The organism is Leifsonia sp. 71-9 (assembly GCF_001898805.1).
Classification (GTDB): domain Bacteria; phylum Actinomycetota; class Actinomycetes; order Actinomycetales; family Microbacteriaceae; genus Leifsonia.
The window spans coordinates 142,206-199,876 of sequence record NZ_MKVJ01000018.1; the positions used below are offsets into that span (position 1 = coordinate 142,206).

Genomic DNA, 57,671 nt, shown 5'->3' on the forward strand with positions numbered 1-57,671 from the left:
GCGGGCGCGCGGTCCTCCGGCGACGCTGTGCGCGAGCGGGCGCGCTTGTCGCGCTGCTCCGCCCAGGTCTGGGCGAACTCGGCCGTGCCTCCGGCTTCTCCGACGCCTCCCGCCGACCACAGCAGGAGCAGCGCGATCGCGTGCTTGCACGGGAACTTGCGGCTCGGGCAGCTGCAGCGGTACGCGGGGGCGAGCAGATCGACGCTCACCTGGTACGGCGTGCTCCCGCTGCCCTGGCAGCGGCCCCAGAGCAGCGAGTCGTTGACCCCGGTCTCCGACCACGGCCCGGGGGCTGCGAGCTTGCGGCCCGCGGCGACGGAGGAGGCGTCAGGAGCGGCGTCGACGATCCGCTGATCGCTCCACGGCGTCACCGCCACGGTTCCCACCGCCGTCTGCGCACGTTCCACCCCATCCCTCGATCCTTGCACGGGACCGATCGTGGCGGGGACGGATGACCGGGAGGTGAATCGCGCGACCGTCGCCGGCGGTCGTGAGGCCGCGCATCCAATACGATGCGGACATGATCGCAACGGAGCAGACGCTCACCCGGCCGACGGTCGCGCGCTACGCCATCGGTTCGCTCGGCACCGGCGGCTTCTCCACGCTCCCGGGTCTCGTCCTCGTCTACTACCTGACGGACAGTCTCGGTGTGGCCGCGCTCGTGGCGGGCGTCGTCGTGACGGTGGCCAAGGTGTGGGACGTCGTCATCGACCCCGTGATCGGCGCCCGCAGCGACCGGATGCTCGCCGTGCGCGGATCCCGCCGGCCGATGATGGTGCTCGGAGCGGCCACGCTGCCCGTCTTCTTCCTGCTGACCTTCGCCGTGCCGGCCGGCATGCCCGCGGCGGTCTCGGCGACGTGGGTGCTGATCGCCTTCGTGCTGACGGCCACGTCGTTCAGTCTCTTCCAGGTGCCCTACATCGCGCTGCCCGCCGAGCTCGCCGGGGGGTACGACGAGCGGACACGGCTGCTGACCTGGCGCGTGGTGGTGCTGACGTTCGCGATCCTGCTCTTCGGCGCGGGCGGCCCGGCGCTGCGCTCCCTCGGCGGCTACCCGGTCATGGCGCTGATCGCGGGCGTCGCCATCGGCGGCGGGATGCTGATCTCGGCCTTCGTGGCGCCACGGCACGCTCCCGCCCCGATCGCCCCGCCGCGCGAGTCCGTGCTCGTGACGCTGCGCACGAACTACGCGGCCGGGGTGCGCGTCCTGCGGGACAGCCAGCCGTTCCGCGCGCTGCTGCTCACCTTCCTGCTGCAGGGGCTCGCCACCGGCCTCATGCTCGCTGGGGCGAACTACGTCGCGACCTGGGTGCTGCACTCCGAGGACGCGGTCACCTTCCTCTTCCTGGCCCTCATCGGTCCGGCCCTCGTCGTCACGCCGCTGTGGGGCATCGTCGCCCGGCGGGTCGGCAAGGAGCGCGGCTTCGTCGCGGCGAGCGTGCTCTTCGGGCTCGCGGCCCTGTCGATGGTCGTGCTGCTCTGGGCTCCGGGAGCCTGGGTCTACGTGCCCGTGGCGGTGGCCGGCGCGGCCTACGCCGGCATGCAGTCCCTGCCCATGGCGATGCTGCCCGACGTGATCTCGCACGACGCGCGCCGCAACGGGCCGGGCCGCGCGGGGACCTTCGGCGGGATGTGGACCGCCGGCGAGACGACGGGGATGGCGCTGGGCGCGACCGTGCTCACCGTCGTGCTCGCGATCACGGGCTACGTGGTGCGCTCGGCGGACCCGACCGTCGTCGTGGCCGGGGCGACGCAGCCCGCCGCGGCCGTCGCGGGCATCGTGCTCGCCTTCAGCGCGGTGCCCGCCGTGCTGCTCGCCCTCAGCCTCATCCCCCTCGGCCGCTACCGCCTCCGGAAGGACGACATCGATGGTCTCGTTTGACGCCAGGGCGGTCCTCGCCCGACTCGCCGCTCTGCGCTCGGCCGACGCGCCGACCCACGGCGGGCAGGTGCTCAGCTACGTGTACGACTCGGGTGTCGCCGAGATCGACGAGCTGGCCGCCGAGGCCATGCGGCTCGTGCAGCCGGTGAACGGCCTCGACCCGACGACCTTCACCTCCGTCGCCGTGATGGAGCGGGAGGTGATCGGCTTCGCCCGGGAGCTGCTCCACGGCGGCGACGATGTCGTCGGCTCCGTCACCTCCGGCGGCACCGAGTCGTGCCTCCTCGCGGTCAAGACGGCGCGCGAGGCCTGGCGTGCCGCCGGCGGGGAGGGCCGTGCGCGCCTCCTCGCTCCGGTGACCGTGCACGCGGCGTTCCAGAAGGCCGCCGGGTACTTCGACCTCGCGCTCGACCTCGTGCCCGTCGACCACGAGACGGGACGGATCGATCCCGACCGCCTCCTCGACCGGCTGGGGCCGGACGTCGCGCTCGTGGTCGTCTCCGCCCCCTCCTACCCGTTCGGCACGCTCGATCCGGTCGGGACGGTCGCGGCCGCCTGTGAGGACGCCGGGGTGGCCCTCCACGTCGACGGCTGCATCGGCGGCTGGATCCTCCCGTTCTGGCGCGACGCCGACGGGACCGCGCTGCCGCCGTGGGACTTCCGCGTGCCGGGCGTCACCAGCATCTCCGCCGACCTCCACAAGTTCGGCTACGCCCCCAAGGGGGCGAGCGTGCTCCTGCAGCGCGGCCGCGACCGCCAGCGCCTCCAGTACTTCGCCACCACCGGCTGGCCCGGCTACCCGGTGGTCAACCCGACGCTCCTCGGCTCCAAGTCGGCGGCCGCCCTCGCGGCGTCGTGGGCGATCATCCAGGCGCTCGGAGCGCGCGGACTGGCCGAGCTGGGCGAGTCCTGCCTCCGTTCGACCGCCGCGCTCGCGGACCTGATCGCAGACATCGAGGGGCTGCGGGTGTTCGGCTCGCCGACCGGTCCGCTGCTGGCCGTGACCAGCGACGACTCCCTGCCGGCCGCCCGCCGCGTCGACCCGCACCACTGGGCCGACCGGGCGCGCCTGCGCGGCTGGCACCTCCAGCTGCAGCCCGGCCTCACCCAGGAGGACGGCACCCGCCTCCCGCACACGACGCACCTCACGATCACGCCGGTCACCGGCAGCCGCCTCGACGAGCTGGAGGCGGCCCTGCGCGCCGCCGCGGACGAGGTGCGAGGGGTTCCGCCCGTCGACCCGGGTCCGCTGCTCGGCGCGCTCCCGCCGGGGCTCGCGGAGGGGCCGCTCGACTCGGAGACCGCCGCGGCCGTGCTGCAGGCCGTCGGCATCGGCGGGGGAGGCGACGGCCGGCTCCCCGACGAGCAGGCCCCGTTGCTCGCCCTCATCGAGGCGCTGCCGCGCCCGCTGACGGAACGCCTGCTGGTCGAGCTGATCGCCCGCATCGTCGAGCCGGTCTAGCGGCCGGACGGGTCAGGGGAGCGCGACGCCGACGGCGATCGCGAACAGCACGAAGGCGAGCACGGCCGCGGTCGAGCGCAGCACGTCGATCCGCTCCCAGCGCACGACGACCGCGCGCCAGTCCGCGGGCGGCCTTACGGGATCCCAGTCGTTCACGCCGATGTTGATCGGCACGGTGCCGAGGAACGACGCGAGCACGAAGACCAGGAGGGCCGCGGCTCCCGCGATCCGCCAGGCCAGGCCCGCGGAGCCTCCCGCGACGACGAGGAGCGCGATCGACGCGAGCACCGTCGGCACCATCAGGATCGGGACCACGACCTTCAGCCGCTTCACCAGGGCGATCCGCGTCCGCACGTGGGCGTCGTCCGGCAGGGAGCGCAGCGCCGGCTGCACGCCCCAGCGCACGATCGTCTCCTCACCGGCGAGCAGCCCGGCGAGGACGAGCTGCACGACGATCAGCACCGTCACGGTCAGCTCCGCGGGGAGAGGCCGAGTTTGCGGCCGGCGAGACCGCGGGCACGGGTGGCGAGACGCTCGGCGACGGCGCGGATCGCGGCCGCGGCGGGATCGGCCGGGTCGGTCACGACGATCGGCGCGCCCGCGTCGCCACCGGCCCGCAGCGGGATGCTGAGCGGCACGGAGGCCAGCAGCGGCACCTCCTCGTCCTGGCCGGCGGACAGGCGGCGGGCGACCTCGGCCCCACCGCCGCTGCCGAAGAGGTCGAGGATGCTGCCGTCCGGCTGCACGAGGCCCGCCATGTTCTCGATCACGCCGACGACCTTCTGACCGGTCTGCCGGGCGACGACGCCGCTGCGCTCCGCGACGTCGGCGGCGGCGGGCTGCGGCGTCGTGACGACCAGCACCTCCGCCTGGGGGAGCAGCTGCCCGACCGAGATGGCCACGTCGCCGGTGCCGGGCGGCAGGTCGAGGAGCAGGATGTCGAGATCGCCGAAGAACACGTCGCCGAGGAACTGCTGGATGGTCCGGTGGAGCATCGGGCCGCGCCAGGCGACCGCCGCGGACGCGGAGTCGACGAACATCCCGATCGACACGACCTTCACGCCGTAGGCGACCGGCGGGAGGATCATGTCGTCCACCCGGGTCGGCCGCGGCGCGACGCCGTTCTCGTCGGTCATCCCGAGCACGCCGGGGATCGAGAAGCCGTGCACGTCGGCGTCGACGATGCCGACGCGCAGCCCGCGCTCGGCGAGAGCCACCGCCAGGTTAGCCGTGACCGTCGACTTGCCGACGCCGCCCTTGCCGCTCGTGACGGCGTAGACGCGGGTGAGGGAGTCCGGGCCGAACTGGGCGGTCCGCTCCGCCTTGCCGCCCCGCAGGCGCTCGGTGAGCGCGCGGCGCTCGGCCGGTGTCATCACCGAGACGTCGACGGTCACGTCGGTCACCCCGGGGACGCTCGCCGTGGCGGCGCGCACGTCCCGTTCGATCGCGTCGGCGGCCGGGCAGCCGACGATCGTCAGCTTGATGCCGACCGTCGCGTGCCCGTCGGGGGCCACCTCCACGCCGCCGACCATGTCGAGCTCGGTGATCGGCTTGCGGATCTCGGGGTCGAGCACGGCGGCCAGCGCACGCCCGACGGCGTCCGCCAGCTCAGGCACGGGAGTTCTCGCCTTCTTCCGCGTCCCGCTCCTCGAGGTCCTCGAGCAGGGCGCGCAGCTCGGCACGGATGAAGTCCTTCGTCGCCATGTCCTTCACCGCGAGCCGCAGTGCGACGACCTCGCGGGCGAGGTACTCGGTGTCGGCCAGGTTGCGCTCGGCGCGCTGGCGGTCCTGCTCGATCTGCACGCGGTCGCGGTCGTCCTGCCGGTTCTGGGCGAGCAGGATGAGCGGGGCGGCGTACGACGCCTGCAGCGACAGCACCAGCGTCAGCGCGATGAAGCCGAGGGCCGCGGAGTCGAACCGCCACGAGGTCGGGAGAAGGGTGTTCCACGCCATCCAGGCGACCACGAAGACGGTGAGCCCGAGGATGAACCACGGGGTCCCCATGGCGCGCGCGATCCACTCGGTGAACCGGCCGAAGCGGTCGCTCTGCTCGGCCTGACCGCGCCGCGACGACGACCCCAGGACGGGCGTGCGCAGACCTTTCGGCGCATCGAGACGGGTGTCCTGCTTACCTCGTGCCACTCGAACCCCTCCTTCCGTTCACGATCGGGATGCTGCCGGTCTCGTCGGACGGGGCCGTGCGTTTCACGGGCTCGTCCTCGTCTTGGCTCCGCCAGTCGTCGGGGAGCAGATAGTCGAGGATGTCGTCGATGGTCACCACCCCGACGAGTCGGTGCTTGTCGTCGACCACGGGGACCGAGACGAGGTTGTAGCTGGCCAGGATGCGGGACACCTCGGCCGCGGAGGTGTCGCCCGTGACGGGCTCCAGGCTGGGGTCGAGCAGCGTGCCGAGGCGCACGTGCGGCGGGTAGCGCAGCATCCGCTGGAAGTGCACGATGCCGAGGAACCGCCCGGTCGGCGGCTCGTAGGGCGGGAGGGTCACGCAGACGGCCGCTCCCAGCGCGGGGGCGAGCTCGTGCCGGCGGATCAGCGCGAGGCCCTCGGCGACGGTGGCGTCGGCCGACACGATGATCGGCTCGGTGGTCATCAGACCGCCCGCGGTGTCGGGCGCGTAGCTGAGGAGCATGCGGACGTCCTCCGCCTCCTCCGGCTCCATCAGCTCCAGGAGGTGCTCGCCGCGCTCGTCGGAGAGCTGCGCGATGAGGTCGGCGGCGTCGTCCGGCTCCATCTGGTCGAGCACGTCGGCGGCGCGGTCGTCGTCGAGCTTGGCGAGGATCTGCACCTGCTCGCTCTCCGGCATCTCCTCGAGCACGTCGGCGAGGCGGTCGTCCGGCAGCTCCTCCGCCACCTCGAGCATGCGCTGGGGCGGGAGGTCGAGCAGCGTGTTCGCGAGGTCGGCCGGCTTCAGCTCGGAGTACGTCGCGATCAGCTGCTCCGCCGACTGCGCCTCCCCGCCGCGAAGACGCTCGCGCACCTCGTTCCACGACACGAACGTCGTCGGTCCCTTGCCGAACGGCGAGGAGCCGGTCTTGGGCCGGCGCACGAAGAGCTGGCCGACCGCCCACTCGCCGGTGGGGGACTCCTCGATGGCGACGTCCTCGATGGTGGCCTCTCCGGTGCCGTCGGCGAAGTCCACCTTGCGGCCGAGCAGCTCCGCGATGACGCGCACCTCGCCGCCGCGCTGCTCGAAGCGCCGCACGTTGATGAGCCCGGTGGTGATGATCTGGCCGGGGGAGATGCTCGTCACGCGCCCGATCGACACGAACACGCGGCGCTTGCCGGGGATCTCCACGATCAGGCCGACGACGGTCGGCGGGTCCGATTTGCGGTAGACCACCAGCACGTCGCGCACGCGGCCGACCCGGTCGCCGACCGGGTCGAAGACGCTGGTCCCGGCCAGGCGGGCGACGAAGATTCTGGTGGCACTCACGTGTATAAACCTATGCCCTTCCCACCGCGGGGACCGTGAGAATGGGACAATGGGGCGATGAGCTCCCCAAGCCCTCTCGGCGGCCGCAACCGGATCCTGTTCCCGACCCTCCCGCGCGGCGAGGTCGTCGCAACGTTCGACAGCTACCCCGCGGCCCAGGAGGCGGTGGACGTGCTCGCCCGCGCCGACTTCCCGGTCGACAAGGTCTCCATCATCGGCAGCGACCTCAAGAGCGTCGAGCGCGTGACCGGCAAGCTCACCTGGGGGCGCGTCGCTCTCGCCGGCGCGGCCTCCGGCGCCTGGCTCGGCATCTTCTTCGGGCTGCTCCTCGTGATCTTCTCCCCGACGGTGAGCTTCGCCTTCGTGATCGCCGCCGTGCTCATCGGCGCCGGCTTCGGGATGCTGTTCGGCATCGTCTCCTACGCCATCAACCGGCGCCGCAAGGACTACACCTCGGTCATGCAGGTCATCGCGACCAGCTACTCCGTCCTGGTGGACGGCGACCTCGGCAACCGGGCGCGCAACCTGCTCGACGGCCGGCCGTCGGAGCAGCCCCAGGCCGCGGCCGCGCACCCGAGCGACCCGCCCGCTGCGCCGCACCCCAGCGACCCGCCGAGCGCGTGGCAGCCTCCCGCGCCGCAGCCTCCCGTGCCCCCGGCGGACGGCCCGGAGGACCCGGCGGCACCCCCGGCGCCGCGCGCCTGACCGGCGGGCGGTGGGCCGCTCGGCTCAGCGTGCGCCGAGCCGGCCCATCCACTCCTCGACGTCGTCCGCGGTGCGCGGGATGGCGAGCGACAGGTTCTCGGCGCCGTCGGCGGTGACGAGGATGTTGTCCTCGATCCGCACGCCGATGCCGCGGAACCGCTCGGGCACCGTCAGGTCGTCCGGCTGGAAGTACAGGCCGGGCTCGATCGTGAAGGTCATGCCGGGCTCCAGCACGCCGTCCAGGTAGAGCTCGCGCCGCGCCTGCGCGCAGTCGTGCACGTCGAGCCCCAGGTGGTGGCTCGTCCCGTGCACCATGTAGCGGCGGTGCTGCTGGTTCTCCGGCTCCAGGGCCTCCTCCGCGCTGACGGGCAGCAGGCCCCACTCGGCGGTGCGGCGGGCGATGACCGCCATCGCGGTCGCGTGGATCTGGCGGAAGCGGATGCCGGGGCGGACGATCGCGAACGCGGCGTCCGCGGCCTCCCGCACCGTCTCGTAGACCAGGCGCTGCGTCTCGGTGAACGTGCCGCTGACCGGCAGGGTGCGCGTGATGTCCGCCGTGTAGTAGCTGTCCATCTCCACGCCCGCGTCGAGCAGGATGAGGTCGCCGGGGACCACCGGTCCGTCGTTGCGCGTCCAGTGCAGGATGCAGGCGTGCGGGCCGCTCGCGGCGATGGTGTCGTAGCCGACGGCGTTGCCGTCCGCCCGCGCGCGCCCGTTGAAGACGCCCTCGACGAGGCGCTCGCCGCGGGGGTGCGCCACGATGCGCGGGAGGTCGGCGATCACGTCGTCGAAGCCGCGCGCGGTGGCGGCGACGGCGGCGCGCAGCTCGCCGAGCTCGTACTCGTCCTTGACCAGGCGGAGCTCGGAGAGCTCGCGGGCCAGGCGGTCGTCCTCGGCGTGGTCCTCCGGGTCGGCGTCCTCGGTGAGCACCAGGCGCGCGGTGTCGACGCGGTCGGTGAGGTCGGGGTCCGCCTCACGCAGGATGAGGGTGGAGTCGTCGACGGCGTCGAGCACGGCGGCGACGTCGGCGATCCCGCGCGTCGGGAGGTCGAGGTCGCTCGCGACCTGGCCGAGGGAGGGGCGCGGCCCGATCCAGAACTCGCCGATCTCGGGGTTGGCGTAGAACTCGTCGGAGTCGCGGCCGGCGCGCTCCCGGAAGTACAGGGTGGCCTCGTGCCCGGAGGCGGTGGGCTCCAGCACCAGCACGCTGCCGGGCTCAGAGTCCGAGCCCCACCCGGTGAGGTGCGTGAACGCGGAGTGGGCGCGGAACGCGTAGTCGGTGTCGTTGGAGCGCTGCTTGAGGCGCCCGGCGGGGACGATCACGCGCTTGCCGCGGAAGAGCTCCGACACGCGGGCACGGCGCCGGGCGGCGAACGCGGCCTGCTCGCGGGCGCCCGGGAGCACCTCCGGCCGTTCCGCCCAGCCGCTGCCGATGAACTCCTTGAAGGCGGCGGAGCCCGGAGTGGTCGAGCGGTTCGCGGTGGCGCGCGGGGCCTCTTCGGTCTCGGCGGTGGACGGAGTGGACTGCTGGGACGACATGCCGACCATTCTCCCACTCCTAGGATGGAGTGCATGGCTGATGAGCGACGGTTCCGCGGTCCCGTCGACCTCCACACGCACTCGAGCGTGTCGGACGGGACGGAGACCCCTGCGGAGCTCGTGCACGCCGCGGCGCGCGCCGGGCTCGGCACGGTCGCGCTCACCGACCACGACTCCACCGCGGGCTGGGCGGAGGCCGCCGTCGCGGGCGCCGAGGCCGGCATCACGGTCATCCCGGGCATGGAGCTGAGCACGCGGATCGAGTTCGCGAGCGTCCACATGCTCGGCTACCTCTTCGATCCCACGAACGCGGCGCTCGTGGCGGAGACCCAGCGCATCCGCGACGGCCGGATGCGGCGCGCGGAGGACATGGTGCGCCGGATCGGCGAGGACTACGACATCACCTGGGCCGACGTGATGGCCCAGGCCACGGAGGGCGCCACGGTCGGCCGCCCGCACATCGCCGACGCGCTCGTCGCCCGCGGTCTCGCCGTCGACCGCAGCGCGGCCTTCGCCGGCATCCTGCACTGGCGCAGCGGCTACTTCCAGCCGCACTACGCGCCGGAACCGCTGACGGGGGTGCGGCTGATCCGGGAGGCCGGCGGCATCCCTGTGCTCGCGCATCCCGCGACGGGAGGCCGCGGCCGGGTGATCCCGGAGGACCGCCTGCGCCGCCTGGTCGACGCCGGGCTCTTCGGCTTCGAGGTCGATCACCGCGAGAACACCGAGGACGGCAAGGCGCGGCTGCGCGAACTGGCCGCCCGCTACGGGCTCGCACTCACGGGCTCCAGCGACTACCACGGGGCGGGGAAACCGAACCGCCTGGGCGAGAACACGACCGATCCGGCGGTCCTCGATCGGATGATCGAAGAAGCGACAGGCGCGGCGCCCTTCTTCGCTCCGTGACCAGGTGCGCTTAGCCTGGACCCCGGGGGACGAAAGGCGAGGTGCTCGGGTGAGACGGATGTGGACGGCCTCCGCGTCGGCGGCGGCGCTGATCGGCGCGCTCGTTCTGGCGGGAGGCGCGGCACCGGCCGTCGCGGACACGTCGTACCCGTCGTGGGACGACGTGCAGGCCGCGAAGGCGAACGCGGCGGCGGCCCAGGCCGAGGTGGACAGCATCAACGCGCTGCTGGCCAACCTCCAGACGGCCGCGAACGCCGCCGGAGATCTCGCCGTGAAGCGCGCGGGAGAGTACGGGGCGGCCGAGGCGGCGCTGCAGGCGGCGACGCGCAAAGCCGACGACCTCTCGTCCCAGGCCACCGCGGCCACCGCCCAGGCCGAGACCCTCCGCAAGCAGAGCGGCACCCTCGCCTCCCAGCTGGTGCGCGCCGGAGGCTCCAACGTCACCCTCCGCCTCTTCCTGGGCAGCAGCTCGACGAACCAGAAGTCGCTGCTCTACGAGCTCGGGGCGGTCTCGAAGCTCACCGAGCGCTCGACCGCGCTCCTCGCCGCGGCCGACCAGCAGAAGAACGTCGCCGCCGCCCTCAGCACGCAGGCCGCCGCCGCCGAGACCGTGCGCACGCAGCTCGACGCCGACGCCAAGAAGGCCTACCAGGTCGCCAAGGACGCCGAGGCGGCGGCCGAGGCGCAGCTCGCCGACCAGAAGTCGCACGCGAACACGCTGTACGCGCAGCTCGCGACCCTGAAGAACACCGAAACCTCCGTCGAGCAGAACTACGCGGCCGGGGAGGCGGCGAAGGCCGCCGCCGAAGCCGCCGCGAACCCGGGTGGAGGAGCCGACGGCGTCGCACCGCCTCCCGGCATGGTCGTCGACCCCGCCGGAGCGCAGGCGTACGCGTCGAGCCGCTTGGCGGCGTTCGGCTGGGGGCAGGACCAGATGGGCTGCCTCATCCAGCTGTGGAACCACGAGTCGGGCTGGCGCGCGGACGCGTACAACACGTCGAGCGGCGCCTACGGCATCCCGCAGGCGTGGCCGGCCAGCAAGATGTCGTCGGCCGGCGCCGACTGGATGACGAACCAGAACACCCAGGTGAACTGGGGCCTCGACTACATCAACCGGGCGTACGGCTCGCCCTGCGCCGCGTGGAACTTCGAGATGAGTCACGACCCGAACTGGTACTGACCGGCGGCCGCCCGGTTCGACGCCGGACGGCCCGGTCGCATAGCCTGGAGCCCGACGGAGGAATCGGGAGCGTGTGCGGGTGAGACGGGTCTTGGCGCGATCGGCGGCGGTCGCCGTGCTGGTCGCGGGGCTCGTGACCGCCGAAGCCGCCGGACCCGCGGCGGCCGAGACGAACTACCCGAGCTGGGATGAGGTCGCCGCCGCGAAGGCGAACGCGTCCTCCGCTCAGGCCCAGGTCGACCGCATCAACGGGCTCCTCGCCGGACTCCAGAGCAGTGCGGACACCGCGGCCGACGCCGCCATCCAGCGTGCCGCCGAGTTCGGGGCCGCGCAGGCCGCCCTGCAGGCGGCGGCCCAGAAGGCGTCGGACCTCGCCGCGCAGGCCGAGGCGGCGCGATCCACGGCCGACACGCTGCGTCAGCAGAGCGGCACCCTGGCGGCCCAGCTCAGCCGGGGCGGCGGCTCGGACGTCTCCGTGCGGCTCTTCCTCAGCGACAGCACCGCGACGGCCGACACCCTGCTCTACCAGCTCGGCGCGGTGTCCAAGCTCGCCGAGCGGTCGAACACGCTCCTCCAGCAGGCCACGTCGCAGAAGAACCTGGCGTCGTCGCTCAGCGCGCAGGCCTCCGCCGCTCGGAGCATCCGGCAGCAGCGCGACGCCGACGCGAAGAAGGCGTACGACACCGCCGCCTCCGCCAAGGCCGCGGCCGACGCCGCGCTCGCCGACCAGCAGACGCGCGCCGACACCCTGTACGCCCAGCTCGCGTCGCTGAAGAACACGGAAGCCTCGGTCGAACGGCGGTACGCGGAGGGCGAGGCCGCCCGCAAGGCCGCGGAGCAGCCCGCCAACACCGGGGGAGGCGGCACCTCGGGTGGCGGTGGCTCGGGTGGCGGTGGCGGCAGCGGCGGCGGATCCGGGGGAGGAGCGGACGGCTCCGCGCCCCCGCCCGGAATCGTGGTCGACCCCGCCGCCGCGCAGGCGTACGCGGCCGGCCGCCTGCCGGCCTACGGCTGGGGCGGCGAGCAGCTGAGCTGCCTCATCAAGCTCTGGACCAAGGAGTCCAGCTGGCGCGCCGACGCCTACAACCGGTCGAGCGGCGCGTACGGCATCCCGCAAGCCCTGCCGGGCAGCAAGATGGCGAGCGCCGGCGGCGACTGGATGACCAACGCGAACACGCAGATCAACTGGGGGCTCGGCTACATCTCGGGCCGCTACGGGAGCCCGTGCGCCGCCTGGTCGTTCCACCTCGGGCACGACTGGTACTGACGCAGAAGGCGGCGACCCCGTCGGGGCCGCCGCCTTCTCTGCGAATCGGAACTCAGTTCGCGGGGGGAGTGCTGGGGGCGCTCGACGCTCCGCCGCGCGAACGGCGGCGACGGCGGCGCGGGGCGCTGTTGCCGTCGCGGTGCTGCGAGCCGCCTCCGTCGTGAGTGCCGGCGGCGACGTTCTGGTCGCCCTCGGCGGTGGCGGTGGCGGTGGTGCCGGCGTCGCCGCCGGCCGCCTCGGCCGAGCCCTCTCCGCCGCGGGTGCGGCGGCGGCTGCGGTTGCCCCCGGAGCGCTCGCCGTCGCGGGCGGCGCCGCCGGAACGCGAGCCCTCGGAACGCGAACCCTCGGAGCGCGAGCCGCCGGTGCGGGCGCCCTCGCTCTTGACGACCGGCGTGCTCTTCAGGCGGCCCTTGGAGCCGGCGGGGATGTTGAGGTCCTCGTAGAGGTGCGGGCTCGACGAGTAGGTCTCGACCGGCTCCGGCTGGCCCATCTCGAGCGCCCGGTTGATCAGCGCCCACTTGTGCAGGTCGTCCCAGTCGACGAAGGTGACCGCGATGCCCGTCTTACCGGCGCGGCCGGTGCGACCGGCGCGGTGCAGGTAGGTGTCGTGGTCGTCCGGGACGGTGTGGTTGATCACGTGGGTCACGTCGTTGACGTCGATGCCGCGGGCCGCGACGTCGGTGGCGATCAGGATGTCCTTCTTGCCGGCCTTGAAGGCGGCCATCGCGCGCTCGCGCTGCTCCTGGTTCAGGTCGCCGTGCACGGCGGCGGCGTTGAAGCCGCGGTCGTTCAGCTCTTCGACCAGCTTCGCCGCAGCGCGCTTGGTGCGGGTGAAGACGACGGTCTTGCCGCGGCCCTCCGACTGCAGGATGCGGCCGATGACCTCGTCCTTGTCGAGCGAGTGGGCGCGGTAGACCACGTGCTTGATGTTGGCCTGGGTGAGGCCCTCGTCCGGGTCGGTCGCGCGGATGTGCACCGGGCGGGTCATGAAGCGACGCGCGAGGGCGACGATCGGGCCCGGCATCGTCGCCGAGAAGAGCATGGTGTGGCGGGTCGCGGGGACCTGCTGGAAGATCTTCTCGATGTCGGCGAGGAAGCCGAGGTCGAGCATCTTGTCGGCCTCGTCGAGCACGACCTCCTGCACCTGCTTGAGATCGAGGAGGCGCTGGCCGGCGAGGTCCAGCAGGCGGCCGGGGGTGCCGACGACGATCTGGGCGCCGGCCTTGAGCTGCTCGACCTGGCCCTCGTAGGCCTTGCCGCCGTAGATGCTGACGACCGTGGTCGAGCGGTTGGAGGTGGCGATCTCGAGGTCCTCGGCGACCTGGACGCACAGCTCGCGCGTCGGGACGACGACGAGCACCTTCACGCCGGGCGCGGGGTCGAGGCCGATGCGCTGGATGATCGGGAGGCCGAAGCCGAAGGTCTTGCCGGTGCCCGTCTTGGCCTGGCCGATGATGTCCTGGCCGCTGAGCGCCAGAGGGATGGTCTGCGCCTGGATCGGGAACGGTTCGACGATGCCCTTCGCGGCGAGGGCGTCCACCATGTCCTGGTCGATGTTGAGTTCGGAGAAAGTCAAAAGGTATGCCTGTCGTTCGTTGCGTAAGGTCTACGCCCTGTTCGTGTCGCAGGCGTAGGAGCCGTCGATCCAACGCCGACGGACACGACAAGCCTACTGGACGACCCCGTTACACTGCTGTACGTGTCAACCTGGTTCACGCGCCGACGCTCCGCGGTCGAGCTCCCCCGTCTCGCCCCCCGCGCCGATCGGGCCCCGGCCGTGCGGGTGGACCTGCACGAGGTCATGCCCGATCTGCTGCCCTATCTGGGCCAGGCCGCCTACCTGCAGCTGGACCAGTTCCAGACCCTTTCGCGGGTCGCGGCGGAGTGCGGTTCGCTGAGCGCCAAGGAGCCGGTGGCGGCCGCCGCCGGGCACGCGCTGTCGAAGCACCAGGGGATCGTGGCCGAGATCCGTCGCCGCGGCGACGATCCCGGCGAGGTGATGAAGCCGTTCGCCGACGAGATCGAGGGCTTCAGCGCCCTCATCGTCGGGGCGGACTGGCGCGAGACGCTGCTGTCGGCCCTGGTGACCGGCGGCCTGCTCGACGACTTCTTCATCCGGCTGGCGGCCGGACTCCCCGGCGACATCGGACCGCGCGTCGCCCAGCTCCTCGGCTCGGACTCCGGCCAGGAGGGCGTGCTGGAGGTGCTGCGCGCAGAGATCGCCGCCGACTCGCAGCTCGCGTCGCGGCTCGCCATGTGGGGGCGGCGCCTGGTCGGCGACACCCTGCTCGTGGCGCGCTCCGCGCTGCACCTCTCGGGCAACCGGGCGACCGACGAGGAGCGCATCGAGCCGATCTTCACCGAGCTGATCGCGGCGCACACGCGGCGCATGGATGCGCTGGGCCTCACCGCCTGAGCGGTGCCGCACCCGGGGTGTTCGGCACGCGAGCGGCGTCAGCGCGCGACGGCGCCCTTCGCCAGCGAGTGCAGCAGCTTCTCGTCGTGATCGGCGCGCACGCGGCCGACGACCAGGTCGACGATCGCGACGATCGCCGCCGTGCCGAGCAGCGTGATCCACCAGATCCAGCCGCCGTTCCACTTCAGGCCCGCCCAGGTGAGCGCGACCCACAGGGCGCTCGCGGCGATCACGCCGAGGGCCGGGATGAGGACGGCGCCGTGCGTGTGACGGCCGGGCAGCAGGTAGCGTGCGCCGAGTCCGAGCACGGCTCCGCCGAGTGCGACGAAGAGGAGTTCCACGAGACGGGAATCTAGCCGACGAAGCCGATGCGGCGCGACTCCTCGGCGCCGATCTCGACGTAGGCGATGCCCGCGGTCGGCACCACGTAGATGCGGCCCTTGTCGTCGGTGATGCGCAGGACGCCGGTGCCGTTGTTCACGGCGGTCTCCACCTGCTGGGCGATCTCGTCGGGCGACTGCGCCGACTCGAATCCCAGCTCGCGGGGGGCGTTGACGATTCCGATGCGGATCTCCACGACGTGCCTTTCCGGTGTTCTGGGCCATCTCGAAACCGACCGCCCGATGTGAGTTCAGACTACGGCACACGGCTCGCGGCGCCGGGTCACGTTCTCTGTCGGCGGACGCCGATACCGTGAAGGACATGACGACCCGAGGTTTCCGCCCCCGCGCCGACCGGCGCTCCGGCAGCGGCGACCCCGCCCTCGACGAGACGCAGGAGGCCGTGCTGCGCCTGGCCGACGGAGCGTCCGCGGCCGTGCTGGGCGCCCCGGGCACCGGGAAGACGACGGTGCTCGTCGAGGCGCTCGCCGAGCGCGTGCTCGGCCGCGGCTACGGGACCGACGAGGTCCTCGCGCTCAGCGCCTCGCGCGCGTCCGCGACCGCGCTGCGCGATCGGATCGCCCTGCGGCTGGGGGTGCCGACGAACGGTCCCCTCGCGCGCACCGCCACCTCCCTCGCCTTCCAGCTCGTCGGCGCGCGCGCCCGGCTCACGGGGGAGGAGCCTCCGCGCCTCCTGACCGGCGGCGAGCAGGACCAGATCATCGCCGAGCTGCTCGCGGGCCACATCGAGGACGGCGCCGGGCCCGTCTGGCCGGAGCCGCTCGTCGAGGAGGTGCGCTCGCTTCGCGGCTTCCGCACCGAGCTGCGCGAGCTGATGGCCCGCTGCGCCGAGCACGGTGTCACGCCGTCGCGCCTCTCCGAGCTCGGCGCGATCACCGGGCACGACGAGTGGCGGGCGGCCGCCCGGTTCCTCGCGGAGTACCAGGCCGTCGTCGACAGCTACCGCGGCGGGTTCGTCGACTCGGCCGAGCTCATCGCGTCCGCGGTCGCCGTGGTGCGCGACGGCAGCGCGCTCGACCGGCTGCGCGTCGTCTTCGTGGACGACCTGCAGGAGGCCACGGTCGCCACGGTCGCCCTGCTGCGCGCGCTGGCCGAGCGCGGTGTCGCGGTCGTCGCGTTCGGCGACCCCGACGTCGCCTCCACCACCTTCCGCGGCGCGGAGACCGGCGCCATCGGCCAGCTGGCCTCCCGCCTCGGCGTCCCCGTCGAGCGCCTCGTGCTGGGCTCCGCCCACCGGCAGACGCCGGCGCTGCGCGAGCTCACCGTGCGGGTGACCGAGCGCATCGGCACGGCCGCCGCCGGGGTGCAGCGGCTCGCGGTGTCCGCACGGCCGGCTCCCGCTCGGCCCGTCGCCGAGGACCGCGCGCAGACGGACGACGACGCCCCGCCGGAGGTCCTGCGCATCCTCGCCGCGTCCGCCCCGGCCGAGGCCGCACGGCTCGCCCGCCGGCTGCGCGAGCGGCACCTGCTCGACGGGGTGTCGTGGGACGAGATGGCGGTCGTGGTGCGCTCGGGGGCCCACGTGCCCGGCCTGGCGCGCGCGCTGGCCGTGGCGGAGGTCCCGACCAAGACGAGCATCGCCGGCCGCGCGCTCCGCGACGACTACGCGGCGCGCCAGCTGATCACGGTCGCCGGCGTCGAGGTGGGCGCCGTCGAGCCGACCCCGGCGGTCGCCACCGAGCTGCTCCTCGGACCGTTCGGCGGTCTGGACGCGGTCAGCCTGCGCCGGCTGCGCCTCGCCCTCCGCCAGGAGGAGCTCGCCGGCGAGGGCAACCGGTCGGGGGACGACCTGCTGGTGGAGGCGCTCGCCGACCCGGCGCACCTCGCCACGATCGACTCCTCGCCCGCACGCCGCGCGGGTCGCCTGGCCGAGACGCTGCGGGCGGGCCGCGAGAAGGGCGCCGCCGGGGCGACGATCGAGGAGCTCCTCTGGCACACGTGGGAGCGCAGCGGCCTCGCCGGGCGCTGGCTGGAGCAGTCCGAGCGCAGCGGGATCGTCGCCGACGAGGCCAATCGGCACCTGGACGGCGTCGTCGCCCTGTTCACGGCCGCCCGGCGCTTCGTCGAGCGCTACCCGGAACGTCCCGCCGCCGACTTCGTCGTCGAACTGCTGGGAGCGGAGGTCCCGGAGGACACCCTCGCCGCGCAGACCGCCGGGCCGGCCGTCCTGGTCTGCACGCCGAGCGCGACGGTGGGCCGCGAGTTCGAGGTCGTGGCCGTCTCCGGCCTGCAGGAGAGCGTCTGGCCGAACCTCCGGCTGCGCGGCTCGCTGCTGCACCCGCAGGAGCTCGGCGACGCGCTCGAGGGGCGCGAGACGGCCACGGAGGACCAGCGGGCGCAGGTGCTCGGGGACGAGCTCCGCATGTTCGCCCTCGCGGTCTCCCGCGCCCGCGGCCAGGTCATCCTCACGGCGACGGCGAACGACGACGAGCAGCCCTCTCCGTTCCTGCGCCTGCCCGGCGACCTGGCGGTCGACGACCGCGACGAGGGCATCCACCCGCTCTCCCTGCGCGGGATGGTCGGCAGGCTGCGCCGCCGCCTCGCCACCACGGGGTCGCCCGACGCCGCCGAGGCCCTCGCGCGGCTCGCCGACGCGGGCGTCGAGGGTGCGGACCCCGCCAGCTGGTACGGCCTCACCGAGCCGTCGACGACCGACCCGCTGGTCGACCTCGACGACGAGGAGGCCGTGGTCCGCGTGTCGCCGTCGCGACTCGAGACGTTCGAGAAGTCCCCGCTCGCCTGGTTCGTCGACGCCATGGCCTCGTCGCCGAGCGGCCTCGCCGCCGGCATCGGCACCGTGGTGCACGCCGTCATGGAGGAGGCGAGCACCAGCGATGACCGCGACCTGAGCGTCGAGCGGCTGTGGGGCGGCATCGAGCGCCGGTGGAGCGAGCTGAGCTTCGAGTCCCCGTGGCTGGAGGAGAAGGAGCGCCGCCGCACGAGGACGCTCGCCCAGGGGGTCTCCGAGTACCTGCGCGACTTCGAGCGCGCCGGTGGGGCGCTCCTCGGGTCGGAGGGCGAGTTCGAGCTGCGGATCGGCCGGGCGCTGGTGCGCGGCACGATCGACCGGGTGGAGCGCACGGCCGACGGCACCGTCGTGATCGTCGACCTCAAGACCGGCAACCGCACGCCGACCGCGGCGGAGGCCGCCGAGCACGCCCAGCTCGGGGCGTACCAGCTCGCCCTGGAGCACGGCGCGATCGAGGTGGCGGACGGCCTGCCCTCCGGCGGGGCGAAGCTGCTGTTCGTCGCGAAGGGCGTGCGCGGCAAGGGCTACCGGGAGGTCGCTCAGGACCGGGTGGATCCCGACGGCCTGGAGCGCCTGAAGCAGCGCGTCGCCGACGCGGCGACCGGGATGGCGGCAGCGACGTTCGCCGGGGTCGTGGATCTCGGCGACCGCGACCCGCATGCGAAGTACGAGTACCGCATCCACCTGGTGCCGGCGGTGAGCGCCTGATGCGCGGCACGACGACGAGCCCCGGTGCGACGACGGGGGAGGGACGACCGTGAACGACGAGAACGTGCTGGAGTGGGCCGCGGCGGACGCCGACCTCGACCTGGTCGAGCAGGCGCTCACCCTCGACGAGCCGGACGCCGACGCCGAGCGCGCTGAACGGGCGGTGCGCCCCGTCAGCGCCGTGGAGATCGCCAGGGCCCTCGGCCTGCCCGAGCCGACGCTCCAGCAGCAGGCGGTGATCGAGGCGCCGGTGCGTCCGGCCATCGTGGTCGCCGGAGCCGGCAGCGGCAAGACCGAGACGATGGCCAACCGGGTGGTCTGGCTGCTCGCCAACGGGCACGCCCGCGTCCCCGAGATCCTCGGCCTCACCTTCACGCGCAAGGCGGCGGGCGAGCTCGCCGCGCGCATCCGCACCCGGATCGAGCAGCTCGTCGCGTCCGGACTGACCGAGATCGCCTTCGACCCGTTCGAGTCGCCCGAGGTGGCGACCTACAACGCGTTCGCGAACGCGATCTTCCGCGAGAACGCCCTGCTGATCGGGCGTGAGCCGGAGTCGGCCGTCCTGAGCGAGGCGTCGGCGTGGCAGCTCGCCCGCCGGCTCGTCGTCGGGAGCACCGACGAGCGCCTCGTCGACCTCGAGCGCGGGGTCGACGCGGTCACCAGCGCCGTGCTCACCCTCAGCCGGGCGCTCAGCGAGAACGTCGCCGAGGCCGCCGACGTCGAGCGCATGGTGGAGGGGTTCTCCCGCGTCGTCGAGCTCCCCACGGGCAACGGGCGCGTGAAGGACGTCTACGCCTCCGTCCGCTCCGCCGTCGCCGCGGTGGGCTCGCTTCCGCCGCTGCTCACGCTCGCGGAGGCGTTCGCCGAGGAGAAGCGGCGTCGCGGCTTCGTCGAGTACTCCGATCAGGTGGCGCTCGCCCTGACCATCGCGGAGCGCCTGCCCGCGGTGGTGGACGACTACCGCCGCCGCTTCCGGGTCGTCCTCCTCGACGAGTACCAGGACACCTCCGTCGTCCAGACGCGGCTGCTCTCGAGACTCTTCGCCGGGCAGGCCGTGATGGCCGTCGGCGACCCGCACCAGTCCATCTACGGCTGGCGCGGCGCGAGCGCCGCGAACCTCGGCCGGTTCTCCGTCGACTTCACCGGGCAGCGGCCGGGGGCCGCGCACGGTGGCGCCGACGAGTACGCGCTGAGTACGAGCTGGCGCAACCCCACCCGCGTGCTCGACGCCGCGAACACCCTCGTCGCGCCGCTCTCGGCGGCCTCGCCGGTGCACGTCGAGCTGCTGCAGCCGCGGCCCGGGGCCGCGGCCGGCGAGCTGACGGCGGAGTTCGGTCAGACCGTGGCGGACGAGGCCGAGGCGGTCGCGGCGTGGCTGGGGGAGCGGATCGCCGATCGCGACGCCGACGGCGTGCCCCCGAGCGCCGCGATGCTGTGCCGCTCCCTCAAGAAGATCGACGTCTTCACGGCGGCCCTCGCGCGCCGCGGCATCCCGTACCACGTGCTCGGGCTCGGCGGTCTGCTGGAACAGCCGGCCATCGCCGACCTCGTGAGCGCCCTGCGGGTGATGCACGACCCGACGGCCGGGTCCGAGCTCATCCGCCTCCTCACGGGCGCACGGTGGCGCGTGGGGCCCAGGGACATCGCGGGGCTCCGCCGGGTCGCCTCCTGGCTCTCGACGCGCGACCACCGGTTCCAGGAGCTCGACCCCGAGGTGCGGGACCGGCTGCGGCGGTCCGTCGCCGGGGAGGAGTCGGCCTCGCTCGTCGACGCCCTCGACTTCGTCGTGGAGGCGCCCGAGGGTCACTCCAAGCTCGAGGACATCAGCGCGGTCGGACTGGAGCGGATGCGCGACGCCGGCCGCCTGCTCGACCGCCTGCGGTCGCGGGTCGGCCTCGACCTGCTCGATCTGGTCACCCTCGTGCAGCAGGAGCTCCTGCTCGACGTCGAGGTCGCCGCGAACGAGTCGGCGCAGCTCGGCCAGGCGAGCCTCGACGCCTTCGCCGAGCAGGTCGCCTCCTACCTCGCCGCGGACGACCGGGCGACGCTCGGCTCGTTCCTGGCGTGGCTCGCCGAGGCCGAGCAGCGCGACAACCTCGCGCCGCGCAGCGAGGACCCGGAGCCGGGGACGGTCCAGATCCTCACCATCCACGGCGCCAAGGGGCTCGAATGGGATGTCGTCGCCGTCCCGCGCCTGGTGGACGGCGAGCTCCCCGGCCCGCCGCAGAGCCGCAAGGGCTGGCTCTCGTTCGGGCAGCTGCCCAACGAGTTCCGCGGGGACTCCGCCGAGCTCCCCGTGCTCGCCTGGCGCAACGCCGAAGACCAGAAGCAGATCGACGAGTCCATCGACGCGTTCGAGGCGGAGAACCTGCGGCGGCACCTGGAGGAGCAGCGGAGGCTCATCTACGTCGCCGTCACGCGTGCCCGGGAGCGGCTGCTCCTGACCGGCTCCTACTGGTCGACGCAGACCCGGCCGCGCGGGCCCGGGGCGTACTTGCTCGAGCTGCAGGCCGCCGGGCTCCTCCCCGCCGACGCCTTCCCGGAGTGCGACGAGCCGGACGAGAACCCGCTCTCCCTGACCGCGCAGACCCTCACCTGGCCGCTGGACCCGCTCGGGACACGTCGCGACCGGGTGCAGGCGGCGGCCGACGCGGTGCGGGAGCGGCGTGAACGCGGTGCCGCGACGGGAGGGGTCTACGCCCGCGACCTCGATCTGCTGCTCGCCGAGCGCGCCCGGCGCGCCGAGGACGCCGGGCTCGTGGAGCTGCCGACCCGCATCCCGGCGTCGCGCTTCAAGGACTACATCTCCGATCCCGCGACCGTGGCCGCGACGCTGCGCCGGCCGATGCCGGAGCGGCCGTACCGGCAGACGCGGCTGGGCACGCTCTTCCACCGGTGGGTGGAGGAGCGATTCGGCGCCCCAGCGGGCGGGGCGGACGAGCTCGACGCCGCCGCGACCGAGCTCGACGACCCCGCCGGCGAGCTGCTGGAGGCCGAGCGGCTCGCGGAGCTCCAGGCCACGTTCGCCGCGAGCACCTGGGCGGGCCGGCGGCCGGAGGAGGTCGAGCTCGAGATCCACGTGACCCTCGCAGGCCAGGTGGTGGTGTGCAAGCTCGACGCCGTGTACCGGAGCGACGACGGCGAGCACGAGTACCAGATCGTGGACTGGAAGACCGGCAAGGCCCCGCGCGACGCCGAGGACCTGGAGCGCAAGCAGTTGCAGCTGGCGCTCTACCGGCTCGCGTTCGCCCGGTATTCCGGCGTCGACCCGGCGCTCATCGACGCGGTGTTCTACTTCGTCGCCGACGACCAGGTGGTGCGGCCGGAACGGCTCTACGAGGAGGAGGAGCTGCGCTCGCTCTGGTCCTCCGCGACCGGCTTCATCCCGCCCGAGCGGCCGTAGCCGTCCGCCCGGTCGCCGGGGGTGCGGTCGAGCATCGCCTCGACGTCGTCGATCGCCATGATCGGGCCGGTGGCGTTCGAGAGCGGGTTGACCGCGTTGCTGTGGACCCGGTCCACCAGGCCGTCGAGCATGGTCACGGCATCGTCGACGATCTCCTGGTCGCGCACCTCGCGGCCGTGCAGCAGCCAGCGGGCGACCTCGAGCTCGGCGTACAGCATCGCGCGCTGCGTGAACTGACGGTCGGTGGCGACCTGACGCGCGGAGGCGTAGGCCGTGAGCGCGCCGTCGGTCGCCTCGGCGTTCATGGCGAGCAGCCAGTGCAGGTCGCGCGCCGGGTCGCCGACGCGGAGCGCCGACCAGCCGAGGACCGCCGTCACCGAGTCGCCGTCGACGAGGAACGAGTCCGCGGTGAGGGCGCCGTTGATCACGGTGGGCTGGAACTGCCACAGCGAGTGGTCCGCCGTGGCGTCGCGCCAGCGGTCGCGGAGCGCGGTCGGCAGCAGGCCGGTGGCGGCGGCCGCCTCGATGAGCGAGGTCGCGGAGCCGAGGGAGTCGGCGGCGGAGAGCACGGGCAGTCCGGCCTCGCCGACGAAGCTCGTCGGCAGGGTGTGGATGGCCGCGATGGCGTGTCCGATGGAGCCGGCCAGGCCGTCGCCCGGCGGGATCTCCTCGACCGCGACGTGCTCGCCGGGGAGGAAGTCGTAGACGAGGGCGCGAGTGCTGCCCACCGGCGCCTGGCCGAGGAACTGCGGCACGTCGAACGGCAGCCGGCTGCGGATCCCGGTGGTCAAGGCGCGGAGCGCGACGAGGTCGGCGCTCTGCTCCGATTCGGCGGACTGCGAGAGCGGGACGCGGACGATGCAGACGCGGCCGTCGCGCTCGTCGAGCAGCGCGGCGTCGAACTCGCCTGCGCCGTCGCGGGAGTAGCTGCGGGCGCCGGAGACGGCGAGGTCGGGCACGGCCGAAGCGGCCAGCGCGGCTAGAGTGAGGTGGGATCTGGCCATGGTTCCTAGGCTAAATGGACATCCGCGCGTGGGCTCTGATCGCCACGCCTTGAAAGGTTCTCGATGTCGTCCGCACCCCTCTCCGCCTCGCTGAGCGCCCTCCCGCTCTCCCGTCACGCCGTCGACCGCGACCATGCCGCTCGGTCGCGCCCCGCGCTGTTCGACGAGCTGTGGGAGGAGCAGGGCACCCGGGTCCTCGCGCTCTGGAAGGGGAGAGCGCTCCTGACGCCGGAGAGCGTCCCGGCCGCGACGCCGTCCGGCGACGGGTGGAGTGCGCCCGATGCCGGCGAGGCCGCCCTGGAGCTGCTTCCCGTCGAACGCGTCACCTCCGCCCTGCTGCGCGTCTACCTGGGCCGGACCCTCGTCGCCACCTCGACCGAGCCGGTGGGCACCGCCGTCGTGCTCGAGGTGCTGACGGACGCCGCGGCGCAGGAGCTGGAGCCGGACGAGGCGCGCTGGGGCAACCTGCGCACGGTCGCCACGGCGCTCAGCGACCGCGACGCCGGTCTCTTCACCGAGGCGCTCGCCATCGCGAACTGGCACGCCTCCCACACCCACTGCCCGCGCTGCGGCACCCCGACGGTCGTCCAGCAGGCCGGCTGGGTGCGGCACTGCTTCGAGGACGGCTCCGAGGTCTTCCCGCGCACGGATCCCGCCGTGATCGTCACCGTGCTCGACGCCGACGACCGCCTCCTGCTCGGCTCGAACGCCATGTGGGAGCACACCCGCTACTCGCTCCTGGCGGGCTTCGTCGAGCCGGGGGAGTCGTTCGAGTCCGCCGTCGAGCGCGAGATCTTCGAGGAGGCCGGCATCCGCGTCGTCGACGCCCGCTACAAGGGCTCGCAGCCATGGCCGTTCCCGGCCTCGGTGATGGTCGGGATGACGGCGCGGCTCGCCGACGACCAGGCCGCGTCCGCGCTCGCCCCGGACGGCGAGGAGATCCTCGACCTGCGCTGGTTCAGCCGGCACGAGCTGTGGGAGGCCCGCGAGCAGGTCATCCTGCCCGGCCGCTCCTCGATCGCGCGCGCCCTCATCGAGGACTGGTACGGCGGATCCCTCGACGAGCCCCCGGCGGCGCCGTGACCGAGGGACCCGCCACTCCGGCGGCCCTGCTCGCGGGGCTGGACGCCCAGCAGCGGGTGGCCGCGGAGGCGCTGTTCGGTCCCGTGTGCATCCTCGCGGGTGCGGGCACCGGCAAGACCCGCGCGATCACGCACCGGATCGCGTACGGGGTGGCCTCGGGCGCATTCACGCCCAATCGCGTGATGGCGCTCACCTTCACCAACCGCTCGGCCGCGGAACTGCGCGGCCGCCTGCGCCAGCTCGGCGCCGGAGGCGTCGCCGCCCGCACCTTCCACGCGGCGGCCCTGGCCCAGTTGAACTACTTCTGGCCGCAGGTCACCGGCGGCCAGCTCCCGAGCGTGCTCGACGGCAAGGGGCGGGTGCTCGGTCACGCGGCCGAGAAGCTGTCGCTGCGCGTCGACACCGCCATGCTCCGCGACATCGCGGCCGAGATCGAGTGGCGCAAGGTCTCGGGCCTGACCCTCGACCAGTACGCCGACGCGCTCACGACCCGCCCCCTCCCCGGCACCCTCACCGCCGAGCAGCTCATCGACCTGCACCGGACCTACGAGGAGCTCAAGGACGAGCGCAAGCAGATCGACTTCGAGGATGTGCTGCTCGTCTGCGCCGGGATGATCGAGATGGAGCCCTCCGTCGCGATGCAGGTGCGCGAGCAGTACCGCTACTTCGTCGTCGACGAGTACCAGGACGTCTCGCCGCTGCAGCACCAGCTGCTCGGGCTGTGGCTCGGGAGCCGGCGCGACCTCTGCGTGGTCGGCGACGCCAGCCAGACCATCTACTCCTTCGCCGGCGCGCGCAGCGAGTACCTTCTCGGGTTCGAGCGCGAGCACCCCGGCGCGACCGTGGTGCGCCTGGAGCAGAACTACCGCTCCACCCCCGGCGTGATCGCCACCGCGAACCGGCTCATGCGCGGACGCTCCGGGGCGCTCACCCTGCACGCCGCGGCGACCCAGCGCGCGACCGACGGCGCGCGAGACGTGGCGGACGTCGTGGCGCCCGCCGCCTTCGCGGACGACCGGGCCGAGGCACGCGCCGTCGCCGAGCAGATCGCGGCCGAGCTCGCGGCCGGCGCCCGCCCCGAGAGCATCGCCGTGCTCTATCGCGTCAACGTGCAGGCGGCCGTGCTCGAGCAGGCCCTGGGCGACCTCGGCATCAGCTACCAGATCCGCGGGTCGAAGCGCTTCTTCGACCTGCCGGAGGTGCGTCAGGCGATCATGACGCTGCGCGCGGCGAGTGTCGCGGCGACGGACGAACCGCTCTTCAAGTCGGTCAGCGACGTGCTGCGCACCCTCGGGTGGTCGGTCCAGCCTCCCGCCGGGAGGGGCGCGGTGCGGGAGCGCTGGGAGTCGCTGAACGCGATCATGGGACTCGTCGACGGGATGCCGGCCGACGCGACCTTCCGCCGGTTCACGGACGAGCTGCTGGCGCGGCAGGCCGGCCAGCACGAACCCACCCTCTCCGCCGTGACCCTCGCGACTCTCCACGCCGCGAAGGGTCTGGAGTGGGAGTCGGTCTACCTGATCGGTCTCAGCGAGGGACTGGTGCCGATCAGCTACGCGACCGGCTTCGAGCAGATCGACGAGGAGCGGCGCCTCCTGTACGTGGGCATCACCCGGGCACGCCGCCGGCTGCGGCTCAGCTGGGCGCATCGTGGCTCCAACCCCGGTCGGCCGGTGTCGCGTCAGCCCTCGCGCTTCCTGGCGGAACTCGCCCAGCCGGCCCGTCCGGCGCGCGCGATGGCGGTGCCGGAGTCGTCTCCTCAGGAGTGACGGGCAGACCGAGGCACCCGCATTCCGGATGGGGCATATGCTCCCGCGCGACCCAGCCGCCGGCCTCGGGCACGAAGCGGCTGCTCCGTGCCCTGCCGTGCCGATCCGGTGCCGCGGCGACGTCGCCGCCGCGCACCACTGCATCCACCAGCGCAGCGGTGACGGTGGCGACCGCGTCGGACACGAGCTCCGTCTCGCCCGGCCTGTCCCGGGAGTGGAGCTGCGCGGCCATCGCGGGCCACGCGGGGTCGGCATCGGCGCGGTGCAGGTCGACGCAGCGCACGCAGGCCCCGCGGCCCGGACGCACGAGCGGGCCGACCTCCACGCCGCCGTCGCTGAAGACGACCGGCAGGTGAGGGACGTCCCGGCGCAGCCATCGGCCGTGCCGCGACGGCTCGATCGCGTACGAGGCGACGATGACGGCGAGCGTCGCGGTCTCGACCAGGGGGTCGCTCCAGGAGAGGCCGCTCCGCACGTCGACACCCGCTGACCGCAGCAGGCCGACGATGCGCCCCGCCGTCCGGCCCTCGCCGTCCACGACGACGAGGGAGGGGACGGCCGGAGCCTCCGCCGATCGCTCCAGGACGGAGGACACGGTGCCGAGCAGCCGGTCCACCGTGTCGGGAGAGGCCCGGGCGCGCTTGGCGATCATCCGCAGCCCGGCGACGGACACGCCGTCGGCGAGGGCCGCGATCATGCGCTCCTCGGCCACGCTCACCGGATGCAGCACCAGCCGGGGCGCATCGACGCCGAACTGGAGGGTGTCCGGCGTGCGCCAGACCCGGGGGATGCGGGGATCGAGTGCGAGGACCATCCCGTCATCCTGCCCGGGCGCCGGTGCCGTCCGGCCGTTATCCACAGGCCGACCGGGGCTCGGGTGGTCATCCCCAGCTGAGGTGCCCGAGGCGCCGCGGGTCAGTCCTCGGTGGGTCGCCCGGTGTCGTCGCGGAGGAGGTCCTCGATCGCCTGGTCGAGCGCATCCCGCTCCGGCTCGGTGCCGGTGGCAGCCGCCGTGAGCCGCGCCACCAGGGCCGACGGGTCGTCCAGGTCGCCCGCCTGGGGAAGGAGGTCGGGGTGCGACCACAGGCCGTCGCGCGCGTCCTGGCCGACGGCGTCGGTCACGGCCTGCCACATGGCCGCCGCCTCGCGCAGCCGGCGCGGCCGCAGCTCGAGACCGACGAGGGTCGAGAACGCGGACTCGGCCGGTCCGCCCGACGCGCGCCGGCGGCGCACCGTCTCGGCGATCGCGTCGGCGCGGGGGAGGAGGCGGGTCGCGCTCGCGGTGACGACGTCGACCCAGCCCTCGACGAGGGCGAGCACCGTCTCGAGCCGGGCGAGCGCCTCCTGCTGCTCCTCGGTCTTCGGCGGGATGAGCGCGCCGCTGACCATGGCCTCGCGCAGCTCCTCCGGGTTGGCCGGATCGAAGCTCTCGGCGAGCGACTCGAGCCGGTCGGTGTCGATGGTGATGCCCTTGGCGAACGCCGTGATCTGCGTGATCAGCTGCAGCCGCAGCCACTTGGCGTGCCGGAACAGGCTGGCGTGGGCGAGCTCGCGCACCGCGAGGTAGAGCTGCACCTGGTCCTCGGGGATGTCGAGCCCGGCGCCGAACTCCGCGACGTTCTGGGGGATGAGGGCGGCCGTGCCGTCGGCGAGCAGCGGGATGCCGATGTCGCCGCCCGACACGACCTCCTTGGCCAGCTGGCCGACCACCTGGCCGAGCTGCATGGCGAAGAGCGCGCCGCCGATGGAGCGCATCAGCTGCCCGGCGTTCTGGAGCATGCCCTGCATCTCCTCCGGGGCCTGCTCGGCGAGCACGCGGGTCAGCGCGTCCGAGATGCTGAGCGCGACCGGCTCGGCCAGCTGCGTCCACAGGGGCATCGTCTGGCGCGCCCACTCGGCACGGCCGATGAGCTCCGGCGTGCCGGAGAGGCCCGCGACGCTCGTCGCCTGGTCGAGCCAGAGCCCGGCCACGTTGAAGGCCTGGTCGAGCGTGGCCCGCTCGGCCGGGGTGACGGTGTGCGCCCCGTCGCCGGCCAGGGTGCGGGCCTGCTGCTCGGCGATGTCCCAGTTGATGCCGCCGCCGGGGTTCGCCAGGGCGTTCTGCAGCTGCCCGAGCAGCTTCTGGATGCTCGCCGGGTCGTTCGGCAACCCGGCGGCGCCGGCCAGCTGGCTCGGGTCGATCGACGAGTCTCCGGAGAGGAACTCGCGCAACATGTCCCGGAACTCGTCGTCCGGCTCCTTGTTCGGCTCGTCGGCCATCGTGGGCGCCCCTCGTCTCGAAGTGATGCCGCTGCGGTGTGCGGCTTTCAGGCTTGCCATCTACGCTAGCTCCTGATCTCCAAGAGCCGGGTGGGAATCCGCCCCGGTTGCCCGGCGCGCGGTGCGCCCGTGGCGAACACGACCGAAGGGACCTGCCGCGTGAGCCTGTTCACCGACGACGAGCACGCCGTGGCGGAGCCGCAGCCTTCGATCCGGCCGTCGCGCCGGGTCGTCATCGGGTGGGTCTCGGTGCTCGTCGCGTTCGCGCTGACGCTGGTGCTCGCGCTGGCCCCTGCACCGTTCGTGATCGAGATCCCCGGACCGGTCTTCAACACGCTGGGCACGGATCAGCAGGTGGGCGCGGCGAAGAGCGGCGACGCCAAGGAGCTCATCTCGATCCCGGGCCAGAAGACCTACGACACGGCCGGCTCCCTCGACCTGCTCACCGTCTCCGTCGTCGGCAACCCGGACTCGCGGCCCAGCTGGTTCGAGATCGTCTCGTCGTGGTTCCAGCCGAGCCGCGCGGTGCTGCCGATCGACTCCGTCTTCCCTCCCGGCACGACCACCGAGCAGTCCAACGCCGAGAACGCCGCCCTGATGGTCGACTCGCAGCAGGATGCCGTCGCCGCCGCCCTCAACGAGCTCGGCTACGACTTCCCGCAGGCCGTGGTCGTCAAGCAGCTGATCACGGACACCCCCGCTTCGAAAACCCTCAAGGAGGGCGACGAGATCACGAGCGTCGACGGGGCGCAGGTGAAGAGCGTCCAGGCCCTGCGCGACGCGATCGCGAAGAACGGCACGGACACGGCGGCGCAGATCGGCATCCTCCGCGACGGGGCCGCCCAGACCGTCGCCATCACGCCGGTCGAGTCGTCGGGACGCGCCGTGCTGGGCATCGGCGCCGGGATGGATTACACCTTCCCGTTCGAGGTGAAGATCCAGCTCGACAACGTGGGCGGCCCGAGCGCCGGCCAGATGTTCGCGCTCGGGATCATCGACAAGCTGACGCCGGGCGAGCTGAACGGCGGCAAGCGGGTCGCGGGCACCGGGACGATCGACAACGCGGGCAACATCGGCGCGATCGGCGGGATCCGGCAGAAGATGTACGCCGCGCGCGACGACGGCAAGGCGGAGTACTTCCTCGCGCCGGCGTCGAACTGCAACGAGGTGACCGGCCACATCCCGTCCGGCCTGAAGGTCTTCGCCGTCAAGACGCTCTCCGACTCGCTCGCGGTGCTCAAAGCGGTGAGCACGGGAGGCAGCACCTCCGGCCTGCCGACCTGCCCGGCCTCCTGACGCGCTCCGACCCGGCCTGACACTCCCGGGCGGGCATGGCCCAGCGCCGGGCACGGCGTTCTCCAAGCGATGCGCGCCTAGGATGGACCCGATCTGCACATCACGCGAGAGCAAGAGGGCCGCACGTGAGTTCTACTACCGCCGCACGACCAGCAGGACGCCGCCGTGCGGCCGTCTGGATCACTCTCGGGGTGATCGTCGCCCTGGTGATCCTGTTCTTCGTCTTCGCCGGACTCTATGCGGACATCCTGTGGTACCAGCAGGTCGGGTTCCTGAATGTGCTGACAACGCAGTGGTTCGGCGCGATCTCGATGTTCTTCGTCGGGTTCCTGGCGATGGCGCTGCCGCTGTGGGCCTGCATCCAGCTCGCCTACCGGCTGCGCCCGGTCTACGCCAAGCTGAACAGCCAGCTCGACCGCTACCAGCAGGTCATCGAGCCGCTGCGCCGGCTGGCGATGTACGGCATCCCGATCGTGTTCGGCATCTTCGCCGGCGTCTCGGCGTCGAGCCGCTGGCAGCTGGCCGCCGCCTGGATCAACGGGACGCCGTTCGGCAAGACCGACCCGCTGTTCAAGATCGACATCGGCTTCTACGTCTTCGCGCTGCCCTTCTACCGCAGCGCGGTCGGCTTCGCGTCGGCGGTCGTGCTGATCGCCCTGATCGCGACCCTGGCGACCTGCTACCTCTACGGCTCCATCCGCGCCTCCGGACGCGAGGTGCGCATCAGCAAGGCCGCCCGCGTGCAGATCTCGGTCGTCGCGGCGCTCTACCTGCTCCTGCAGGGCGTGAGCATCTGGCTCGACCGCTACGCCACGGTGACCGACTCCAACGTCGGCGACTCGATCAACGGCGCCGCGTACACCGACGTCAACGCGACCATCCCGGGCCGCGCGATCCTGGCCGGAGCGGCCGTGTTCGTCGCGATCCTCTTCATCGTGACGGCGTTCGTCGGCCGGTGGCGGTTCCCGCTGGTCGGCACGGCGCTGCTCATCGTGGCCGCCCTCGTCGTCGGCGCGATCTTCCCGTGGGTGATCCAGCGCTTCCAGGTCGAGCCCAGCCAGAAGACGCTGGAGACGCCATACATCCAGGACTCCATCGACGCCACCAGGGACGCATACGGGCTCAGCGACATCGAGACCATCCCGTACGACGCCAAGACCGACGCCGAGGCGGGCGCGCTCCGTCAGGACGCGCAGACCACCGCGCAGATCCGCATCATCGACCCGGCGATCGTCAGCCCGTCGTTCCGGCAGCTGCAGCAGTTCCGCCAGTACTACGCCTTCCCGAACACCCTCAACGTCGACCGCTACACGGTCAACGGCAGCGAGCAGGACGCCGTGGTCTCGGTCCGCGAGCTGCAGCAGTCGGGTCTGACGAGCGCCAGCAACTGGTACAACAACACCCTCGTGTACACGCACGGCTACGGCATGGTCGCCGCCTACGGCAACCAGCGCTCGTCGGACGGCCAGCCCGTGTTCATGGAGTACGGCATCCCGACGCAGGGCACGCTCGGCCAGTACGAGCCGCGCATCTACTTCGGCCAGCAGTCGCCGACGTACTCGATCGTGGGCGCCCCGAAGGGATCGAAGTCGGTCGAGCTCGACTACCCGGGCGGCGCCGACGGTGCGCAGCAGACCTACACGACGTTCGACGGCAACGGCGGCCCGAAGCTCGACAACATCTTCAAGCGGCTGGTCTACGCGCTGAAGTTCCAGGACGAGCAGATCGTCCTCTCGGACGCCGTGAACAACAACTCGCAGATCCTGTACGACCGCGACCCGATCAAGCGCGTGCAGAAGGTCGCCCCGTACCTCACGCTCGACTCGCAGGCGTACCCCGCCGTGGTCGACGGCCGGGTCAAGTGGATCATCGACGGCTACACCACGAGCGACCAGTACCCGTACTCGCACGTCGGCAGCCTGAGCGACGCCACCGCGGACACCGAGACGCCGAAGCCGGCCTACGCCTTCGACGACATCAACTACATCCGCAACTCGGTGAAGGCCACGGTCGACGCCTACGACGGCTCGGTCACGCTCTACGCCTGGGACGCCAAGGACCCGGTGCTGAAGACGTGGGAGAAGGTCTACCCGTCGACGGTCAAGCCCATCAGCGACATGAGCGCCCAGCTGCTCAGCCACGTGCGCTACCCGGCCGACCTGTTCAAGGTGCAGCGCTCGGTGCTCGGGCAGTACCACGTGACCGACGCGGGCTCGTTCTACTCCCGCGAGGACGCGTGGACGACGCCGCCGGACCCGACGTCCTCGTCGTCCGACCCCACGCTGCAGCCGCCGTACTACCTGACGCTGCAGATGCCGGGCCAGAGCGCGCCGAGCTTCTCGCTCTACACGACCTTCATACCCCAGGCATCCAGCGAGGCCAGTAGATCGGTGCTGAAGGGCTATCTGGCGGTCGATGCGGATGCCGGCTCGACCAAGGGGAAGGTCGCCGCCGGTTACGGCAAGTTGAGACTTTTGTCCCTGCCCTCCAGCGACACCATACCGGGGCCGGGTCAGGTACAGAACACGTTCAACTCCGACCCCACGGTGTCGCAGGAGCTCAATCTGCTGCGCCAGGGCAAGACGGATGTGATCAACGGCAACCTGCTGACGCTGCCGGTGGGCGGTGGTCTGCTCTACGTGCAACCGGTCTACGTGAAATCGACCGGTGAGACCAGCTACCCCTTGCTGCAGAAGGTGCTCGTCGCCTTCGGTGACAAGATCGCCTTCGAGGACACCCTCGATCAAGCGCTCGACTCGCTGTTCGGCGGTGACTCCGGAGCCACGGCCGGTGACAACAACGTGCCGGGCACCGACGCGGGCGGAGGCGGCAGCGGGGGAGGCACCGGCTCCGGCACCGGATCGGGGACCGGAACCGGCACCGGGACGACCACCAACGCGGCACTGCAGGCGGCCCTCCAGCAGGCCAAGCAGGCGCTCGCGGACCGCGAGACGGCCCTCAAGGCCGGTGACTGGACGGCCTACGGCCAGGCGGACGCCCGCCTCCAGCAGGCCCTGCAGGACGCTCTCGCGGCGGAGGGCGGCAAGTAGCCACCGCTCCATTCCTGCCACACCGACGGCGGCCCGTGCGACTCGCACGGGCCGCCGTCGCGTTGTGCGGCCCCTGTGCGCGGACACTATGCTCGGACGCCGCTGTAAGCCGTTCCGTGTGCGATCGCGGGCGGGAGCGCTCCCCATGGATCGGCTGTCAATCCTGCGCGATCCTGGGGATTCCGCTTGCCAGAACTTTGATTGTCCACTTTACTAACAAACATGCTTCTCGATGATGTCCGCCGCCCGGCCGCGTTCGATCCGATCCCGCCGGCGTTCGACGGGCCCATGATCCCGGGGCGCGCCCTCCGGCCGCGCACCAAGGTGCTCCCCGAGCACGCACGCAACCACAACCGGTCGCTCGTGCTGCAGTCGCTGTACCGCGACGGCCGTGCCAGCCGTGCCGACCTCGCGCGGGGGACGGGCCTCACCCGCGTGACGATCTCGGACCTCGTCGGGGAGCTCATCGCCGAGGGCCTCGTGGTCGAGCTCGGCCAGCGCGACGATGCGCGCCCGGGCAAGCCGGCGGTGCTGCTCGACATGGACAGGGGAGCGACCCAGATCATCGGCGTCGACCTCAGCGAGCACGCCGTCTTCCGCGGGGCCGTGCTGGACATCGACGGCCACGTGCTCCACAGCGCGGAGATCGCGCTGGCCGGCAGCAGGGGAGACGAGGCGGTCGCCAAGGCCCTGGTGCTCATCGAGCGACTCGTCGAACTGGCCGCGGTGCCCGTGCTGGGCATCGGCATCGGCTCGCCCGGCGTCGTGGACGCGTCCGGGACGGTGGTCGCCGCCCCGAACCTCGGCTGGACCGACGTCCCCCTCCAACGGCTGGTGGCCGAGCAGACGGGGCGCGCGGTGTTCGTCGCCAACGACGCGAACGCCGCGGTCCTCGCCGAGCACGGCTTCGGGGCCGCCCGCGGCGACATGATGCTCGTGAAGGTCGGCCACGGTGTCGGCTCCGGGCTGCTCGTGGCCGGGGCGATGGTCGTGGGGAGCCGTTTCGCGGCCGGTGAGATCGGTCAGGTCATGGTCGGGACCGACGACGGCGCCGAGGCGCCGTACGATCGCGACCGCGTGCTGGAGGCGTGGCTGGCCGTTCCCCGGCTCGAGTCGCGCGTCGCCGCCGCGGCCATCGCGGGCGAGCCGATCGAGCCGGTGCTCCGGGAGGCCGGGCAGCGGCTCGGCGTGGCTCTCGCCCCCATCGTCGGCGCGCTCGACCTGGCAGAGGTGGTCCTCAGCGGACCGGAGGAGCTGCTGGAGGGCACCCTGCTCGGCGCCGTCCGCACCACGCTGGACAACCGGACGATGGCGGGGTTCCACTCCGCCACGACGGTCCGGATGACGAGCCAGGGTCGCGACATCGTCCTGCGCGGCTGCGTGATCATGGTCATGTCGGCGCAGCTCGGCGTCTCCTGACGCGGTGGGCGGTCAGCGCGCCCAGCTGACCCCGAACGTCGATTGCAGCGCGTGCTGCGCGGCTCCGCGGAATGGCTCGTCCAGCGCCGAGCGCGCGTAGCGGAAGCTGAGCGGCATCGCCGCGCGCACCGGGTGGCGTGCCGCCTCCGCACGCAGGTGTCCGATGAACTCCGGGCCGAGCTCGGCCGACGCTCCGCCCAGCACCACGTTGGGCACGTCGAGCGCCGCGCTGACGAGGAGCAGGGCGCGGGCCAGGATGCGCGCGCCCGAGGCGATGCGGGCCCGCGCCTCCGGCGTCGATGCGAGCTCCGCGATGTCGACCGCCTCGAGGTCGGCGCCGTGAGGGAGCCCGAGCAAGCTCGTGACCGAGACCATCTCCTCGAGGCAGCCGCGGTTGCCGCACGCGCAGACGGGTGCGTCGTCGCCGAAGAGCACCGGGACGTGCCCGATCTCCCCGGCCCGATGGGCGGCGCCGGCCACGACCACGCCGTCGACCATGACGGCCGCGCCGACCCCGGTGCTGAGCGAGACGAAGAGCCGGTTGGCGCCGAAGCCGTCGTCCGCGGAGGTGTCGGCGATGGCCTCCGCGTCGGCGTCGTTGACGAGATGGATGGGAGCGTCCACGACACCGGAGAGGGCGCCCGCCAGATCGAGGTCGCTCCAGCCCAGCTGGACGCTCTCGCGGATGAGCGGTCCGTCGGCGATCCCCGGGACCTGCACGCCGATCGCCGCGACCCGGGCGTCCGTGGAAGCGGCGAGCCGGCGGATCACCGCACGGATGTCGTCGATCGACCCGACCTGCGTCGGCCGGTGGGAGAGCCGGTGCAGCTCGTCGCCGAGCATGCTCAGGACGGCGCCGCGGATCAGTCCCGGCTGGACCAGGACCGAGAGCAGCACCTGCCGCTCCGTGTCCACCCGGAGCGTGGTGGCGCGCTTGCCGCCGGTGCTCTCGGCGAGCTGCCCTTCGGAGACGAGGCCGTCGGCGATGAGCCCCGCGAGCAGCGACGAGACGGTCGCCGAGGTCAGCCCCGTGCGGCGCGCGATGCTCGCCCGCGTCGCGGTGCCGTTGCCCGAGAGCACCAGCTGCAGCGCGGTCGTCAGGTTCTTCTCGCGCACGGCGGCCTGCGTCGCCTTGCCGTGATCGTCTGCCACTGCTCCTGCCGTCCTCGCCGTGCGCCGATCGCGGCGCGTCCTGCCCTTACGACCCTAGCGAATGGGGCGCAAGATGGGGTCATGGGGAACGGACTGATGCTGCTGGACGTGCAGCGCGACATGCTGGAGGGCGAGACCGCGATCGCGGGGGCCGAGGAGTTCCGGCGCGTCATGGGCGAGCTGCTGGAGGCGGCGCGCGACGCGGGCGTCCCCATCGTCCACGTCCAGAACGACGGCGGCCCCGGCGACCCGGACGAGCCGGGCACCCGGGGGTGGGAGCTGGTGTTCCCGCCGGCGCCGGGCGAACCCGTGGTGCGCAAGGACGACCCCGACACCTTCCTCTCGAACCCGGCCCTCGCGGACGTGCTGCACGCCATGGGCGTCGACACGCTGATCGTCGCCGGGTTGCAGAGCGAGCTCTGCGTGCAGGCCACCGCCCTCGGAGCGCTGGAGCGGGGCTTCGCGGTCGTGGTCCCGTCCGGCGCCCACGCCACCTACGACGGGGAGCTGACGGCGGACGGGATCGCGGAACGGGTGTCCCTCGAACTCGACGCGGCCGGCGTGGAGATCGTCGAACTCGACGACGTGACGTTCGGCTGAGCGCGGGGCGCCGGGGCGGGGTCAGCCCGCGTCGCGCTCCAGTTCCACCGCCTCCCGGATGCTAAGGGCGTAGATCCGCGAACGGCCGGGGCGGGCCGGGTCGCCGGTGACGTACGCGACGCTCTCCACATGCTGCTCGAACGCGTTCACCTTGTCGCGCGGGGCGCCGACGATCAGCTGGAAGCCGAGTCCGCGCAGCGCGGAGAGCGCCCGTCCGGTGTACTCGTTGTCCGCCTTGACGAAGCCCTCGTCGAGCACGATGGGGGCGTAGACGGGCACGCGGTCGGTGCCGTCGCCGAGGCGGTAGCGCAGGGCGGCGCCGAGGACGAAGGCGATCAGCTCCTGCCCCTCGCCGCCGGACTTGCCCGCCACGCCCTCGTGCACGATCTGCGCGCCGTCGCGTCGCGTCTCGATCGCGCGGAACTGGAAGTGCTCGCGCGCGTCGAGCACGCGGCGGCGCCAGGCCTCGCCGATGCGGGAGCGCTCCTCCAGTCGGCCGAGATCGGCGCGCAGCGAGAGGAAGTCCCGCTCCACCCGAGCCGGGTCGCGCGTCTCGCCCGGCTCGCCCGCGGTGTGCTTGCGGAGGGTGCGCTTGAACTCGGCCAGGTCGGTGTTGGTGGTGGGGCGCGGGTCGATGTCGAGGGTGGAGCCCTCGCGGAACTCGATGCCGTGCAGCGCCGACGAGATCGGCCGGACACCCCGCCGGATCGCGCGACCGTCCTCCTCGATCTGGGTCAGCAGCGCGCGCAGGCTGTCGCCCATGCTCGCGCCCGCCTTGGCGAGCCAGTCGGACTTCGCCCGCGGGAGGTCGTCCTCGACGAGCGAGCGCTGGATGGCGAGCGCGGCCGGGAGGCTGTCGATCGTGGCGTCGAGCTCGGCCGACGGATCCAGCTCCCGGTAGCGCTCGAAGGCGTTCAGCAGCAGGGTCTCCGACTGCTCGACGGTGCGCTCGTGCACCTCGATCTGGTCGCGCACCAGCCGCTCCGCGTCGGCGTAGCGGCGCCGGACGTCGGCCGCCTCCCGCGGGGCCGCGAACGGCAGGGAACCGAGCAGCGCGCGCTCGGCGTCGTCGAGCCCCGTCGCGTCGAGGTGGTCGGCGACCTCGTCCTCGATGTCGGCGAGAGCGGCGTGCTCGGCGTCGAGCTGGTCGATGACGCGCTGGATGCCCGCGCCGCGTCGTGCTGCGGCGAGCCGGGCCTCGTCCTCGCGGTCGGCCGTGGCGGTGAGCTCGGCGACCTCGGGCCGCTCGACGGCGACCCGCTCGAGGCGCGCGGCGAGTTCGGCGACGCGCTCGGCGGCCGGCGTCACGTCGATCGACGCCCAGTCGAGGTCGGCGACGGAGGCGAGGGCCTCGCGCCGGTGGCGCTCGCCGGCCGAGCGCGACTCGGCGGAGTCGGAGGCCGCGCGGGCCTCGTCGAGCTCCGACTCGAGCCGCGCGATCTCGGCGGTGAGCTCGACGACGCGGGGCGCGTTGTCGAGGCCGATCCAGGAGTCGACGGCCCGGTCGTCCTTGATGACGCGGTCGCGGGAGCCGGTGCGCAGGCCCGCGCGGGTCACGGCGCCCTTGACGCCGATCGGGAGGGACGCATCCAGGTCGTCCGCCGACTCCACGCACAGGATGCTGCGGTCGGCCACGATCTCGTCGTGCAGCCAGCCGTGGAACGGGCTCTGCTCGTCGAAGGACAGCATCGCCGGGACGGTGCCGTCGATCGCCGTGCGCTCGGCCGGGGCGCCGACCTCGGCCGGCACCAGCACGACGCGGCCGCGCATGTCGTTGTCGTTCACGAAGCGGCGCGCGTCGGCGAACCGGCGCTCGTCCACCACGAGGTTCGTGGCGAGGTCGCCGAGGACGCGCTCGACGGCGCGCGACCAGTCGCGGCGGCCGGGAGCGACCTCGAACAGCTCGCCCGCGTAGGGGAGGGCCTCTGGCGCGACACCGATGCCGTCGGCGATCCGCCGTCGACGCGCGTCGGCCTCGGGCGGCACGTTGCTGCGGCGCCGCTCGTACGACGCCTTCTGCGCGGTCTTCTCGGCCAGCGTGCGCTTGACGGTCTCCACCCGAGCGGCCAGCTCCCAGCGCTCGGAGCGGTCGTCCGCCGCCTCGGCGGAGGCGCTGAGCAGGGCGACGGCGCGCTCCTGGGACGCGGCGAGCTCGTCCGCCGTGAGCGGCAGGTCGAGCCCGGCGCTGGTCAGGACCCGCGCCGCGCGATCGCGCTCGCGCTCGAGCTGCGCGAGCATCAGGCCGGCGACCTCCTGCTCGCGGCGGATCGCCTCGGCGGGGTCGCCGCCGAGCGCGGCCAGCTGGTCGAGGGCGTCCTTGTGCGCCCGGTGCGCGGCGGCCTCCTCGTCGGCGGCGGCACGGCGGAGCGCCTCCTGCTCGCGCTTGGCGTCGCGCACGCGGTCGACCTCGCCGCGCACCCAGTCCGCGACCTTCGCCGACAGCCAGACCCAGACGCGGCTGCTCTCCTCGCCGTCGAGCGGCGCGAGCAGCCGGCGCTTGCCGGTCGCGTCCTCCAGGGCCGCGCGGTACTGCTCGGCGCGCACGGGCACGTCGGCGAGCACGTCGAGCTTGCGCCGCGTGGTCTCGAACACGTCGTAGAGGGCCGACGCCTCGCGGTAGCTGCTGAGCGTCGTCTCCCAGCGGGAGAGGGCGCGCGGCTCGGTGAGCACGAACTGCTTGAACAGCTCGTCGATCGAGAAGACGCCCTTCGACGCCTGGGCGCGGCGCAGCAGGGTGAGCGCCTTCAGCTGGGATTCGTCGCTTCCACCGATCCCGAGCTCCTCGCACAGCCGCACGCGGAACTCCGGCTGGGATCCCGTGACCAGGTCGCGCACCGGGTCGACGAGCCGACCGAGCGAGCCTCGCGTCAGCGGTGACGAGCTGCCGGGCTCGGGGCGCAGCTCCGCAAGGCGGGTGAGCGGGAACTCCCCGTGCACGAACACGTAGACGGTCGAGGAAGTCACCTCGTCCTGCGTGGCGGTGTCGCGGCCGAGCCAGGCGAGCCGGGCGGCGGTGATGGTCTCGCCGAGCTCGGTGCGCCAGGTGATCGCCGCGCCCGACGCGAACGCCGTCCCGAGCGGCCGGAGGAAGTGCGTGGTCGTGATGTCGGAGCCGGCTTCGCGCACCTCGTCCGTCTTGCCGCGGGCGTAGCTGTAGACCGTGCGCTCGGAGCGCTGGCGCGTGTCGTCGCGCGCGGCGCGGTTGAACTCCTGCGGGTTGGGCATGATGACCGCGGCCATGGCGTCGAGCACCGTCGACTTGCCGCGGCCCGTCGGCCCGAGGATGGCGAGACCGCCGCGTCCGACCGGCATGGTGTGGAGGTCGTCGTAGCTGCCCCAGTTGAGGAGCTGCACCTGCTCGATGCGGAACTGCCCGCTGTGGATCAGTCCGTCGGCGAGCGGGAGGTCGTCGTCCAGCTCCTCGTGCTCGGCGGTCATCAGGTCGGTCACTCGTCCACCTCCGGGGCGTCGACGTGGGCGTGGGCAGCGGCCGGGGCGGCGTCGTCGCGGAGCTCGGCCCCGCTCGCCTCCTGGAACAGCCGCGTCAGGTGGGCCAGCTCGGTCGTGGTGACGAGGGGCACCACGGCGGGGGAGACCACGTAGAGATCGGGGTCGTCGGTCTCGGGCACGAGCAGCCCGATGCGCTCCATCGCGGCGATCGCGGCGCGGATGCGCCGGTCGACGCGCACCTCGTCGTGCGACGCGTCGGTCTGGAAGCGCCCCAGGAACTCGGCGATGTGGTCGCGGCTGACCGTCACGGCCTCGTCAGCGGCATCGGTGTACGCGTGCTCCTGGCGCAGCAGGATGAGCAGCAGGGACGCGTCGCGGGACAGCGGCTTCTCGCGGCGGAGGAGCACGGGGGCGCCGTCCTCGGCGCTCTGGCGCTTGAAGGCGACCTCGTGGTCGCGGTCGATGGTCAGGGTGAGGAACAGCTCCTCCAGGCGGGCGCGCACGTCGTCCTCGTAGTCGACGAGCCCGCTCCACGCCTCGGGGTGCGTGGCGCGCGTGATGAACCTGCTCGTCAGGAGGGTGACGAGGGCGCGGCGCGCGGCCAGCGGGAGCCGCTCGTCGGCGGCGTCGCCGAACGCGTCGGCGGTCACGGCCTCCACCTCGTCGAGATCCGTGTCGTCCGCGATCGTGTCGGTCATCGCTCCGTCCTCCCGCCGCGTGCCGCGGCCGTCTCGTCGTCCGCGCCGCCGAAGCGGGTGCGCGGGAAGGTCACGTCGCGCGCGGTCTCGCCGGCCACGGCGATGCGCACGGTGTCGTCGCCGTCGAGGACCGTGTCCCGTTCGGCGGCGGCGTCGAGCAGGCTCACCAGCAGGCCGAGGCGCCGGAACTCCGGCGGCGTCGCCGCGTAGACCTCCGCGCCCGTGACCTCCGCGCGTTCGGCGAGCAGGCGCTCGATGGTCTCCTGCACCGCGTCGGGGCTGGTCCCGACCGCGAGGCGCAGGGCGGCGCGCTCCGACGCGGGCAACGCGTCCCGGCTCTCGGTCACGGCCACCGCGATGTCGGGCCGCTCGCCGCCGCGCCAGACCTGCGTCTGCGTGACGTCGGTGAGCGCCCACGGGCCGAGCCCCAGCACGTCCTCCGGCACCGTGACCGGCCCCGGCCGCACTTGGGCCCAGTGGGCGCCGGCCGCGAGGGCCTGGTCGGCCAGCGACAGGAGGCGCTGGTGCTTCTCCGCCCCCGAACGGCTGAGGAACCGGCGCAGCGACGACATCCACCGCACGTAGGTCTCCTGCACGGTCTGCTCCTCGGCGAGCAGCGAACCGATCAGGGTCTCCAGCTGCAGGCGCTGGCGCTCGGTCATCTCGGCGACGGCGAGCGGCTGGGCGAGCACGCGCTCGAGGTCGGCGCGCATCCCGTCGAGCCCGTGGGAGGACAGCATGGAGGCGAAGCCGCGGTAGGCGCGTCCCTCCGGCGTCTGCTCCAGGAGGTCGTTGTCGCGCAGGTACTGCTCGACCAGCGCGCCCTTGCCCACCTGGTCCTCGGTCGCGCGGCGGGCGACCTCCCGGTGCCGCTGCTCGACCATGGCGCTCAGGCGGCGGAAGTCCTCGGGGAGCGACGCGGTGAGGCGCAGCACCTCGCGCAGCTGGCGGCGCACGGCCTCCCCGGCGGCCGGCTCGACCCCGCCCGCCGCGATGCGCGCGCGGCGCGCCTGCAGCTGGGCGATCTGCTCGTCGATGCGCGAGAGCTGCGCGTCGGGATCGGGATCGGTCATGTCGGCCAGCTGGTGGACGGCATGGGCGATGCTGCCGAACCGGGCCTCCGAGACGACGGAGTCGGCGTCCACGAGCTCGCGGACGATGCGGAGCGCCTGGAGCGAGTACTGCGAGAGGCGGTACTCCGCGCGGCCCTCGCGGTCGTGCGGGCGCGAGCGGACCAGCCAGCGGTTGTCGACCCAGCCGCGGCAGTAGTCGGCGGGCGCGGAACGGCGGGGGAGCCCCGGATCCTCCGCGGCGTCGTCCGCGACATCGGCGGACGCCGGAACCGCGTCGCCCTCGGAGACGGCGCTCAGCGCCTCGGCCACCTTCTGGTGGAACCAGTCGGCGGAGACGGGTCCGTCGGCGAACTCCAGATGCCGCGAGAACAGGGGGAGGATCCATCGTCCGTTGTGGCTGCGCAGCAGCGCCCAGGTGGGATGTTCTTCCCAGGCATCCGCGACCGGGTCGGCGGCGAGGGCCTCGTCCATATTCCTCCGCGCTGGGGTTCGGGATCAAAAAAAGGCCCGGACCGGGGATTTCTCCTCGAGTCCGGGCCTGTCCGGTTGCGGGGGCAGGATTTGAACCTACGACCTCTGGGTTATGAGCCCAGCGAGCTACCGAGCTGCTCCACCCCGCGGCACAAGAAATGACTCTAGCACGGGTCTGAGGGGCTGGGAAATCGAACCCGTATCCCGGGCGCGTCCGGCGCGCTCTTCGCGGCGGTAGACCGCCCGTCCCACTAAAGTCGGGTGCAAGACGTAGGGGACAGCGCATGGCGAGTAGCACTCAGAAGTACCGGGTGGTCGTGATCGAGGACGACCCGGATGTGGCCTTCTTCATGAAGACCGTGCTCGAGAAGCGGGCGGACGCGGTGGTGACGGCGATCACCGACCCCTCGCGGGCGCTCTCCACCATCGCCGAATTCGAGCCCGACCTCGTCCTGACCGACATCGAGATGCCGGGCATCTCGGGCCTCGACCTGCTCAAGGAGCTGCGCTCGCAGTATCCCGGCATGCCGGTCGTGGTCATGACCGCCCACGTCTCGGTCGACTACGCCGTCGCAGCGTTGCGGAGCCAGGCCGACGAGTTCCTCACCAAGCCGGTCGCCTCGGCCGACCTCGTCTCGATCGTCACCCGGCTGGCGGAGGAGGGGCGGACCAAGCGCGCCGCCGGCCGTCAGCAGGTGGTGCTCGCCATCGGCGCCCACCCCGACGACGTGGAGATCGGTGTCGGCGGCATCCTCGCCGCGCACCGGGACGCCGGCAACCAGGTCGTGATCCTGACCCTGTCGCGCGGTGCGCGCGGCGGCGACGCGGACGACCGCCAGCACGAGTCGCTCGCCGCGGCGGAGCTGCTCGGCGCCCGCCTGTTCCTGGAGGACCTCGAGGACACCCACATCTCCGCGGCCGATCCGACCGTGTCGATCATCGAGCGGGTGGTGCGGGAGGTCGAGCCCGACATCGTCTACACGCACTCCGCCCACGACCGCCACCAGGATCACCGCGCGGTGCACGCCGCCGTCAACGTGGCGACCCGCAACGTGCGGACCGTCTGCTGCTTCCAGAGCCCGAGCGCGACCATCGACTTCCGCCCCACGCGGTTCGTCCCGATCGACGGCTTCACGGATGCCAAGCTGGCCCTCATCGACTGCTTCCGCTCGCAGGACCTGCGCGCCTACCTCGAGCACGACTTCGTGCTCGCGACCGCGCGCTACTGGTCCCGCTTCGGCGGCGGCACGATGTGCGAGCCGCTCGAAGTCATGCGGGACACCGCCGACATCTCCATCCCCGCCTCGACGATCTCGACCGAGGCCCGACTCCGAAGGACCGCCGAATGACCAGAGTTCTCGTGACAGGCGCGGGCGGCCCCGCGGGCGTCGCCGTGATCCGCTCGCTGCTCGCGAGGGACGACGTCGACGTGCTCGCCGCCGACATGGACGGCTGGGCGAGCGGCCTCTACCTGGTGCCGGCGGCGAACCGCCGGATCGTGCCGGCCGGCCGCTCGGAGACGTTCGTCGACGAGCTCATCGCGATGTGCGGCGCCGACGGCGTGGACGTGCTGTTCTCGACCGTCGACGTCGAGCTCCCCGGGCTCGCCGCCCGCCGTGACGAGCTGCAGGCCGTCGGAACGGCGCTGGCCGCCCCGAGCCACGAGACCCTCGTCACCTGCCTGGACAAGTTCCGGCTGGCCGAGCGGGTGGAGGGCTCCGCCCGCATCCCGCGCACCCGGCTGCTGACCGCCGAGGGCGTGGCGGAGGACTGGGACTTCCCCGTCATCATCAAGCCCCGCAGCGGTGCGGGCTCGCGCGGCGTCCGGCTCATCCCCGACCGCGCGGCGCTCGAGGCCGTGCCACTGGACGACAGCATCCTGATCCAGGAGAACCTGCCGGGGGAGGAGTTCTCCGTCGACGTGCTGGCCGGCCTGGACGGCTCCGTCATCGCCGCGGTGCCGCGGTCGCGCGAGCGGGTCGACTCCGGCGTCTCGATCGCCGGTCGCACCGTGAAGCGGGACGAGCTCTCCGACACGGCCGCCGCGGTCGCGCGGTCGATCGGCCTCACCGGCGTCGCGAACGTGCAGCTGCGCTACAGCGTGGAGGGCACCCCCGCCCTGCTCGAGGTGAACCCCCGCTTCCCGGGCGCCATGCCGCTCACGATCGCGGCCGGCGTCGACATGCCGTCGCTCCTGCTCGACCTCGTGCTCGGCCGCCCGGTGCCCGCGACCGTCGACTTCCGCGAGCTCGCCAACGTGCGGTTCCTCGAGGACGTCTTCCTCGACCCGGCCGACGTGCTGGTCTCGGAGAACGCGGCGCACGCCGACGAGCTCGACGAGTGACCGCCGGGCGTCCCGTGATCGACGTCGCCGAGCTGCTCCGCGGCGACTTCCACGTGCACTCCGCCTTCTCCGACGACGCGGTCAGCACGCTCGCCGAGAACATCGCCGCGGCCGACGCCGCCGGACTCGACCGTCTGCGGTTGAACGACCACGTGCGCGCGTCGACGACCTGGGTGCCGGAGTTCGTCGCGGCCGTCGCGGCCGAGCGGATCCCCTCGGGTCTCACCGTGTTCACGGGCGTCGAGACCAAGCTGCTCGACGTGACCGGAGCGGTGGATGTGCCGGCCGACCTCGTCGTCGGGGCGGGCGGCGTCGACACGATCGTGATCGGCGACCACCAGTTCCCGGGCACGGACGGCCCCTGGTCCCCTCAGGCCACGCGCGACCGCCTCGCCGCGGGCCTCTCGGAGGCGGACGCCCTCGACCTGCTCGTCACGGCCAGCATCCGGGCGATGGAGCGCACCCCGCAGGCGCAGCTCGCCCACTGGTTCTCCATCCTGCCCAAGGTCGGCCTCGACGAGGCGCAGCTCGGAGCCGACCGGCTGACGGCGTGGGCCCAGGCGGCGGCCGCCACCGGCACCGTCGTCGAGGTGAACGAGAAATGGGCGTGCCCCGGCGTGGAGGCGATCGTCGCCCTCCAGCGGGCCGGAGCGCGTATCGTTGCCTCCACCGACAGTCACATCGCGAGCGACGTCGGCCGGTACGACCGGGCGACCGCGCTCCTCACGGAGGCGGCCCGCCGGCTCGCGCCCGAGGGTGAGGACGACCGATGAGCCCCATCGAGCTGAACCGTGCGCAGCGGACCGAGATGCAGCGCGAGATCGACCAGAACCGTCGCTGGGAGCGACGACTGCCGGTGTACGCGGCGATCTCCCTGCTCGTGCTCGCGGCGATCGTCGTGGTCCGGGTAGTGTTCTTCTCGTGACCGGACGCGTCCCGCGCATCGTCATCGCCGATGACGACGACGACATCCGCGGCCTCATGGTGATCGCCGCGAAGCGTGCCGGCGTCGAGGTCGTGGCCGCCGTGGACAACGGCCGCTCCGCCCTCGAGACGCTCCTGTCCGACGACATCGACCTCGCCGTGCTCGACATCTCCATGCCCGGCCTCAACGGAGTGGAGGTCGCCGAAGCCGTCCGCGCGCAGCGACCGGACACCCTCATCCTGATGGTCTCCGCCTCCGTGCAGCTGCTCACGGACCACGGGGTGGTCGCCGAGCGCTCCGACGGGTTCATCATCAAGCCGTTCAGCCCCCGGGTGCTGACGGAGCGCATCCGCGCGATGCTCGGCATCGAGGTGAGCGCATGACGCTCGACCGGCTGCTCGGCCGCCTCCCCATCGATTCGCCGTCGGTCATCATGAAGCAGCTCCCGACGCTGGCCGGTTTCGTCCTGGCGCTCGCCGTGGTGCTCATCCCCGACTTCGTGCCGGTCGACCACCCCGGGTACGTGTGGGCGTCCATCGCCGCGATCGCCGTCGCCACCCTCCTCGCGGGCGTGCTGCCGTGGCACCGGATCCACGACGGCTGGATCACCGTCGTGCCGCTGGTCTCGCTGCTCGCGATCGGCCTGCTGCGTCTCGGCACGGGCGGGTCGACCTCGCCGATCGCGGTCATCCTCCTCCTGCCGTTCATCTGGATCGCCACCGAGGAGGGGCGCCGCAACATCCTCATCGCCACGGCCGGGATGTTCGTCGTGCTCCTGGCGCCGCTGTACGCGACGGGCGTTCCCGGCACCCCCGTCGATCTCGTGCGGGCCCTGTTCTCGCCGGTCATCTACTTCATCGTCGCCACGGTCATCAACGAGATCGCGCACCGGCTCCGCTCCCAGCTGGCCGCCACGAAGGCCGCGGCCGAGCAGCGGGCCGAGCTGCTCGCGCAGGCGGTCACGGCGCAGGACGAGCTGGTGCTCAACGAGGCCCGCCTGAAGACCGCCAACCGGCTCATCCAGAGCATCTGGAACGCGGTGACCGAGCAGTCCGTCATCGGCACCGACCTCGACGGCCTCATCGACGTGTGGAACCCCGGCGCGGAGAAGATGTTCGGGCTCACCGAGAAGCAGGTCGTCGACGGCGATCGGCACATCGTCGAGTTCCATCTGGCGTCCGAACTGGAGGAGCGCCTGCGCGATATGGACGCGCGCTTCACGACGGTCGCCAGTGCGGACGACTTCTCCGCGCTCGTCGACACCGTGCGGGCCGGGTACGCCGACGTGCGGGACTGGACCTACGTGCGCCCCGACGGCAAGCGCGTCCCCGTGCAGGTGGCGGCGACGCCCCGCATCGACGAGAACGGCCACCGCGTCGGCTTCATCTTCGTGGCCACCGACATGACCCAGGCGCGGGAGTTCGCGCGTCTGAAGGACGAGTTCGTCGGCCTGATCTCGCACGAGCTGCGCACACCGCTCAGCTCGATCCTGGGCTACCTCGAACTGATGCGCGACGACGACGAGTCGCCGCTCTCGGACGAGCAGCTGCAGTACCTCGCCGTCGCGGAACGCAACGCGCACCGGCTGCTGCGCCTGGTCGGCGACCTGCTCTTCACCGCCCAGGTCGAGTCGGGGCGGTTCCCGCTCGACATCAAGGACGTCGAGCTCGGCTCCGTCGTCGCGGCCTCGGTCGAGACGGCGCGACCCATCGCGGCCGCGGCCGGCGTCACGCTCGTCAGCGAGGTGCCGGAGGGGCAGGTGGAGGTCCGCGGCGACGCGGTGCGCCTCGGCCAGGCCGTCGACAACCTCATCTCCAACGCAGTCAAGTTCACGCCGTCCGGCGGCACCGTCACCGTCGCGCTGCAGCCGGCCGCGGAGGAGGCGGTGATCGCGGTCACCGACACCGGCATCGGGATCCCCGCCGTCGAGCTGAGCCAGCTCTCGCAGCGCTTCTTCCGCGCCTCCACCGCCACGCGCAACGCCGTCCCCGGCGTCGGCCTCGGCCTCACGATCACCAAGGCGATCGTGACGGCTCACGGCGGCCGGCTCGACATCGCGAGCGAGGAGGGCGTCGGCACCTCCATCAGCATCGCCCTGCCGGTGGAGACGCCGCAGCCGGTGGTGGATGCGCTGCCCGGCGCCGACTCCGTGCCCGCGGCCGGATCCGTGCGCGGAGCGACGTCGTGACCTCGGTCGCCGTCGCCGTCGCGCAGTTCACCCCGCGCGACGATCGGGCGCACAACCGGGAGGTCGTCGCCGGGCTGATCGCGGTCGCCGCCGAGCGCGGCGCGCGGCTGGTCGTGTTCCCGGAGTACTCCTCCTACTTCACCGACCCGCTCGGCCCGTCGTTCGCGCACAACGCGGAACCGCTCGACGGGGAGTTCGTGGACGCCCTCGCGGGCGCGGCGCGCGACCACGGCGTGCACGTGGTCGCCGGGCTGGTCGAACGCACGGACGAGCGGCACCGCTTCGCGAACGCCCTGGTGGCGGTGGCGCCCAGCGGCGACGTGGTCGCCGTCTACCGCAAGCAGCATCTCTACGACGCCTTCGGCTCCCGCGAGTCCGACTGGGTCGTGCCCGGCGAGCTCGGCGAGCCGCAGCTGTTCGAGGTCGACGGGCTGCGGGTCGGCCTGCAGACCTGCTACGACCTCCGCTTCCCCGAGGTCACCCGGCTCCTCGCCGACGCGGGAGCGGATCTCGTCGCCATCCCGGCCGAGTGGGTGCGCGGCCCGCTCAAGGAGCACCACTGGACGACGCTCCTGCAGGCGCGCGCGATCGAGAACACCCTCTACGTCGCGGCCGCCGACCACACCCCGCCCATCGGCGTGGGCGCGAGCGCGATCGTCGACCCGATGGGGGTGACCGTCGCCGCCCTCGCCGAGACCACCGGTGTCGCCGTGGCCGAGGCGTCGCGCGAGCGGGTCGATCAGGTCAGGGAGGTCAACCCGGCCCTGGCCCTGCGGCGGTACCGGGTCGTCCCTCGCGACTGAGCCCGCGGATCAGGCGCTGAGACCGGCGAGCCGGCCGGCCGCCTCCTCCAGCACGCCGATCCGCTTGCAGAAGGCGAAACGCACCAGCGACGCCGTGCGCTCCGCGTACTCGTCGCGGCAGAAGGCGGCCAGCGGCACCGCCACGACCCCGGCGAGGTCGGGGAGCGCGCGGCAGAAGGCGACCGCATCCCGATGGCCGAGGGGAGCGGCGTCGGCGACGACGAAATACGTGCCGTCGGTGGGGAGCACCCCGAAGCCCGCCGCGCGCAGGCCGGCGGACAGGACGTCCCGCTTGTGCGCGAGGTCGGCGGCGATCCCGGTGAAGTACGAGTCGGGAAGAGCGAGGCCGGCCGCGATCGCGGGCTGGAACGGCGCCGCGTTCACATAGGTCAGGAACTGCTTGACGGCGAGGACGGCCGTCACGAGCTCCGGCGGCGCGGTGAGCCAGCCGACCTTCCACCCGGTCGTGTTGAAGGTCTTGCCTCCCGACGAGATGGTGACGGTGCGCTCGCGCGCCCCCGGGAGCGTCGCGATCGGGATGTGCGCGGGGCCGAACGTGAGGTGCTCGTAGACCTCGTCGGTCACGATGATCGCGTCGTGCCGCTCGGCGAGCTCGACGATCGTCTGGAGCAGCTCCCGGTCGAACACCGTCCCGGTGGGGTTGTGCGGCGTGTTCACGAGGATCACGCGGGTGCGGTCGGTGACGGCGGCACGCAGCCGCTCGGGATCGGGCAGGAACGCGGGTGGCTCCAGCGGGACGGTGACGTGCCGCCCGCCGGCCAGGGCGATGACGGCGCCGTATTCGTCGTAGAAGGGCTCGAAGGTCACGACCTCGTCGCCGGGTTCGAGCAGGGCGAGCAGGGTCGCGGCGATCGCCTCCGTGGCGCCCGCCGTGACCAGCACCTCGCGATCGGGCTCGAGCTCGATCCCGTAGAACCGCCGCTGGTGCTCGGCGACGGCGTGACGCAGCACCGGGGTGCCCGGCCCGGGCGGGTACTGGTTCGCCCCGCTCCTGATCGCCTCGACCGCGGCGTCGAGCACCGCGGCGGGGCCGTCCTCGTCGGGGAAGCCCTGCCCCAGATTGATCGCGCCCGTGCGCGCGGCGAGGGCGCTCATCTCCGCGAAGATCGTCGGGCGGACCGTTCCGTCCGCTCCGAGCAGGCCTGCTCCGTCCGCCGCGCGCCGCCAGGCTCCCGAGACCGTCATCTCCACCTCTTCCTCGTGTGCGCCTCCAACCTACGGCCTGGGCCGCCGGGGAGTCGTCGACTACGTTAAGGAGAGTCATCGACAGGCGGAAGGCAGCCCACAGGGGGCGCAAATAGAACACCCAGGTTCGCGTCCCAAGCTGTTCCTGCTTGGAAGGAGCAACACCATGACCGACACCCCGATCACCCCGGAGCCCGCGAAGGCCCAGCACGACGCCGACACCGACGCGGTCGTGGATGCTGGCAGCACCGCCTCCACCGACGCTGCGACCGCGGACACCGCCTCGACCGAGGCCGCGCCCACCGCCCCGTCCGCCGAGACCCCGGCGGCTCCGGCCGCTCCCGCGGTCGAGACCCCGGCCCCGCTCGTCGAGCAGCCCGCCGCTCCGGCGGCCGCGGCGCCCGCCGCACCGGCCGGGTGGACCGCACCCGCCGCCGAGCAGACCGCTCCGGCCGCGCAGCACACCCAGCCCACGCAGCCGCTCGCCCCGCAGCAGCCCTACGGCTCGCAGCAGCCGACGGCACAGCAGCCGACCGCGCAGCAGCCGACCGCGCAGCACCCCGACTACGGCAACGGGTCGTTCGGCCAGCCGGCCTACGCCGGTGCCGCACCGGCCGGTCCCTACGCGCCGCACCCGCACCAGCACACCTATGCCGCCGCGCCCGGCACGCCGGTCCCGCCGACCCCCGGCACCCCGGGCGCAGCGACGGCCGACCGCCCGGCCAAGAAGCGCAACACCGGCCTGATCATCGCCACCCTGGCGATCGGCGCCCTCGTGGGCGGCCTCGCCGGCGCCGGCGCCGGCGTGGGCATCTACTCCGCGGCCACGTCCAACAACGCGACGATCAAGACCGTGTCCGGCCCGCAGAACATCACCGTGAACGACGCCAACAACGCGACGACCGTCACCGCGGTCGCCGCCAAGGCGTCGCCGAGCGTCGTCACGATCTCGGTCACGGCCTCGAGCGAGGGCGGCACCGGATCCGGCATCGTCCTCACCTCGGACGGCTACATCCTGACGAACACCCACGTGGTCACCCTGGACGGCGCCGCCTCCGACGTGTCCATCAGCGTCACGGACAACGACGGCAAGATCTACTCGGCGAAGATCGTGGGCACCGACCCGACGACCGACCTCGCGGTGATCAAGCTCGACGGGGCCTCCGGGATGACGCCGATGACGTTCGCCGACTCGAGCAAGCTCAACGTCGGCGACACCGCCGTCGCGATCGGCGCCCCGCTCGGCCTCTCCGGCACCGTCACCGACGGAATCGTCAGCGCGCTCAACCGCAGCATCAGCATCGCCTCGTCGGCGGCGCCCAAGTCGAGCGACGGATCGTCGGACGGCAACGGCAGCTCGCAGAACCCGTTCAACTTCGACTTCCCGGGTCAGGGCGGCAGCAGCGGCTCGCAGCAGCAGACCACCACGCAGGGCACGATCTCGCTTCCGGTCATCCAGACCGACGCGTCGATCAACCCCGGCAACTCCGGCGGCGCACTGCTCAACAGCAAGGGCGAGCTGATCGGCGTCAACGTGGCGATCGCCAGCGCGAGCGGCAGCAGCAGCGACTCCAGCGGCCAGTCCGGCAGCATCGGCGTCGGCTTCGCGATCCCGGCCAACCTGGCCAAGCGCGTCTCCGACGAGCTGATCAAGAACGGCACGGCCTCGCACGGCCTGCTCGGCGCCTCCGTCGCCGACGCGAGCTCCGACACCAAGGCGACCACGGTCGGCGCGCTGATCAAGGACGTCACCTCCGGCGGCGCCGCGGCGAACGCGGGCCTCAAGGCCGGCGACGTCGTCGTCAACTTCAACGGCGTGCCGATCACCGACGCGACGGACCTCACCGCCCAGGTGCGCGCCCTCGCCGGCGGCGACTCGGCTCCGGTCACGTACACCCGCGACGGCCAGACCAAGACCGCCACGGTCACTCTGGGAACGCTCAGCACCAACTGACCCGCCCCGCGGACCTGAAGGCCGTCCCGTGCTCGCACGGGGCGGCCTTCCGTCGCGTGCCGGGGGCGTCCAGCCACCGGCTGGTAGGCTCGGGCGGACCCGAAAGACGAATGGAACACATGCCGGACGACACCCCGAACACCCTTCCCGGTGTCTCGTATGTGATGCCCGTGCTGAACGAGGCGACGCACGTGCGCGCCGCGGTCGACAGCCTGCTCGACCAGGACTACGCCGGCCCGATCGAGGTCACCGTCGCCCTGGGCCCGAGCATCGACGGCACCACGGAGCTGGTGGCGGAGCTCGCCGCCGTCGACTCCCGCATCCGGATCGTCGACAACGTCGTGGGTTCCACGCCAGCCGGGCTGAACCTCGCCATCCGGGAGTCCCGCTACCCGATCGTCGTCCGCGTCGACGCGCACAGCGTGCTGCCGTCCGACTACACCCGCATCGCGGTCGAGACGATCCTCGAGACCGGCGCCGACAACGTCGGCGGCCTGATGGACGCCCAGGGCACCACCGATTTCGAGCGCGCGGTCGCCCGCGCCTACGGCAGCAGGGTCGGTCTCGGCGGCACGAAGCTCCACGTCGGCGGTGACGCCGGCCCGGCCGAGACGGTCTACCTCGGCGTGTTCCGCCGCGACCGCCTCCTGGAGGTCGGCCTGTTCGACGAGGAGATCAAGCGCGGCCAGGACTGGGAGCTCAACCGCCGGATCCGCGCCGCCGGCGGCACCGTCTGGTTCACGCCGCGGCTCACGGTCACCTACCGTCCGCGCCCCAATCTCTACCGGCTCGGGCGGCAGTTCTTCTCGACCGGCATCTGGCGGGGCGAGCTCGCCCGCCGCTACCCGGCCTCGAACGGTCTGCGCTACTTCGCACCGCCGGTCATGGTGCTCGGCGTCGCCATCGGCACCCTGCTCGGGATCGCCGGCATCGTCCAGGCGGTGCTGGGCGCCACCCCGTGGCTGCTCTGGGGATTCGCCGCCCCGGTCTTCTACGTGCTGATCGACGTCGTCTCGGCGCTGCTCTGGGGGAGGCGCGACGGTTTTCGCCCGTTCCTCTGGTTTCTCGTAGTCTTGCCGTGCATCCATTTCTGCTGGGGGATCGGATTCGTTCTCGGATACCTCTCCCTCACGCGCAACATCACGGCCCACACGGGAAGGTAGGCATGTCAGCACAGGGAAGCGGGGCGCGGACCACGCGGCCGGCCTCGATCGCCGAGCTGAAAGCCGTCGCGCAGCCGCCGGAGGTCCGCGGCCGACGCAACGCCGAGCACTGGACGGCGTCGCTGTACCTGCGCAATCTGTCCCCGTACCTCACGTGGATCCTGCTCAAGACGTCGATCTCCGCCAACGGCGTGACCGGGCTGATGATCCTCACGGGCTGGGCCACGGCCGCGAGCCTGCTGATCCCCGGGATCGGCGGAGCCGCCCTCGCTCTCATCCTCGGGCAGCTGCAGATGCTGGTCGACTGCTGCGACGGGGAGGTCGCGCGCTGGCGCAAGACCTCGTCGCCGGCCGGGATCTTCCTCGACAACGTCGGCCATTACACGACCGAGACCCTCATCGCGATCGCCCTCGGCGTCCGGGCGGCGGGCTTCCCGTTCGAGGCGCCGCAGGACTTCCTCTGGACGAACCTCGGCACGCTGCTCGCCCTCCTCATCGTGCTCAACAAGGCCCTGAACGACATGGTGCGCGTCGCGCGTGCCAACGCCGGGCTGCCGAAGCTCGCGGACACGCAGGCCGCCTACGCGCCGACCAACGGCGTGATCGCCCGGCTGCGCCGCGCCGCGCGGTTCCTGCCGTTCCACCGCCTGTACCACTCCGTCGAGCTGACGATCATGATCTTCGTCTTCGCCATCGTCGGACTCTTCATCGGCTCCGTGCTCGCCGACCGCATCCTCCTCTCCGTGCTCGTGCCGCTCGCGCTCCTCGCGGTCGTCGGGCACTTCGTGGCGATCATGGCCTCCCGGCGCGTCCGTGGCTGAGCTGCCCACGGTCGGCGTCGTGGTGCTCACTCAGGGCACCCGGCCCGTCGAGCTCCGGAACGGGCTCGACTCGGTCGCGGCGCAGCAGGGCGTCCGCACCGACATCGTCGTGGTCGGCAACGGCTGGGACCCGGCCGGCGCCGACCCGGCTCTGCCCGCCGGGGTCGCGACGCTCGCTCTGCCCGAGAACCTCGGCATCCCGGCCGGCCGCAACAAGGGGGTGCCGCTGGTCGAGGGGGAGTGGCTGTTCTTCCTCGACGACGACGCCAGCATCCCCTCGCCGCACTTCCTCGCCGACGCGATCCGGAAGCTCACCGACGATCCGTCGATCGGGATGCTGCAGCCCCGGCTCGCCGACCCCGAGGGAGGGGAGTCGCCGCGCCGGTGGATCCCGCGCATCCGCAAGGGCGACCCCGCGTCGTCGAGCAACGTGTTCTCGGTGCTCGAGGCCGCGATCGTGCTGCCCCGCGCGGTGTTCGAGCGCGCGGGGGGATGGGCGGATCCGTTCTTCTACGCCCACGAGGGCATCGATCTCGCCTGGAAGGTGTGGGATCAGGACCGCCGCGTCTGGTACGCCGGCGACCTGCTCGCCGAGCACCCCTCCGTGTCGCCCACGCGTCACGCCTACTACTACCGCCTCAACGCGCGCAACCGTGTCTGGCTGGCGCGCAGGAACCTCCCCGCCGTCCTCGTGCCGTTCTACGTGGGGTCGTGGACGGGCATCCAGCTGCTGCGCTGGTTCCGCAAACCCGCCGTGCTCCGCGCGTGGTTCGCGGGCTGGTGGGAAGGGTGGCGCACGGATCCCGGGGAGCGGCGCCCGATCCGCTGGCGCACCGTGTGGCGCATGACGCTCGCCGGGCGGCCGCCGATCGTCTGAGCGCCGGTCAGGGCGTGTCCGGTCGATCCACCCCGTCGGCGGCTTCGAGCTCCGGTCGCGACGGCTGGCCGTCTTTCGCGCCGCGTCGGCGGGGGAGCGCACCGCGGACGACGGTGCCGACGCGCATGACCCGGGCACCGGTGGCGCGCCCCAGGCGCAGAGTGGCCCCCGGACCGTCCGTCGGCTGCAGCGCGTCGGGAACGACGAGGGGCGCGGCGCCGAAGGCGAGCCGCGAGTTCTGCACGACCCGGCGCCCCAGGATGTTGTTGCCGGCGCCGCCGATGACGGCACCCACGCCGAACGGGATGGCGCGCGCGAGCATCCCGGCGCCGCCGCGGACGGCGAACTGCCGCAGGAAGACGCTCTTGAGCCGATCGACCAGCGGCCCGACGACCATCGACGGCAGCGTCGACGTGACGAGCTCGCCCCAGTACGCCGTGCGCGTCACGCTCGCGCCGCCCACCTGCCCGGCGAGCTGACGGACCAGGTCCGAACCCTCGCGGCCGAGCATCATGGTGAGCACGAGCGCCCGCGCGCGCTGAGGGTCGTAGACCGCGATCCCGTGGAGCTCGCTGAGCGACTGCGCGTAGAGGGCGGTGGCCTCCAGGAATCCGGCCGTCTCGAGGCCGGAGAGGGCGAGGGTGATGCCGGTTCCGATGGCGGGGATCACGGCGGTCGCACCGACGGCCGCGCCTCCCGTGGTCACGGCGGCCAGATACCGTCGCTCGAGGATCGCGGCCAGCTCCGGTCCTGTCGCGTCGGGATGGCGGCGGCGCAGGGTGCGGAGGTGCGCCACGACGGCCGGGCGCTGGATGCCCAGGAAGCGGTCGAGGGTGGCGTCGACGAGGCGCGGCGTGTCACCGCCGCGCGGGGGGCCGCCGGTCACGGACACGTACGGTTGCTGCTTCTTGGCCATCGGTACCGAGTGTAGGCGTTGGACCTGGAGCGTTCGCACCCCTTGTCAATACTTGTGTTTTATGCACTTACATCCTGAGGCCGGTGCGCGGGAGGCGCTCGTGCTCTGGCCCGCCGGCCGCCGCGTGATTAGTAATAGGTGGATGATCGAACCACTCTCGCCGGCCGCACGCATCTTCGGAGAACGGATCCGTAGAGCACGGCTGGAGCTCGGCCTCAGCCAGGAGGCCGTTGCCGAGCTCGCCCAGATGCACGTCACCAACTTCGGCAAGATCGAGCGCGGCACGGCCAATCCCAGCTTCCTCACCGTCCTCCGCATCGCGAGCGTGCTCGGCCAGGAACTTGCCACCCTGACGGACGGCATCACCGCCGAGCACCTGCCGGACGAGCTCGGGGTCCTCACCGCCGCCGACTTCATCCGGGCCCGGGATCGCGCCACCGGCTGAGCAGGCGCACTCCGCGCGGCACGGAAGCGGCCCCGCCGCCACCGCGCCGCGCGAGCGCATCAGAACGCGATCTGCCAGAGGTACTCCCGGCCGTCGGGCGGGAACCAGCGGACGACGAGGAGCGTGTCGCGCGCCGGGTCGCGGCCGGACAGGCTCGCCCGGACCGCCTCGCCCGGGCGGACGGAGGCGGGCGCGCTGACCTGGAGCCGGGAGCTCCCGGCGACGCTGACGCTGACGCCGTTGAGCACCTCCCGGCTCGTGTTGACGATCCGGTAGTGCGGGGCCGTGCTGCGGTCGACGCGCCACGGAACCCGATAGGCGAACCGGCGGAGACGAAGGGCGGGACGAGGGCTGCGAAGGTTTCTCATGCCGCCGACGTTAGCCACCCCGTCCGACGCTCCCGGCCCCGAATCGGGCAGATAAGCCACATCGGGGGATAACTCGACGGAATTCTTTCTGTGGAGGGTTTCATGCCTCCCTGGAAAAGCGCCCTGATCGGGGAATTCGTCAGCTTCCGTAGTCCTGGTTGTAAAGGTCGAGGACGTCCGAGATCGGCCCGTCCAGCACGAGCCGGCCCTTGTCCAGGTAGAGCCCCCTGGCGCAGAACCGGCGGAGGTCCTTCTCGTTGTGGGAGACGAAGAAGAGCGTCCGGCCCCCGGCGAGGAGCTCGTCGATCCGCCGGTAGCACTTCTCCCGGAAGCCGCGGTCGCCGACGGCCAGCACCTCGTCGACGAGGAGCATGGGCTCTTCGAGCTGCGAGATCACGGAGAACGCGATGCGGACCTTCATCCCGCTGGACAGGTGCTTGTACGGGGTGTCGACGAAGTCGCCGATCTCGGCGAAGTCGATGATCTCGCCGAACCGCGCGTCGATCTGCGCCCGCGTCATGCCGTGCAGCCCCGCGGTGAGGTACACGTTGTCGCGAACGGTGAGGTCGTCCACGAACCCGCCGGTGATCTCGATGAGGGGAGCGACGCCCTCGTGGACGCGCACCGAGCCCTCGTCGGGCAGCAGCACGCCGGCCACCAGCTTCAGGAGGGTGGACTTGCCCTGACCGTTGCGGCCCACCACGCCGATGGCCTCTCCGGACTCGACCTGGAACGACACATCGCGCAGCGGCCAGAAGTCGTCCGGGCGGGTGCGGCGCTCGCGCGACGCGAAGAGGTCCTTGAACGACCGGCGCGCACCGCGGTTGCGGCGGAACCGCACGCCGAGACCACGGACATCGATGACGGCGGCCACTCAGATCTCCTTCAGCACATCGCGCTCGAAGCGCTTGAACACGAGCCAGCCGACGAGCAGGATCAGCAGCGACATCCCGGCGCTCACCCCGACGAGGAACCAGTCCAGCTCCTGGGCGAAGAACGTGGCGCGGTACAGGCTGAAGATGCCCGTCAGTGGATTGAACGCGGACCAGAAGTGCACCGAGAACAGGGTGTCCGCCTGGGCGCCGGGATGCGAGGCCACGTAGGCCGCGCAGTGCTTGGCCGCGACGGTCGCGCCGCCGCAGCCGCCCGGCAGGTCGCGGGCGCTGTAGATGATGGGGGACGCGTAGAACAGGAACCGGAGCCCGAGCTTGACCACGCGCTCCAGGTCGCGGAACAGCACGACGAGGGGCGCGATCAGGAGCCCGATGCCCACGGTGAGGATCGTCTGGATGACGACCGCGAGCGGGAACAGCAGGATGTCGACGTTGACCTTCGCCCCGGTGGCGATCGCGAACACGGCGAGCACCGGCAGCGACAACAGGAACTCGATGCCCTTCGACGCGACGATCCGGTTGACCCAGATGGTGCGCGGGATCATCGTCGAGCGGATCAGCTTCGCCTCGCGCAGGAACGCCCGCGTGCTGTCCGAGACGGCGCCGTTGAACCACATCCACGGCAGCAGGGCCGTCAGCAGGAACACGATGTACGGCTCCTCGCCGACGCCGCGATGGAAGACGACCGTGAAGACGAACCAGTAGATGCCGCTCATCACGAGCGGATCCAGGATCGACCACAGGTAGCCGAGGGCGCTGGTCGAGTAGCGGACGCGCAGATCGCGCTTCGTCAGCAGCCAGAGCGAGTGCCGGTAGCGCGTGAAGCGCGTCCGCTGCGCAGGGCGCACCTCAAGCGAAGAACTGGTCACGAGTACCCATCGTATTGATCGAAGCTGCGTGAGACGTTCACGCAGCGACGACTACACGAAAAGATTCGCGCGCTCGAGGTCCTCCTGGAAGTCGACCTCGACGGCGTACAGGTCGGAGATGTCGACCGGCTCGACCAGCAGGCGGTCCTGCTCGATCGCGAGCTCGATGCCGCGCTCGAAGTAGTCCTGGTCGGCGACGCGCTGCAGCTGGCGCAGCAGGGCGGCCTTGTCGGTGCTCGAGATGTAGTTGATGCCGACGGCCTCGCCGAGCCCGCCCTTGACGGTCTTGGAGAGCTCGTTGATGTAGCCCTCGGGACCGGTCGTGTACTTGACCTCCTCGTCGGCGACCGACGAGGTGTTGACGGTCACGAAGGTCTGGTCGCGGTTCACCATCGCCGCGCCGCGGACGAGGACGGCCGGGTCGAAGACGACGTCGCCGTTCATCCAGAGCACGCCGCCCGGGGCCGAGGCCTGCAGGGCGCGCATGAGGCTCTTGGAGGTGTTCG

Annotated in this window: 48 protein-coding genes and 1 tRNA gene (2 of these 49 cut by a window edge); 27 read left to right on the forward strand and 22 right to left on the reverse strand. The window is 72.5% G+C overall.

Going from position 1 to position 57,671, the window contains the following annotated elements; all coding sequences use genetic code 11:
- Positions 1–407, reverse strand: partial view of an SWIM zinc finger domain-containing protein gene (locus BGO91_RS13535; RefSeq protein ID WP_290473264.1) — the 5' portion only. Its footprint begins 928 nt before the window's first position; 407 of the gene's 1,335 nt are visible here — the first part of the coding sequence; its start codon is at positions 405–407; the stop codon falls past the left edge of the window.
- 113 nt (positions 408–520) lie between these two features.
- Between BGO91_RS13535 and BGO91_RS13540 the strand changes: the two genes are divergently transcribed.
- Positions 521–1,882, forward strand: a complete 1,362-nt coding sequence (locus tag BGO91_RS13540) for an MFS transporter (RefSeq protein WP_290473265.1) — start codon at positions 521–523, stop codon at positions 1,880–1,882.
- Positions 1,869–3,344 (forward strand): aspartate aminotransferase family protein, encoded by a 1,476-nt coding sequence (locus tag BGO91_RS13545; protein WP_290473266.1) that lies wholly within the window; start codon positions 1,869–1,871, stop codon positions 3,342–3,344. The genes BGO91_RS13540 and BGO91_RS13545 overlap by 14 nt, the downstream gene beginning before the upstream one ends.
- Before the next feature lie 12 nt (positions 3,345–3,356).
- On the opposite strand, the gene BGO91_RS13550 is transcribed toward BGO91_RS13545, so the two are convergent.
- The 4 genes from BGO91_RS13550 to BGO91_RS13565 are packed head-to-tail and all read right to left on the reverse strand — an operon-like array spanning position 3,357 to position 6,795.
- Positions 3,357–3,812, reverse strand: coding sequence for a DUF1772 domain-containing protein (locus tag BGO91_RS13550; RefSeq protein ID WP_290473267.1), 456 nt, complete (start codon positions 3,810–3,812; stop codon positions 3,357–3,359).
- Positions 3,813–3,814: 2 nt separating this feature from the next.
- Positions 3,815–4,960 carry an Mrp/NBP35 family ATP-binding protein gene (locus tag BGO91_RS13555; protein WP_290473268.1) on the reverse strand — a complete coding sequence of 382 codons (1,146 nt, stop codon included), beginning with the start codon at positions 4,958–4,960 and terminating at the stop codon, positions 3,815–3,817.
- A complete protein-coding gene (locus BGO91_RS13560; RefSeq protein ID WP_290473269.1) occupies positions 4,953–5,486 on the reverse strand; it encodes a DUF1003 domain-containing protein in 534 nt (177 codons plus the stop codon). The genes BGO91_RS13555 and BGO91_RS13560 overlap by 8 nt, the downstream gene beginning before the upstream one ends.
- Positions 5,473–6,795: a CBS domain-containing protein gene (locus BGO91_RS13565; RefSeq protein ID WP_290473270.1), complete on the reverse strand. Its 1,323-nt coding sequence runs from the start codon at positions 6,793–6,795 to the stop codon at positions 5,473–5,475. Before BGO91_RS13565 ends, BGO91_RS13560 begins: the two co-directional genes overlap by 14 nt.
- 57 nt (positions 6,796–6,852) lie before the next feature.
- On the opposite strand from BGO91_RS13565, the gene BGO91_RS13570 reads away from it, so the two are divergent.
- Positions 6,853–7,500, forward strand: coding sequence for a general stress protein (locus BGO91_RS13570; RefSeq protein ID WP_290473271.1), 648 nt, complete (start codon positions 6,853–6,855; stop codon positions 7,498–7,500).
- Between the two features lie 24 nt (positions 7,501–7,524).
- Here the strand turns inward: BGO91_RS13570 and BGO91_RS13575 are convergent, their stop codons facing one another.
- Positions 7,525–9,048, reverse strand: coding sequence for an aminopeptidase P family protein (locus BGO91_RS13575; protein WP_290473272.1), 1,524 nt, complete (start codon positions 9,046–9,048; stop codon positions 7,525–7,527).
- A 24-nt stretch (positions 9,049–9,072) separates the two neighbouring features.
- On the opposite strand from BGO91_RS13575, the gene BGO91_RS13580 reads away from it, so the two are divergent.
- The 3 genes from BGO91_RS13580 to BGO91_RS13590 all read left to right on the forward strand — a co-directional run bounded on the left by BGO91_RS13580 (position 9,073) and on the right by BGO91_RS13590 (position 12,392).
- Positions 9,073–9,945, forward strand: a complete 873-nt coding sequence (locus tag BGO91_RS13580; RefSeq protein WP_290473273.1) for a PHP domain-containing protein — start codon at positions 9,073–9,075, stop codon at positions 9,943–9,945.
- A gap of 58 nt (positions 9,946–10,003) precedes the next feature.
- Entirely contained in the window at positions 10,004–11,125 is a 1,122-nt protein-coding gene (locus BGO91_RS13585) for a hypothetical protein (RefSeq protein ID WP_290473274.1), read from the forward strand.
- A gap of 79 nt (positions 11,126–11,204) precedes the next feature.
- Complete coding sequence (locus BGO91_RS13590) at positions 11,205–12,392, forward strand: hypothetical protein (RefSeq protein WP_290473275.1); 1,188 nt, start codon at positions 11,205–11,207, stop codon at positions 12,390–12,392.
- A 52-nt stretch (positions 12,393–12,444) separates the two neighbouring features.
- Here BGO91_RS13590 and BGO91_RS13595 read toward each other — a convergent pair whose 3' ends face one another.
- The gene (locus tag BGO91_RS13595; protein ID WP_290473276.1) at positions 12,445–13,968 is read right to left on the reverse strand and encodes a DEAD/DEAH box helicase; all 1,524 of its coding nucleotides are present in this window, start codon (positions 13,966–13,968) and stop codon (positions 12,445–12,447) included.
- A gap of 123 nt (positions 13,969–14,091) precedes the next feature.
- Here BGO91_RS13595 and BGO91_RS13600 point away from each other — a divergent pair, with 123 nt between their 5' ends.
- Positions 14,092–14,808 carry a ferritin-like fold-containing protein gene (locus tag BGO91_RS13600; protein WP_290473277.1) on the forward strand — a complete coding sequence of 239 codons (717 nt, stop codon included), beginning with the start codon at positions 14,092–14,094 and terminating at the stop codon, positions 14,806–14,808.
- Positions 14,809–14,846: 38 nt separating this feature from the next.
- On the opposite strand, the gene BGO91_RS13605 is transcribed toward BGO91_RS13600, so the two are convergent.
- Both BGO91_RS13605 and BGO91_RS13610 read right to left on the reverse strand, forming a co-directional pair.
- A complete protein-coding gene (locus tag BGO91_RS13605; protein ID WP_290473278.1) occupies positions 14,847–15,149 on the reverse strand; it encodes a hypothetical protein in 303 nt (100 codons plus the stop codon).
- An 11-nt stretch (positions 15,150–15,160) separates the two neighbouring features.
- Positions 15,161–15,385 carry a DUF3107 domain-containing protein gene (locus tag BGO91_RS13610; protein ID WP_021764265.1) on the reverse strand — a complete coding sequence of 75 codons (225 nt, stop codon included), beginning with the start codon at positions 15,383–15,385 and terminating at the stop codon, positions 15,161–15,163.
- A gap of 125 nt (positions 15,386–15,510) precedes the next feature.
- Between BGO91_RS13610 and BGO91_RS13615 the strand changes: the two genes are divergently transcribed.
- Both BGO91_RS13615 and BGO91_RS13620 read left to right on the forward strand, forming a co-directional pair.
- A complete protein-coding gene (locus tag BGO91_RS13615) occupies positions 15,511–18,666 on the forward strand; it encodes an ATP-dependent DNA helicase (RefSeq protein ID WP_290473279.1) in 3,156 nt (1,051 codons plus the stop codon).
- Between the two features lie 49 nt (positions 18,667–18,715).
- A complete protein-coding gene (locus BGO91_RS13620) occupies positions 18,716–22,069 on the forward strand; it encodes an ATP-dependent DNA helicase (RefSeq protein ID WP_290473280.1) in 3,354 nt (1,117 codons plus the stop codon).
- On the opposite strand, the gene BGO91_RS13625 is transcribed toward BGO91_RS13620, so the two are convergent.
- Positions 22,000–23,073, reverse strand: a complete 1,074-nt coding sequence (locus BGO91_RS13625) for a phosphotransferase (protein WP_290473281.1) — start codon at positions 23,071–23,073, stop codon at positions 22,000–22,002. The genes BGO91_RS13620 and BGO91_RS13625 overlap by 70 nt on opposite strands.
- Positions 23,074–23,136: 63 nt before the next feature.
- Between BGO91_RS13625 and nudC the strand changes: the two genes are divergently transcribed.
- The gene (gene nudC, locus BGO91_RS13630; protein ID WP_290473282.1) at positions 23,137–24,156 is read left to right on the forward strand and encodes an NAD(+) diphosphatase; all 1,020 of its coding nucleotides are present in this window, start codon (positions 23,137–23,139) and stop codon (positions 24,154–24,156) included.
- Positions 24,153–25,925, forward strand: coding sequence for an ATP-dependent helicase (locus BGO91_RS13635; protein ID WP_290473283.1), 1,773 nt, complete (start codon positions 24,153–24,155; stop codon positions 25,923–25,925). Before nudC ends, BGO91_RS13635 begins: the two co-directional genes overlap by 4 nt.
- 915 nt (positions 25,926–26,840) lie before the next feature.
- On the opposite strand, the gene BGO91_RS13640 is transcribed toward BGO91_RS13635, so the two are convergent.
- Positions 26,841–28,184, reverse strand: coding sequence for a zinc-dependent metalloprotease (locus BGO91_RS13640; protein ID WP_290473284.1), 1,344 nt, complete (start codon positions 28,182–28,184; stop codon positions 26,841–26,843).
- 159 nt (positions 28,185–28,343) lie between these two features.
- Between BGO91_RS13640 and BGO91_RS13645 the strand changes: the two genes are divergently transcribed.
- From BGO91_RS13645 to BGO91_RS13655, 3 genes are all read left to right on the forward strand, one after another.
- A complete protein-coding gene (locus BGO91_RS13645; RefSeq protein ID WP_290473285.1) occupies positions 28,344–29,480 on the forward strand; it encodes a PDZ domain-containing protein in 1,137 nt (378 codons plus the stop codon).
- 125 nt (positions 29,481–29,605) lie between these two features.
- Positions 29,606–32,530, forward strand: coding sequence for a UPF0182 family protein (locus BGO91_RS13650; protein WP_290473286.1), 2,925 nt, complete (start codon positions 29,606–29,608; stop codon positions 32,528–32,530).
- A 288-nt stretch (positions 32,531–32,818) separates the two neighbouring features.
- Complete coding sequence (locus BGO91_RS13655) at positions 32,819–33,949, forward strand: ROK family transcriptional regulator (protein ID WP_290473366.1); 1,131 nt, start codon at positions 32,819–32,821, stop codon at positions 33,947–33,949.
- Positions 33,950–33,961: 12 nt separating this feature from the next.
- On the opposite strand, the gene BGO91_RS13660 is transcribed toward BGO91_RS13655, so the two are convergent.
- Positions 33,962–35,101: an ROK family transcriptional regulator gene (locus tag BGO91_RS13660; protein ID WP_290473287.1), complete on the reverse strand. Its 1,140-nt coding sequence runs from the start codon at positions 35,099–35,101 to the stop codon at positions 33,962–33,964.
- An 81-nt stretch (positions 35,102–35,182) separates the two neighbouring features.
- On the opposite strand from BGO91_RS13660, the gene BGO91_RS13665 reads away from it, so the two are divergent.
- On the forward strand, positions 35,183–35,701 hold the full coding sequence (locus BGO91_RS13665; protein WP_290473288.1) for an isochorismatase family protein: 519 nt from the start codon (positions 35,183–35,185) through the stop codon (positions 35,699–35,701).
- A 21-nt stretch (positions 35,702–35,722) separates the two neighbouring features.
- Here BGO91_RS13665 and BGO91_RS13670 read toward each other — a convergent pair whose 3' ends face one another.
- The 4 genes from BGO91_RS13670 to BGO91_RS13685 form a co-directional block, all read right to left on the reverse strand.
- The gene (locus tag BGO91_RS13670; protein WP_290473289.1) at positions 35,723–39,151 is read right to left on the reverse strand and encodes an ATP-binding protein; all 3,429 of its coding nucleotides are present in this window, start codon (positions 39,149–39,151) and stop codon (positions 35,723–35,725) included.
- The gene (locus BGO91_RS13675; RefSeq protein WP_290473290.1) at positions 39,148–39,849 is read right to left on the reverse strand and encodes a DUF4194 domain-containing protein; all 702 of its coding nucleotides are present in this window, start codon (positions 39,847–39,849) and stop codon (positions 39,148–39,150) included. Before BGO91_RS13675 ends, BGO91_RS13670 begins: the two co-directional genes overlap by 4 nt.
- On the reverse strand, positions 39,846–41,393 hold the full coding sequence (locus BGO91_RS13680; RefSeq protein WP_290473291.1) for a DUF3375 family protein: 1,548 nt from the start codon (positions 41,391–41,393) through the stop codon (positions 39,846–39,848). The genes BGO91_RS13675 and BGO91_RS13680 overlap by 4 nt, the downstream gene beginning before the upstream one ends.
- A gap of 75 nt (positions 41,394–41,468) precedes the next feature.
- Positions 41,469–41,542: transfer RNA gene (locus BGO91_RS13685), tRNA-Met, on the reverse strand.
- A gap of 135 nt (positions 41,543–41,677) precedes the next feature.
- On the opposite strand from BGO91_RS13685, the gene BGO91_RS13690 reads away from it, so the two are divergent.
- The 7 genes from BGO91_RS13690 to BGO91_RS13720 are packed head-to-tail and all read left to right on the forward strand — an operon-like array spanning position 41,678 to position 47,653.
- Positions 41,678–42,742 carry a response regulator gene (locus BGO91_RS13690; RefSeq protein WP_290473292.1) on the forward strand — a complete coding sequence of 355 codons (1,065 nt, stop codon included), beginning with the start codon at positions 41,678–41,680 and terminating at the stop codon, positions 42,740–42,742.
- Entirely contained in the window at positions 42,739–43,737 is a 999-nt protein-coding gene (locus BGO91_RS13695) for an ATP-grasp domain-containing protein (RefSeq protein WP_290473293.1), read from the forward strand. The genes BGO91_RS13690 and BGO91_RS13695 overlap by 4 nt, the downstream gene beginning before the upstream one ends.
- On the forward strand, positions 43,734–44,510 hold the full coding sequence (locus BGO91_RS13700; RefSeq protein WP_290473294.1) for a PHP domain-containing protein: 777 nt from the start codon (positions 43,734–43,736) through the stop codon (positions 44,508–44,510). Before BGO91_RS13695 ends, BGO91_RS13700 begins: the two co-directional genes overlap by 4 nt.
- A complete protein-coding gene (locus tag BGO91_RS13705) occupies positions 44,507–44,662 on the forward strand; it encodes a hypothetical protein (protein ID WP_290473295.1) in 156 nt (51 codons plus the stop codon). The genes BGO91_RS13700 and BGO91_RS13705 overlap by 4 nt, the downstream gene beginning before the upstream one ends.
- On the forward strand, positions 44,659–45,045 hold the full coding sequence (locus BGO91_RS13710) for a response regulator (RefSeq protein WP_290473296.1): 387 nt from the start codon (positions 44,659–44,661) through the stop codon (positions 45,043–45,045). Before BGO91_RS13705 ends, BGO91_RS13710 begins: the two co-directional genes overlap by 4 nt.
- Positions 45,042–46,850, forward strand: coding sequence for an ATP-binding protein (locus BGO91_RS13715; protein WP_290473297.1), 1,809 nt, complete (start codon positions 45,042–45,044; stop codon positions 46,848–46,850). Before BGO91_RS13710 ends, BGO91_RS13715 begins: the two co-directional genes overlap by 4 nt.
- Positions 46,847–47,653 (forward strand): carbon-nitrogen hydrolase family protein, encoded by an 807-nt coding sequence (locus BGO91_RS13720; RefSeq protein ID WP_290473298.1) that lies wholly within the window; start codon positions 46,847–46,849, stop codon positions 47,651–47,653. Before BGO91_RS13715 ends, BGO91_RS13720 begins: the two co-directional genes overlap by 4 nt.
- A gap of 9 nt (positions 47,654–47,662) precedes the next feature.
- On the opposite strand, the gene BGO91_RS13725 is transcribed toward BGO91_RS13720, so the two are convergent.
- On the reverse strand, positions 47,663–48,859 hold the full coding sequence (locus BGO91_RS13725; protein WP_290473299.1) for a pyridoxal phosphate-dependent aminotransferase: 1,197 nt from the start codon (positions 48,857–48,859) through the stop codon (positions 47,663–47,665).
- 166 nt (positions 48,860–49,025) lie between these two features.
- Between BGO91_RS13725 and BGO91_RS13730 the strand changes: the two genes are divergently transcribed.
- The 4 genes from BGO91_RS13730 to BGO91_RS13745 all read left to right on the forward strand — a co-directional run bounded on the left by BGO91_RS13730 (position 49,026) and on the right by BGO91_RS13745 (position 53,674).
- Entirely contained in the window at positions 49,026–50,813 is a 1,788-nt protein-coding gene (locus BGO91_RS13730) for a trypsin-like peptidase domain-containing protein (RefSeq protein WP_290473300.1), read from the forward strand.
- A 119-nt stretch (positions 50,814–50,932) separates the two neighbouring features.
- Entirely contained in the window at positions 50,933–51,976 is a 1,044-nt protein-coding gene (locus tag BGO91_RS13735; RefSeq protein ID WP_290473301.1) for a glycosyltransferase family 2 protein, read from the forward strand.
- Between the two features lie 2 nt (positions 51,977–51,978).
- The gene (locus tag BGO91_RS13740) at positions 51,979–52,797 is read left to right on the forward strand and encodes a CDP-alcohol phosphatidyltransferase family protein (protein WP_290473302.1); all 819 of its coding nucleotides are present in this window, start codon (positions 51,979–51,981) and stop codon (positions 52,795–52,797) included.
- Positions 52,790–53,674, forward strand: coding sequence for a glycosyltransferase (locus BGO91_RS13745; RefSeq protein WP_290473303.1), 885 nt, complete (start codon positions 52,790–52,792; stop codon positions 53,672–53,674). The genes BGO91_RS13740 and BGO91_RS13745 overlap by 8 nt, the downstream gene beginning before the upstream one ends.
- Before the next feature lie 7 nt (positions 53,675–53,681).
- On the opposite strand, the gene BGO91_RS13750 is transcribed toward BGO91_RS13745, so the two are convergent.
- Positions 53,682–54,590 (reverse strand): hypothetical protein, encoded by a 909-nt coding sequence (locus tag BGO91_RS13750; RefSeq protein WP_290473304.1) that lies wholly within the window; start codon positions 54,588–54,590, stop codon positions 53,682–53,684.
- A 142-nt stretch (positions 54,591–54,732) separates the two neighbouring features.
- Between BGO91_RS13750 and BGO91_RS13755 the strand changes: the two genes are divergently transcribed.
- The gene (locus tag BGO91_RS13755) at positions 54,733–55,035 is read left to right on the forward strand and encodes a helix-turn-helix transcriptional regulator (RefSeq protein WP_290473305.1); all 303 of its coding nucleotides are present in this window, start codon (positions 54,733–54,735) and stop codon (positions 55,033–55,035) included.
- A 59-nt stretch (positions 55,036–55,094) separates the two neighbouring features.
- Here the strand turns inward: BGO91_RS13755 and BGO91_RS13760 are convergent, their stop codons facing one another.
- The 4 genes from BGO91_RS13760 to BGO91_RS13775 all read right to left on the reverse strand — a co-directional run.
- Positions 55,095–55,403, reverse strand: a complete 309-nt coding sequence (locus tag BGO91_RS13760; RefSeq protein ID WP_290473306.1) for a hypothetical protein — start codon at positions 55,401–55,403, stop codon at positions 55,095–55,097.
- Positions 55,404–55,542: 139 nt separating this feature from the next.
- A complete protein-coding gene (locus BGO91_RS13765; protein ID WP_290473307.1) occupies positions 55,543–56,277 on the reverse strand; it encodes an ABC transporter ATP-binding protein in 735 nt (244 codons plus the stop codon).
- Positions 56,278–57,165 (reverse strand): ABC transporter permease, encoded by an 888-nt coding sequence (locus tag BGO91_RS13770; protein ID WP_290473308.1) that lies wholly within the window; start codon positions 57,163–57,165, stop codon positions 56,278–56,280. It abuts the gene before it with no gap.
- A gap of 51 nt (positions 57,166–57,216) precedes the next feature.
- On the reverse strand, positions 57,217–57,671 hold the 3' portion of the coding sequence (locus BGO91_RS13775; protein ID WP_039922356.1) for a phosphocholine cytidylyltransferase family protein. 238 nt of this gene lie beyond the right edge of the window; 455 of the gene's 693 nt are visible here — the last part of the coding sequence; its start codon lies beyond the right edge, outside the window; the stop codon is at positions 57,217–57,219.

Bases quoted from the DNA above. Each gene is read 5' to 3' on its own strand.
- BGO91_RS13540 (WP_290473265.1), top strand. From the start codon at position 521: ATGATCGCAACGGAGCAGACGCTCACCCGGCCGACGGTCGCGCGCTAC.
- BGO91_RS13545 (WP_290473266.1), top strand. From the start codon at position 1,869: ATGGTCTCGTTTGACGCCAGGGCGGTCCTCGCCCGACTCGCCGCTCTG.
- BGO91_RS13570 (WP_290473271.1), top strand. From the start codon at position 6,853: ATGAGCTCCCCAAGCCCTCTCGGCGGCCGCAACCGGATCCTGTTCCCG.
- BGO91_RS13575 (WP_290473272.1), bottom strand. From the start codon at position 9,048: ATGGTCGGCATGTCGTCCCAGCAGTCCACTCCGTCCACCGCCGAGACC.
- BGO91_RS13580 (WP_290473273.1), top strand. From the start codon at position 9,073: ATGGCTGATGAGCGACGGTTCCGCGGTCCCGTCGACCTCCACACGCAC.
- BGO91_RS13585 (WP_290473274.1), top strand. From the start codon at position 10,004: ATGTGGACGGCCTCCGCGTCGGCGGCGGCGCTGATCGGCGCGCTCGTT.
- BGO91_RS13615 (WP_290473279.1), top strand. From the start codon at position 15,511: ATGACGACCCGAGGTTTCCGCCCCCGCGCCGACCGGCGCTCCGGCAGC.
- BGO91_RS13625 (WP_290473281.1), bottom strand. From the start codon at position 23,073: ATGGCCAGATCCCACCTCACTCTAGCCGCGCTGGCCGCTTCGGCCGTG.
- nudC (WP_290473282.1), top strand. From the start codon at position 23,137: ATGTCGTCCGCACCCCTCTCCGCCTCGCTGAGCGCCCTCCCGCTCTCC.
- BGO91_RS13640 (WP_290473284.1), bottom strand. From the start codon at position 28,184: ATGGCCGACGAGCCGAACAAGGAGCCGGACGACGAGTTCCGGGACATG.
- BGO91_RS13655 (WP_290473366.1), top strand. From the start codon at position 32,819: ATGATCCCGGGGCGCGCCCTCCGGCCGCGCACCAAGGTGCTCCCCGAG.
- BGO91_RS13665 (WP_290473288.1), top strand. From the start codon at position 35,183: ATGGGGAACGGACTGATGCTGCTGGACGTGCAGCGCGACATGCTGGAG.
- BGO91_RS13675 (WP_290473290.1), bottom strand. From the start codon at position 39,849: ATGACCGACACGATCGCGGACGACACGGATCTCGACGAGGTGGAGGCC.
- BGO91_RS13680 (WP_290473291.1), bottom strand. From the start codon at position 41,393: ATGGACGAGGCCCTCGCCGCCGACCCGGTCGCGGATGCCTGGGAAGAA.
- BGO91_RS13690 (WP_290473292.1), top strand. From the start codon at position 41,678: ATGGCGAGTAGCACTCAGAAGTACCGGGTGGTCGTGATCGAGGACGAC.
- BGO91_RS13695 (WP_290473293.1), top strand. From the start codon at position 42,739: ATGACCAGAGTTCTCGTGACAGGCGCGGGCGGCCCCGCGGGCGTCGCC.
- BGO91_RS13705 (WP_290473295.1), top strand. From the start codon at position 44,507: ATGAGCCCCATCGAGCTGAACCGTGCGCAGCGGACCGAGATGCAGCGC.
- BGO91_RS13715 (WP_290473297.1), top strand. From the start codon at position 45,042: ATGACGCTCGACCGGCTGCTCGGCCGCCTCCCCATCGATTCGCCGTCG.
- BGO91_RS13725 (WP_290473299.1), bottom strand. From the start codon at position 48,859: ATGACGGTCTCGGGAGCCTGGCGGCGCGCGGCGGACGGAGCAGGCCTG.
- BGO91_RS13730 (WP_290473300.1), top strand. From the start codon at position 49,026: ATGACCGACACCCCGATCACCCCGGAGCCCGCGAAGGCCCAGCACGAC.
- BGO91_RS13735 (WP_290473301.1), top strand. From the start codon at position 50,933: ATGCCGGACGACACCCCGAACACCCTTCCCGGTGTCTCGTATGTGATG.
- BGO91_RS13740 (WP_290473302.1), top strand. From the start codon at position 51,979: ATGTCAGCACAGGGAAGCGGGGCGCGGACCACGCGGCCGGCCTCGATC.
- BGO91_RS13750 (WP_290473304.1), bottom strand. From the start codon at position 54,590: ATGGCCAAGAAGCAGCAACCGTACGTGTCCGTGACCGGCGGCCCCCCG.
- BGO91_RS13755 (WP_290473305.1), top strand. From the start codon at position 54,733: ATGATCGAACCACTCTCGCCGGCCGCACGCATCTTCGGAGAACGGATC.
- BGO91_RS13760 (WP_290473306.1), bottom strand. From the start codon at position 55,403: ATGAGAAACCTTCGCAGCCCTCGTCCCGCCCTTCGTCTCCGCCGGTTC.